A 57,671-nucleotide genomic window follows, 5' to 3' on the forward strand; every position below is an offset into this window, starting at 1 on the left:
ATTTAATTTCCAATTGTATAAATTAAAATAGCCATCAAGCATTGGAATAAAATTGTATTCTTAGGTTGATGGCTATGCGGGGGTCCTAGCGAAGGTGACGACCTTGACATCGTACTACAGGGCTGTTTGAAGGTGGTAAAGGCCACGACCCGTGCTGATGCATCGGTGATGTTATATCGTTTATTTAAGCGTTTATAAATATCAGCTGTTTTAAATTTTTAGTAACACTAAACGGTAGAATCGGAAGAGTCTGTAACTTTTGCTTGAAGGGTGAGAGAACGTATAGGAGGAATATTATGCCACTAAGTAGTATCGTATTAATAGCGTTTAGTATAGGAATAATGATTTTTATGAGTGTAAGACTTATTAGACAATGGAACATCAACAATAATTCACCGAAGGTAAGAATAGAGGCTGTTGTTGACCAAAAGAGGTACGGAAATAATTACCATAATGCTGCCAATTCTATTACGACCAAAACATACTATATATCTTTTAGAAGTGAAGCAGGTGAGATTTTAGAGTTTATCGTGCCAGAAGCTGTTAATACTATTGTCCATGAAGGTGATGCTGGTACACTTGAATATCAAGGCACTAGATTCTTAGGATTTAATGGTTAGCAAGCTCACCCCTAGGGCCTCGCTAAAACCCCAGGGGTCCAATTATTTTAATGTAAATAAATTCAATTAAAATAAATGAATATTAGAGTAGTTATTTCAAATAATATAATCAAGTATAGATAAACAACTTTAATGGAATATGGATCACCAAGAGAATTGAATATGGAAGAAGCTTACATTGTACATTATGCAGAGTATATTAATGCAACTATGAACAAGATTTCACAAATAAAAAAAGATGTTCCTCCTGGAACTTGGTCAGAATATGATAGAAGGATAGGGACAAAACTTTATCTTTAATTAAAAGCAAATGAGGACATTGAATGTCCTCATTAAGACCCTTGTGGATAAACAATTTTACAAAAGAAGAAAGAGAGTCCACTAAGTGAACTCCCTTATATATTTATCATATTTAATTTTTAATTGAGTAGAGCATAGTATTTCTTCTAAAACCAAATGTTGTATTTTGCCTTATCTTATAGATTAAAGCCTCTTATTTATAAAATTCTACTATCCTCTAAAATTCTAATCTGGTACATTGGTCTATCCCCTTTCTATTAGTGAATCATCTAAGTTTCTAATGAAAGTCAATATGCTTTGGAATCACTTCCGTTTTTGTACTTTTTTAAAATTTATTTTGTTTATGTGTATATAGTAACATAATAATCGGTGGTTGTAAAGAGTTAATTTTAATTAATAATAATTATTTGTAAATACTTTGGATGTAGATGTGAAATTCTATTAAATTAGTTCCAAATTATATCTGCATCTTTTCTTGGTGCTGTTCTTTTAAATTTAACATCAGGATAACCAAGTACCATACAAGTTACTACATCTTTTCCTTCTTGAACTCCGATTAAATCTTTAAGAGCTTTATTTGATTGTGCAGCTCTTATGAAAAATCCACTAAAGAAAGTTCCAAGGTCTACGGCATTAGCCATAAGTTCCATATTTGAAGAAGCTAAAGCTCCATTTACTGGTGAATTTGCTGTAACTATTACTAGAGTTGGAGCATTAAAGAATAATCTATCATTTTCTTCAGGATTTTCTTTATGCTCATGGTACATGTTTACCCACATTTCAGCATATCTTTTATACATCATAGTTTCTGGAGTTAAATTTGCTAGCATATGTTCTCCAACGTTTTTTAAAGTTGTATAAGTTAGATCTTTTACTTCTTCCATTTTTTCTTCTATTACGATAAAAGAGACATCTTGCATATTGCTTCCTGTTTGAGTAAATCTTCCTGCTTCTATAATTTTAGATAGTTTTTCTTTTTCTACTTCTTTATTTTTAAATTGTCTTATAGATCTTCTAAACTTTATAAAATTCAATAAAGTATCTGAACCTATGTGGAATTTTTCTTCATTATATTCTACTACATCGTCCATATTATACGCGTCTGTTGATATAGCATTTACAGGACATACTGCGATACAATGACCACATTTAAAACAAGTTACATTATTCATAGTAGCTTTTCCATCTGTAATTTGGATATCGCTTGCTATGCATTCTTTAACACATTGGCCGCAACCTATACATTTTTCACTATTAACTTTCATCATATTTAACACTCCTTATTTTCCTAATTATTATAATTCTTTTGACATATACATAAATAAAATTTATAATCAATTTATTCATTGATATGTTTTTTGAAATGTAATTAAGATTATATATGGAATAGCTTATTATGTCCAATTAATATTTTTCACATAGTAATAACTTTTGGTTATAACATATTATATTTTAATAACAAAAATTTATAATAAATTAAGGAGTAGTTATATATGAACTTACAACAATTAGAATACTTTAAAACCATAGCGCAAACAGAGAATTTTACTACGGCTGCAAATTTAGTTTCTGTAAGTCAACCTGCATTAAGTAAAGCAATCTCTAAACTAGAAGAAGAATTAAATGTTCCTCTGTTTGAAAGAAATAAACGAAAAGTTACAATTACTCCCTATGGAAAAATATTTTTAAAACATGCTAATTTGGCCTTGATGGAAATTGACAAAGGTATTGAAGAAATACAATCTATGATTAATTTTGAGGAAGGTAATATCTCAATTGCTTCTAACTATTGTATTGGTACTTATTTTATGCCTTATATAATTAGTGGTTTTTTAAGCATTTCCCCTGATACTAAATTTCAATTTAATCATGAAACCACTCCAAATATAATAAAAGACTTAAAACAGGGTAAAATTTCCTTAGGGTTTTACGAGAAAATTGAAGATATTGATAGTCATGATGAAATTGAATCAATCCAAGTAAAAAAAGAAAAATATGTTTTAATTGTTCCTAAAAATCATACTCTTTCAAAGGAAACGGAAGTATCGCTGAAAGATTTAAAAGATGAGTCTTTTATTGTTTATTGGGATGATAATAAAGATAAAGTACTTTCTTATTCTGAATTTATAAATTACACGAAAAAAATCTCAATTGAACCTAATCAAGCAAATATGCTAGGTGGATTAGTAGCTGGAGGGGCTGGCATTACAATTGTTCCTAATACTCCACTTATTAATACAAGTACTCTTTCTATTATAAATATAAAAGAAACTATTGGGTATAAAACCATTTATATGGGATGGCTTAAAGACTCCAATCTGTATTCTAATACACTTAAATTTAAAGATTATGTTTTATCATTAATTTAAAGAAAAAAATATAAGGAAGTGTCACAAGTGTGCCAAAGAACTTTGTCCTACTAATGAATCTAGTATTTCACCATTAATTGAAATCTTTTAGCACTGGTGTCTTTAGTGGTTTTATTGAAAAGTGGTTTTTGTTATAATATAAGTAAAAAAGAAATAATGGAGGCATATTATGGCATTATTTAATTGTAATTATAGTTCTAGTTTAATGAATAAATATATGGCGATGAATGTTATTTTACCCAATGAAGATGCGCAAGCAATAAAAGATAAGGAAGGGAAATTTGCTGTGATTTATCTACTTCATGGTTATACGGATGATTATACAAAATGGCAACGCTTAACATCTATTGAGCGATATGCAAATGATATGGGTATTGCTGTGGTAATGCCAGAGGCTGGGAAATCTTTTTATACAGATATGGCTTATGGGGACCCTTACTTTTCTTACATAACTGAAGATGTACCAGCTCATGTACAAAAATGGTTTCCAATCACCTCGGACCCAGAATATACCTCTATTGCAGGTATTTCTATGGGGGGCTATGGCGCGATGAAAATTGCACTTACTTATCCTGATAGATATAAAAGTGCTGCTACATTTTCAGGAGCTCTTGCTATGGCTCAGTTACTACAAACTAAGATAGAAGATGATGTTGAAGAGTGGCTAAAACGTCTTACTAAAGATTTGCCATTGATCTTTGGTGAAAATGTTGATATTACAGGAACTAAAGATGATGTCTTTTGGTTAGCATCTCAATTGAAAGCTTCAGGGAAAACAATACCAAAACTTTATCTAAGCTGTGGCACTGATGATTTCATTTATGAAGAAACTGTGGCATTTAAGAACTACTTAGAATTTTTAAATATACCTTTTGATTATAGCGAAAGACCAGGGGGACATGAATGGAAATTATGGGATGATGAAGTGAAGAAATTTATTGAAATGATTTGCAATTGGTACTTCTGATACCTTTTTCATATATCAATTCAATGATTATATCTAATATAGTATACATCTAGTACTTTAGAACTACAATGATTTTTTAAATGGTGAAAAAACATTAAATTATTATTTGCTAAAAAAGTATAGAGTATGAGGAGAAATGTTTTTAATATTTATTATAAAAAATTTTTATTCAGATATAAAAAACTTATGCTATAATATAATGAATTTATAGTAATAAACAAAAATATTGAGTGAATATGAGGTAAAACTAATGAATAGTAGAGAAACATTTTATATGCCTGCAGAATGGCAACAGCATAAAGCAACAATAATAGAATGGCCAGTTAAAGAGTCTATGTGTTGGCCTCAAAATTACAAGGAAGTCATTGGAGGATATGCAAGTGTAGTAAAGTCTATTGCACAATTTGAACCTGTAGTTGTTATTGCAAGTGAGAATACAAAAGAAGAAGTATATACTTATTGTGGTGAAATGCCAAGTATTGTAGTTATTCCTCATAATGATGCATGGGCTCGTGATAATGGACCTACTTTTGTTATAAATAACCAAAATGAAATAACTGGACTAAGCTGGAACTTTAACGCTTGGGGAGAAAAGTATTTTCCTTATGACCTAGACAATGAAGTGGCATCAAAACTAATAGAACATTTGAATATTCCTTGTATAGAAGTGCCTATTGTACTTGAAGGAGGTTCTTTTCATGTTGATGGTGAAGGCACATTGTTATCTACAAAGCAATGTTTATTGAACGCTAATAGAAATCCTGATTTGTCACGTGAAGAAATTGAAGAAGTTATAAAAAAACAACTTAATATATCTAAAATAATCTGGCTTAATAAGGGATTATACGGTGATGAAACAGACGGTCATATCGATAATATTGCTTGTTTTACTAAAGCAGGAACGGTGCTTATACAAACCTGTTACGATGAACAGGACCCAAACTATTATATAACAAAAGAGAATTTAGAAATTTTGAAAAATACAAAGGATGCAAAAGGAAGAAGTTTGGAAATTATAGAAATACCAAATCCACCTACAAGATATTATGAAGGAGAAAGATTAACTTTAAGTTATCTGAATTTTTATTTTGTAAACGGAGGAATTATATTACCTGTTTTTGGAGAAGATGCAGAAGAAACAGATAAGGAAGCAGAAGCAATTCTTCGAAGAGTTTTTCCAGAGAGAAAGATTATTAAAGTGGATGGAATGAGTTTAATTAAAGAAGGCGGAAATGTTCATTGCATTACTCAACAAATTCCGGAAGTTATTAGTAAGTAGAGATAAGAGATTGGAGGATTGAATAAATGAGAAAAATTAAGGTTGCAGCCACACAGATGAGCTGCTCGTCTAATATAGAAGAAAATTTGATTAAAGGTGAAAAATTAGTAAGAGAAGCAGCGGATAAGGGAGCTCAGATTATTCTTTTGCAAGAACTTTTTGAAACACCGTATTTTTGTCAAACAGAGAAAGAAGAATTTTATGAATATGCAACAGAGCTAGAAAAAAATAAGGCAGTTAAGCATTTTAAAGAAATAGCTAAAGAACTAGAGTTAGTATTACCTATTAGTTTTTATGAAAAAAAGAATAATGCAATGTATAATTCTCTAGCAGTTATAGATGCTGATGGTGAAATTTTAGGAGTATATAGAAAAAGTCATATTCCTGATGGACCAGGCTATGAAGAAAAATTTTACTTTAACCCTGGCGATACAGGATTTAAAGTGTGGAGTACAAGATATGGTAAAATCGGCGTAGGAGTTTGCTGGGATCAGTGGTTCCCAGAGGCGGCAAGATGTATGGTGCTTAAGGGTGCGGAAATCCTTTTTTATCCTACAGCCATTGGCTCAGAACCAGAGAATGCTTTAGTAGATTCCAAAGATCACTGGCAAAGATGTATGATTGGTCACGCAGCTTGCAACTTGGTTCCAGTTGTAGCATCAAATCGCGTTGGAACTGAAAAGCAAGATAACTCTTCTATAGACTTTTATGGTTCTTCTTTTATTGCAAATGCAACAGGAGAAAAAATTATAGAAGCAAATCGGAGTGAAGAAACAGTACTCATTGCTGAGTTCGATTTGGCTGCCATAGAAAGGCAGAGGATGGAGTGGGGAATATTTAGAGATCGCAGACCAGATTTATATAAAACTATAATGACTTATGATGGTGAAAGTCGATAGGGGTTATGCAATACTAGCCTTTAGTTGAAAAAGATATATTACTACTTGAACTTTGAAGTAGTGATATATCTTTTAAAGTATTGCACGTTTTATATTTATTTGTTATATTTGAAAAGGAAATTTATAGTAAGGTGGATATAGTGTAATGACTAAAAAGAATGACTTAACAAAAGAGGATATTTTAAAATCTATTGTAAAATTAGCTCTGCCCATTATGGGAACTTCCTTTATTCAAATGGCATACAACATGGTAGATATGATTTGGATAGGTAAACTAGGAAGTAAAGCTGTGGCTGCTGTAGGAACTGCTGGCTTCTTTACGTGGTTAGCTATGGCATTTATTATAATACCAAAGATGGGCGCTGAAATTGGTGTAGCTCAATCTATAGGTAGAAAAAACAAAGGAGAAGCAAAAGGTTACATTACGCAATCTATTCAATTAGGTATCATTTTAGGATTACTATATGGTTCTTTTTTATTATTGTTTAGAAGAAATATTATTGCTTTTTTTCATTTAGGAGATATGGATGTAATCCAAATGGCTCTTAGTTATTTAGTAATAATAGCTATAGGAATGCTGTTTTATTTTCTTAATCCTGTTTTTACAGGTATTCTAAATGGGCATGGAGATAGTAGAACTCCTTTTATTATTAATACTATAGGACTTCTCACAAACATTATTTTAGACCCATTGTTGATTTTAGGGATCGGACCTTTTACTACTTTAGGTGTTAAAGGAGCTGCTATTGCAACGGTTTTTTCTCAACTCTTAGTAACTATAATTTTCATTTTTTTCTTTATAAATAAGACGGAACATTTTAAGGATTTTCATATATTGCAAAAATTCGATAAAAAAATATTAAATTCAATTACAAATATTGGCTTGCCAGCGGCACTTCAAAGTGGTATGTTCACAATATTTTCTATGTTTATCGCTAGGATTATCGCTGCCTTTGGGCCTGTACCAATAGCAGTGCAAAAGGTCGGATCTCAGATAGAAGCAATTTCATGGATGACAGCTAGCGGTTTTGCAACGGCACTTAGCACTTTTGTTGGACAAAACTATGGAGCTAAAAAATGGAAACGTATATATAAAGGATATTTTATGTCGCTAGGAATAGTTACTATTATAGGGGTCATTGCAACAGTTCTTTTGATATTTGGGGCAGAACCTATTTTCACTATTTTCATACAAGAAAAAGAAGCAGTTTCTAAAGGTATCGTATATTTGAAAATTTTAGGGTTATCTCAATGGTTTATGTGTATAGAAATTGCATCGGCAGGGGCTTTTAATGGAATAGGCAAGACAATTCCTCCGTCTATAGTAGGAATTATTTTTAATGGAATTCGTATACCATCTGCCATTATACTATCTTCATATACAATATTGGGACTAGAAGGTGTTTGGTGGAGCATAAGTGTAACCAGTATGTTTAAAGGTGTAATGTTAACGGCGTGGTTTGTTATTCTTATTAAAAGACATCCTGAAATATATAAAATAAGAAACAAGGTAAATATAAGATAGTAAATCTAATATTTCTACTTTGGAACTTTGCGACAGGATATTAATGTGGAATAACAATTTAGTCTAAGCTTCAAATATAAAAAGGCAACGGAGAGAATAATTCTTCGTTGCCTTTTTATTATTGAGTGGCAAAAAAACTAAGAAGTATTATATTATTTTTATAATAATAGATTTGACATAAATACTTTTTTTATGATAGAATATATTTGACCGGTTGACTAGTGAATAATATTACGTTGATAGAGAAATATTATAATATAAAAGGAGAATAAGATTATGAGCTTAAAAAAAGCAATGAATGATTATAATGAACAAGCAACAGCAAAAAGGCCTAAAGAAGTAAATGGTTTAATGGCTAATTCAGCAGAAATATTGGTGAGAGAAGAAATTGGGAAAAATGCTCTTAAAGTTGGAGATAAGATTCCAAATTTCACATTAGGTAATGCTGATGGTAAATCAGTAAATATTTATGATTGCTTAGAACAAGGACCTCTTGTCATTAACTTTTACAGAGGAGCTTGGTGCCCGTATTGTAATTTGGAATTAAAAGCATATGTAGATATATTGCAAGATATAAAAGCATTAGGCGCAAATTTAGTAGCTATATCACCAGAACTTCCGGATAATTCACTTTCATTAAAAGAAAAACATGCAATTGAGTTTGAAATACTTAGTGACTTAAATAACATTGTTGCTAAAGAGTTTGGCTTAGTTTTCAAATTAGATAAAGCTCTTCTTGACCTTTACAATAAGTTTGGATTTGATATAGAAGGTACTCAAGGAAATGATGATGCAGAGCTACCTCTTCCGGCTACCTATGTTGTTGATCAAAATGGACAAATCGTTATGGCTTACGTTAATACTGATTATACTCAGAGACTTGAACCTAGCGATACTTTACCTGTATTAGTAGCTATAAAAAACAAATAGGAAATTATCATAGAATACAAATGCAGCGAAAACTATAAAGTAGTAAAAAAACAAGACTATTATGTGGAAATATCACAAGTAGACTTGTTTTATTTTTGTATAAATTTTATAATTTATGTACTTAAAGTTTTTTAACGTAGGTAGCAAAAGTTTACATCCTCGACAAAGAAAGCGGAGGGTAGTTTACAATAAATGCAAAAGATGGAGTTGTATAATGAAGAAAAAATTAATTCTTATTACATTAGAAAAAAAACCTAGAGAAAAATATACTGGAGATTTAAAAGAATTTTTTGGAAATTGTATAGACATAGAAGGGTATAGTATAAGAGAAGGGATTAGCAAGAAAATTTATGGGGATGTAGCTTTAATAAGTCAATCAGTTTTGCCAAATATTGCTCAAAAATACCTTGATAAGAGTGTGGAAATTGTTTATTTGAGCAAGACTTTTAAAAAAGGAAGCTTAGACCCATTATATAAAATTCCAAAAAATACAGAAGTATTACTAGTAAATAATAGCTCCCTTGGAACGATACAAACAATATCTCTATTGTATGAACTAGGTATCAAACATATTGATTTTAAACCGGTATATCCTGGTGTTTCTGATATACCTAATGTTAAATATACAGTAACGCCAGGTCAAATATCATATATCCCTGAAAATGCAGGGGAAATTATTGATATAGGTTGGAGAGTTATTAATGTTTCTACCTTAATAAATCTAGTTACAAAGCTTGATTTATTAAATTATGAATTTCATAATAAATTAGAAGAATACGCTGAAAAAACTATTTCAGCTAATTCAGGGTTTGATTTTGTTTTTGAAAATACAAATAAGATTAGAAATGAACTTAATATAGTTTTAGATACTATAGATGATGGTGTTATAGTTATAGATAATAATTATAAGATTTTACACTTAAATAAATCAGCAGAAAAGATTTTAGGAGTTGATGATAAGGAACTATTAGGAGAAAAAATTACTAATGGATTACCAGTATCTCTTGAAACTTTTCACAGGGAAGCTATAGAAAATCTATTAGTTAAATATAACCCAACGAATAAAAGCATCCTTATAACTAAAAGAACTATAAAAAATGAAGATAAAATATTTGGCTATGTAATTATTTTAAAAGATAAAACTGAAATAGAAAATCTAGAAAATCAATTACGAAAGCAACTTGTTCAAAAGGGACATATAGCGAAGTATTCTTTTAAAGATATAAAAGGAGTAGGGAATACTCTTATAAGTTGCAAAGAAAAAGCAATTAAAATTAGTAAAATAGACAATCCTGTACTTATTATAGGTGAAAGCGGAACAGGAAAAGAGTTGTTTTCTCAGTCTATACATAATTCTTCTAAGAGGAATAAGAATCCTTTTCTTGCAATAAATTGTGCTACGTTATCATTAGATTTATTAGAAAGTGAATTATTTGGATATGAAGAAGGTGCTTTTACTGGAGCAAAAAAAGGTGGTAAAAAAGGACTTTTTGAGCTATCACATAAAGGGAGCTTGTTTCTAGATGAAATAGGGGAACTACCAATTAACATACAAGCTAAACTTTTAAGAGTTCTTCAAGAAAAAGAGGTTATGAGACTTGGAGGAGCAAGCATTATTCCTGTAGATGTAAGGATTATTGCAGCTACTAATAGGGATTTAAACAAATTAGTGAAAGATGGTAAATTCAGAAAAGATTTATACTATAGATTAAATGTATTTCCTTTAAATTTGCCACCACTTAGAGAAAGAAAAGAAGATATACCTTATCTGATTGAAGATATTTTCAAAGAAATTAATATTAAAAAGAAAAAAATTGATAAGGGACTTATGGAAATATTATATAATAATTATTGGGATGGAAATATTAGAGAATTACGAAACTGTATTGAATATATGGCTTATATGGGGGGGAGTTTATTAACTACAAGAGACCTTCCGCCAGGTTTTACTAAAACAGAATATGATAAAGGAAACCTTATAAAAGAAAGCTTGTTTTTGGGCTTAACAATAGATGATAGCATAATTGCAGAGCAAATAATGATGATTCTTAAATATAGAAGTGCTGGTAGAAGGTTTATTTATAATGAATTGATTAAAAACAGCGTTAATGTTTCAGAATATAAAATTAGAAATATAATGGATTTTTTATATGCTAACGGATTTATTTTACGTGATAAAGGAAGAAAAGGTTCTGTATTGACAGATAAAGGTATTAATATAATAGCTAAGATAAACATGAGGGATGAAAACGGGATGGTATAAAGGTGAAAACCTAATACCATCCCGTTTTAAATGTAAATTCATACACTTTTATAGTGTTTATTTTATAAATATTCTATTGTCATTTTGAAATATGCTGTAATAACTGAAATACTATGTTGCGTAAGGATACAATGGTGAATAAATATTCATAAAAAAGATAATAATTGTAAATTTCACATAAATTCAGAGCAAATTTTGATAAATTATTAATATTGGCATGAGTATTGCTATATAAAGATAACAAATACTTGTTTATACTGAAGGAGGTGAAAAAATGTCTGAAAATAAATATGTTCAAGAAATATTTAGATATCTTCATTCAATACCAGAAATCGGCTTAACTGAAATTCAGACTTCGAAATTTATAGCAGAGGAATTAAGAAAGTTTGGATATGATGTTACAGAAAAAATTGGCGGAACTGGTGTTGTTGCTAAAATGGAAAGTGGTATAGAGGGGCCTATACTAGCTGTTCGTGCGGATATGGATGCTTTAGAGTTTAGTATTGATGGTGAGATAGTGAATATTCATGCTTGTGGACATGATGCACATTCTTCTATAGTTCTTGCAGTAGCAAAGAGTATTTCAGAAAGTGGAATAGAAATAGGTAAGATATTATTTGTATTCCAACAGGCGGAAGAATTAGGTAAAGGAGCAAAATTGATTTCTGAATCTAAAATTTTAGATGAAGTTGATGAAATGGTTGGAATTCATTTAAGACCTATTCAAGAGGCTAAATTAGGAGAAGCAACGCCAGCACTTTATCATGGAGCTTCTAAGATGGTTACGGCCGAAATATGTGGATTAGCATCTCATGGTGCAAGACCTCATTTAGGTGTAAATGCTATAGATGCAGCTGCAATAGCAATAAACTCAATAAATGCTATAAGAATTGATCCTAGAGTTCCTCATTCTGCAAAAGTAACTAAGATAAATTCTACAGGTTCTGCCCATAATATCATTCCAGACAAAGTTATTATAGCTCTTGATTTAAGGGCGCAGAACAATGAAACTATGGATACATTAACAGAAGCAGTTGAAAAGGCTATTATTCAAAGTGCTAAGTCTATCGGTGCAGAAGCAAAAGTTAATGTGGAGGCTGGTCTACCTGCAGCAGAATATGATGCTGACATGATAAAAATAGCTAAAGAAGCTATTGAGGAAGTTCTAGGAGAAGCTTTAGATCCTATTATTACACCAGGTGGAGAAGATTTTCATTATTATACTAAGATGCTTGGAGTAAAAACTGCTTATGTAGGGTTAGGTGCTAACTTGACTCCTGGCTTGCACAATCCAAAAATGAGTTTTGATTTAAAAACATTAGAATACGGTGAAGAAATTCTTATAAAAATTATTAAGAAAAGATTAATGTAATTATTCAATTAATAATCTTAGAAAAAGAAATACAAATATAAACTAAAAAGGGGCGAATTTTTAATGGCTAGTTCTGTTAAAGCAAATAAGGTAAAAGGTAAATTTAAAATTCCAAATACATACACGTTAATTGTATTATTTGTTATAGTAGCTGTACTATTAACTTATATAATACCAGCTGGGCAGTATGAAACAATAGTTGATGAGATTACAGGAAAAACTTTAATTGATCCTGCTTCATTCCACTTTATAGAAAGAACACCTGTTGGAGTAATGGGCTTTCTATTATCCATTACAGATGGTATGACAGGAGCAGCTTCAATAATATTCTTAGTGTTCTTAGTAGGTGGATATTTCCAAATAATTAATGATACTGGAGCTATTGATGCAGCTATAAATCTTTCAGTTAATAAATTAGAGAAAAGAGCTATTTTGGTTATACCTGTGCTTATGGCTATTATGTCTGTATTAGGAGCTCTAGGCATAATTGTAAATGCATCTATTGCATTTATTCCTATCGGAATAGCTTTAGCAAAGAAACTTAAATTAGATCCAATTGTGGGAATGTCAATAATGTACTTAGGTGCATATTCAGGATTTACTGCAAGTCCTATGGGACCTTTTAATACAATCTTAGGTCAAACTATTGCTGGAATACCTCCAATGTCTGGATTTACATTTAGATCAATAGTATGGGCAATAATTTTTATAGTTTCTGTATGGTATGTAATCCGTTATTCTAAAAAACTTCAAGATAATATTGAAAATAGTGTATTAGAAGAAATAGAATGGGCAGAAGGAACAGAAGGATCTAAAGTAGTAGCAGAGTTTAATGTTAGACATGCATTAGTTCTAATAACGTTAATTGCAGGATTTGTATTATATACATATGGATCTTTTAAATTAAAATGGGGACTTAATTATTTAAGTGCTGTAATGTTAGGTGTAGCAATTATAGCTGGAATAATAACTAAAATGAATCCAGATGATATGGCTAAATCCTTTATAGCAGGATGTAAGAGTATGGTTTATGGTGCTCTTGTAATAGGTTTTGCAAAGGCTATAACAATAGTTTTAACTGATGGAAATATAATTCATTCTATCATTTACTATATGTCTATGCCACTTGCAAAAGTTCCAGCTGTGATTTCTGGAGTTTTCATGTTCTATATAAATCTTATTTTTAACTTCTTTGTACCATCAGGTTCAGGTCAAGCTATGGTAGTTATGCCACTAATGGCACCAATGGCTGATGTTGTTAATGTAAGTAGACAGGTTGCAGTTTCTGCATACCAATATGGAGATGGATTCTCAAATGTTGTAATTCCAACATCTGGTGTTTTAATGGCAGCACTTGGAGTTGCTAAAATACCTTATGAAAAATGGTTGAAATTTATGATGCCATTATTTGGAATTTGGGTATTGATTGGAACTATTGCAATTGCTGTTGGTACTTTGATTGGTTGGTCTTAAATTCTAATTAATTGAAAGTAGAAAAAATTTAGTTCATATACTTTTGATAGATGAAAGATAAAGTGAATATTTTATTTGCAATTTACATTAGTGTATAACCCAGTAGATATTATTGTTTACTGGGTTATATTTATCTACAAAATCAGTTAAAATTAAGATGTAGTTTTTAGAATAAATTTAGATGTTAGGCTAAACAGGGGAGATTATATGAAAAAAAACAATTTAGGGTATTTTTATTTATTAAACACTATTATATTTTTTAGTTCCATAGAAGTTGTTAGTATATTTACAGTTGGTAAAATTACTTCTTTTCAGCTCAATTTTATGAGATTTTTCTTTGGAGGGCTTTTTCTATTAGGCATACTAATTTTAAACAAAGAAGATTTGAAAATAAGTAAAAATGATTTTATATGGGTTTTACTAATAGGGATATTAAATGTAACTATTTCTATGAACTTACTTCAACTAAGTTTGACTATAGAAAATGCAAAGGCATCAGTTGTTGCTGTAATGATAAGCAGTAATCCTATATTTGTAACTATTTTTACTGCTATTATTAAAAAAGAGAAAATTGAATTATATAAAATAATTGGACTAGTTATAGGCGTTCTAGGTATAGTTATTGTATTCATGCAAGAGCTTGATATAGCCAATATGGAATATAAAAGTTCACTACTTGCTTTAATAGCTTCTATTATTTTTGCACTATATACTGTAATGGGCAAAAAAGTAGCTTCTAAGGTAGGGAGTTTAAAAATGAATGCTTATTCTTTTTTGAGTGGGAGTGTAATTATTATTCCCTTTCTATTGATATTTGATATTCCGGTTTTTAAGATCCATACATCTTTAATTATACCAATTGCTTATCTTGCGTTTTTTGTAACTGGAATTGCGTATGTAACATATTTTAAAGGTTTAGAAATAGTAGGAGCAAGTAAAGGTTCATTAGTTTTTTTTGCTAAACCTGTAATTGCAAGCTTCTTAGCTATTATAGTATTACATGAAAAAGCTACTTTAAATCTTTTACTAGGGACTTTACTTATAATAGGTGGAATATATATAGTATTATATGGAAAGAAAATAATGAAGTGGGCGAAATAATCTGAATGATGTGGAATGACAATAGTAGCTGAGCGTTCTAATTATTAATGTGTTGAGATAAGTTTTGATTGTGGATATAAATAAAAATAAGCCCCCACTTAAAAAGAGTAAGTGGGGGCTATTACATTCGTTATTTTTTAATCCAGCGTACTTTATTTATCTTCTCAAAACCAAGACCAGGTTTATCGGGTAAAGAAATTTTATAATTATCAAATATAGCGCCACCATCTACAGGGTCTTCGCTGCATAGTACTGGTCCATCTAAGTCGATTTTAGTTATTATACTTTTAGCACAAGCAAGATGTACTGCAGCAGTTACACTGACTTTAGCCTCTAGCATACAACCTATCATACATTCAACACCATAGACTTCAGCAGCAGAACATATTTTTAAAGCATTATGAATTCCACCTGTTTTCATGAGTTTGATATTTATTAAATCAGCTGCTCTAGATTGAAGAATCGTAAGAGCATCCGTAGGAGAAAATACACTTTCATCGGCTAGAACAGGAATACGAGTATTGTCTGTTACAAATTTAAGGCCTACAATGTCATGAGCAGCAACGGGTTGCTCAACAAATTCAATATTTAATCCTTGATTTTGCATCTCATCTAAGGTATAAATAGCTTCTTTTGGAGTCCAACCTTGATTAGCATCTATTCTTAGATTTACATTATAGCCAATAGCTTGTCTAATGGCTTTCATTCTTTGAATATCTTTTTTAGCATCTAATCCAACTTTGATTTTTAGAGTATCATATCCTAAATTAACTGCGGTGATGCTGTCTTTAGCCATTTCTTCTGGTTCATTTACACTTATAGTTATATCTGTTGTGATTTCTTTTCTGTACCCACCTAAAAGTTTATAAAGTGGAGCATTGTAAAGTTGTCCATATAAATCATATATTGCGATATCAACGGCGGCTTTAGCACTGGTATTTTTTACTACTGATTTATCTAATATTTTCATTATTTCTTCAATATTATCTATTTCTCTTCCTACAAGAAGTTTGCTTATATGTTCTTGGATGGCTCCAATTATAGCACCTGTAGTATCACCGGTAATGACTCCTGTTGGAGGAGCTTCACCGTATCCTACAAGTCCAGTATCTGTTTCTATTTTTACAATTATATCTTCAACACTACTTACAGTTCTTAAGGCTGTTTTAAAAGGAGTCTTAAGAGGTATTGAGATTATTCCTAGCTTTATATCGGTTATTTTCATAATAACACCTCTAACATTTATTTTTAAATAATACAGTAAAACAAAAATAGCTGTATTGCTATTTTATTTAGCAAATCGCACATTAAAATTATACTAGAAAAACTTAATAATTACTAGAATACTTGCTAAAAATGCAAAAATCCTAGCATGAATTAACAAATCATTTATGGTATAATCCTTAGTGCAAACAATTTTACTCAAAGGATGAATTTATGAAGAAAATAGATTTAACAGAAGGAAAAGTTATAAAAGTACTTACAACGCTTTCAATACCTATAATGGGGAGTTCACTTTTGCAATTTACCTATAATTTAGTGGATATTATATGGGTTGGGGGACTCGGAACTAATGCAGTTGCAAGTGTTGGGTCTTCAAGTTTATTTATGGGACTTGGAAACTCCCTAATCTCTATGGTGGTTATTGGCACAGGAATAAAAGTTGCTCATGCCATTGGAAAAAAAGAAGATACCCAGGTTAAAGAGTATATTAATGCAGGTATTTTATTAAATACAATAATTGGTGTTATTTTTATGTTTATACTTATTTTTGCGGGTCAAAATCTTATAGGGTTTTTAAATATTAATAATGTTTCAGTTGAAAAAGATGCTTCTTTGTATTTGGCGCTAAGTGGGCCTACTATGTTTTTTGTGTTTTACAACACATTAAATACAAAAATATTAGGTAGTTTTGGTAATAATAAATTAGCTTTTAAAATAAATGCTATAGGTATGATTACAAATATAATATTAGATCCATTATTGATTTATTCTTTGAAATTTGGAGTTAGAGGGGCAGCTATAGCTACTATGATAGCTAATATTTTAATGTTTAGTTTATATATTATTAATTCTTCTGGTATGCTTAAATTTAATTTTAAAATCGGAATTCATTATGAGAAGGTAAAAGAAATAATGCTTCTAGGGTTTCCTATGGCGATTCAAAGACTTTTATTTACTGTAATTAATATATTCCTTGCAAAGATAATAGCTATATTTGGATCTGAGGCAATAGCGGCACAGAAGATAGGGCTCCAAATTGAATCGATAATATTTATGATTATAGGAGGGTTACATGGCGCAATAGCGGCCTTCACTGGGCAAAATTATGGAGCTGGAAGATACGATAGGATAAAAGAAGGCTACAATTCAGCTTTGAAAATAGGTATAGTATATTCTTTATTAATGGGCATAATGTTCATGTTCTTTAGTACTCCATTTATTAAACTATTTGTAAGAGATGCAGAAACTATACTTATTACCAAATCTTATCTGCAAGCTGTAGCCTTCTCGCAAATATTTAGTGCTACAGAAATAATATCAAATGGTTTCTTTACAGGTATAGGAAAACCTAAGATTTCTTCTACTATAAGTGTTATATTTACAAGTTTAAGAATTCCTTTAGCTTTGATTTTAATAGAACCTTTTGGAGTGATGGGTATATGGATGAGTATCTCAATATCAAGTGTGCTTAAAGGAATTGTAGCTTATACTATGTATTTGATAGAAGTTAAAAAATATAAATCTAGTGTTATTTGTTAAGATTTAAGAGAATAAAATAATATAATGCAATAAAATAAATAAGCAAATAATAATAAGGATTAATGAAAATATGAATAATCATACAATAGAAAAAATACAATATAGACTACTAATTCAAGAAGTAAAAACTTATTGTTCTAGTAGTTTAGGAAGAGAATTACTCGAAAAATTAGAGCCGTCAACAAGTCTTAATGCGGTTAAACAAAAGCTTCTAGAAACCTCTGAGGCAAGAAAACTAATGGATATTTCAGGAAATATAGGAATATCAGGTACTACTAATATCAGGAATATTATCAATTATGTTGAAAAAGATGGAATTCTAAATGTAGAGCAGCTTATGCAGATTTACGATTTTTTTGAGGGATGTCAAAAAATAAGTAAATATATGAAGAGCAAAGAGTCTTATGCGCCATATTTATGTAACGTGTGTAGAGGCATTCGTAGTAATTATAAAATTGTAGAAGAAATCGAATCAACCATAGATAAAGGTAGGATAAGGAGTGAAGCATCTTCGGAATTGAAAACAATTAGAAGGCATATTTCAAACACCCAGGATAAAATAAAAGAAGGATTAAATAAATTTCTTAAAAACAAGAAAAATGAAGCTTATATTCAAGAATTTTTTATTTCAATGAGAAATGGTAGTCAGACAATACCGATTAAGATGTCTTCTAAAAATCTTGTAGATGGGGTTGTTATTGAGAGTAAAAATAAAACTGCTTTTATGGAACCTAATAGTGTTAGAAAGTTTACAGATCAATTGAATACATTATTAAGTAATGAGACTAATGAAGAATATCGAATTTTATGTAGTTTAACGGCATTGGTGTATGATAATTTAGATTCAATAAAAATGAATATTGATTCCTTAGCGTATATCGATATGATATTTGCTAAAGGTAAATATTCTAAGTCAATTGATGCTATAGAGCCTTCAATAAATGAACATGGTTATATTAATATTGTGAAAGGAAAGCACCCTTTACTTAAGGGAAATGTGGTTCCATTGAACATTGAAATAGGAAAAGATTTTAGGTCATTAATTATTACAGGGCCTAATGCTGGTGGCAAAACGGTAGTATTAAAAACCATAGGGCTACTAACTTTAGCGGTACAATCAGGATTTCATATTCCATGTGTAACAGGCACAAATATTTCAATTTTCGAAAGAATATTTGTTGACATTGGAGATGACCAAAGTATTGAAAATGCACTAAGTACATTTTCTTCACATGTGCAAAATTTATCAAAATGTATTAATAAAGCCAATAAATCAACATTATTATTGTTTGATGAAATTGGTAGCGGAACCGAGCCAAGTGAAGGTGCTGCATTAGCTATTGCAATTCTAGAAGATGTATATAAAAAAGGTGCCATTACAATAGCTACAACTCATTACAATGAAATTAAAAATTATTCATCTATGCATCCAGATTTTGAAAACGCAGCAATGAAATTTGATAAGGAAACATTAGAACCTTTATATAAGTTAGCGCTTGGCAAATCAGGGGAAAGTAATGCTTTATGGATTTCTAAAAAAATGGGTATAAATTTTAAGGTCTTAAAACAGGCAGAGAAATATATGTCTGATAAAAATTACGATGTGTCCATTGTAGAACAAGGAAGAATAAGAAAAAACCAGAAATATGAGAAGCAGAAAAGCTATTATTATTTTAACGTTGGCGATAGAGTGTATATTAATTTTTTGAAAAAAAGTGGACTTATATATAAAGAAAAAGATAAGGAGAACAATATTCAAGTTTATATAGATGATGAGATTAAAACTTTGAATATTAGTTTAATTAAGTTAGAAGCTCGAAGAGAAGATTTGTATCCAGAAGATTATGATTTGAATTCTCTATTTACAAGTTTTAAGGAACGAAAATTAGAAAAGGATATAAAAAGAGGTTCGAAGAAAACACTGAAAAAAATACAAAAATATGGTATAAATGAATTACTTAAATAAAAAGAGAAAAAACTTGTTATTTTACGCCAAATTTAGGAATGATTTTAGAAATATAAAATAGGTATAATTTGAATCTAATTTCAAAAACTTATATAATAGAGTTATATGATGTCAGGAGAGAAGTAATATGTTTAATGTTGAAAGTTGTGTAGTTTTTATTACAAATAAGGTTGCAAAAAAGTTAGGTGACTCCTTTAATGAAAAATTAGTTTCGGAGGGTTCTACTAGGGTTCAATGGTTAGTTATGTACAATTTAAATATATTTGACAAGATAAATCAACGAGAATTAGCAGATAAAATGGACCTAAAAGCTTCCACCATTGTTAGACTTATTGATAGAATGGAAAAGGAAGAACTAGTAGAGAGGACAAAAGATAATGAAGATAGACGAGTTACATATTTATCTTTAACAGAAAAGGGTCAAGAAAGAATAAAAAAATTAATGCCAATTGCAGAAGAAGTGAGTTTAGTTTTTTCTAAAGGAATCAGTAAAGAGGAATTTCAAGTTTTTTATAAGGTTTTGGATATAATGGCTAAAAATGCAGATGAGGACACAAATTAAGGTAAGTGTAAAATTGATACACTTACCTTAATTTTTTTTTGAATAGGGAATTATTTTTTTATTTCCTCGGTAGTATTTGCGCTGCATTTTATTTCTCCTGTAATAAAAAAAAATTGTTAAAAATTTATTAATTAGTAATATAAGTATTGAAATTTCTAAAATAGATGCTATACTACTAATTAGTATACTAATTAATTTAAAAGGGAGTGGTTTTATGCCAATGGAAACATTTAAAGCTATAGCAAAGAGCACAGGAGGACTATCAGTTGAGGCTGAATCAAGAGGATTCAAATTAATTATTGATGAACCAATACAATTAGGTGGCACAAATACAGGAATGAATCCTGTTGAATTGTTATTATGTAGTCTTGGAGCATGCCAAACTATTGCAGCTTCAGCATTTGCACCACATTTTGAAATTGAATTAGAAGAATTTTGGACTGAGGTTGAAGGTGATTTAGATACTGATGGATTTATGGGATTAAATGATGAAGTAAGAAAAGGCTATCAAGACATTAGATTTAATTTCCATATTAAAAGCAATGCTTCAGAAGAAAGAATTCATCAGTTTGTTAAATTTGTTGAAAACACTTGCCCTGTTGGAGACACAATAAATGGTGGAGTAAAATTAGGTGCAGCAAAAATAACAATAGAAAAGTAATACATAAAAATAAAAACTAGCTTTTCGAAGCTGGTTTTTGTTTTTGTAACTATAGAAAATATGGAGGTACAAAAATGTTGATGGAAATAAAGAATGCAAAACTAGGAACAGTAGGTAAAATAAGTGTCAATATAGGTGATGAGATAGAAAAAGATGAAGAACTATTAACCATAGAGACAAAAAAAGGAAGCACATCGATTAAAGCTGAGTTCTCAGGAATTATAAAAAGTATAGAAGTAGAAGAGGGCGACAACGTAAAAATTAATGATTTATTATTTACCATTGAAAGAGCTGATGAAGCAGCAGTTGATAGTATAGTTGAAGAGAATTCGAAAAGAATTAAAAAGATTGATAGTGATATAACAATTATAGGAGGAGGGCCTGGCGGATATGTTGCTGCTATAAAAGCTGCAAAAATGGGCGCAAAAGTAGTTGTGGTTGAAAAAGAGAGTTTAGGTGGAACTTGCTTGAACTGGGGATGTATACCTACAAAAGCTTTGGTTCGCTCTGCTGAAGTTTTTAATGAAATAAAAGGAGCTGCAAGTTATGGATTAATTGCAAATGATTTTGATGTTGATATGGTAAAAGTTATTGATAGAAAAAATACAGTTGTGAATAGACTTGTAGGTGGAATTGAATATCTTTTTGAAAAGAATAGCATTAAACTAATAAAAGGTGCTGGAAAATTACAAAGTAATAACGTGGTTGAAGCTGAAACAGAGGAATATATATATAGTATCAATAGTAAAAATATTATACTAGCTACAGGATCAGAAACGGTAAATCTTCCAATACCAGGAGCGAATTCTAAAAAAATAGTTACAAGTAAAGAAATATTAGACATGAAAAATTTACCTGAAAAACTTACTATAATTGGCGGCGGAGTTATAGGTATGGAATTTGCCTTCATATTTGCTTCTTTTGGAGTTAAGGTGTCTGTAGTAGAATATTTGGATAAAATACTTGCAGTTCTTGATGATGATGTCATTTCAGAAATTGAAGTAGCTGCTCAAAAATTAGGAATTAAATTATATATTTCTTCTAAAGTTGAAGAAATAATTGATACTGAAAATAATAAAATTATAGTTAGATTCACAAAGGATGGGAAATCAAAATATTTAACTTCAGATAAAATTTTAATGGCTGTTGGAAGAAAACCATACCTAGAGAATTTAGGTTTAGATAAAGCAGGAATCCAGTTAAATGACAATAAAAGAGGAATTAAAGTAAACTGTAAAATGCAAACTAATATTGAAAACATTTATGCAATTGGTGATGTTACTAATAAAATTCAACTTGCTCATGTAGCTTCTCATCAAGGTATAGTAGCCATAGAAAATATAATGGGAGAAATTAAAGAGATGGATTATAATGTTGTTCCAAGTGCGATTTTTACTCACCCTGAAATTGCTTCAGTTGGACTGACAGAAAGAGATGCAGTTAAAAAAGAGTTAGATATCGAAGTTGGTAAATTCCCATATGCTGCAAATGGAAAGGCGCTTGCTATGGGAGATGATAAAGGATTTATTAAAATTGTAAAAGATAAAAAGACTAATAAGATATTAGGTGCATCTATAGTTGGACTAAATGCTGCTGACTTAATTTCTACATTAACTGTTGCTATGAAAAATGGTGTAACTACAGAGGAAATAACAGAAACAATATTTGCACATCCAACTACAGCAGAAGTAATATATGAAGGTTTTTTATCAGTAGAAGGAGGAGCTCTACATTTTGCTAAGTAGACCTATATTAAAAATTGTTAAATCCTTAAGTTATGACCCATGGTACAACTTGGCTCTAGAAGAAAATCTTTTTTATGATGTTAAGGACAATGAAGTACTACTGTATTTATGGCAAAATAAGAATACTGTTGTTATTGGAAGAAATCAAAATCCTTGGAGAGAATGTAGGTATAAGGAATTAGAAGAGGATGGGGGAAAACTTGCGAGGCGACTATCTGGTGGAGGCGCAGTTTATCATGATTTGGGAAACTTGAATTTTACGTTCATTATGAAAGAAAACTTATTTAGTATTGAAAAACAATTAAAGATTATAATTAATGCTGTTAATAAGCTTGGAATAAAGGCGGAATTTTCAGGAAGAAATGATATAGTAACAGATGAAAAGAAGTTTTCCGGAAATGCTTTTTATTATGATAAGGATAGATGTTATCATCACGGTACACTGTTAGTTTCTGCAGATATGATAAAATTGGCTCAGTATCTTAACGTTAGCAAAGAAAAAATAAAATCTAAAGGAATTAAATCTGTAAAATCAAGAGTGGTTAACCTTAAAGATATAAATCCTGAGTTGACTATAGAAAAGTTAAGCCAAGCATTAATAGAGAGTTTTGCAGAAAAATATTATGCTAGTATCGAGGAGACAATTGTAAAAAGTTTTGATGAATCTAAGGATGAATTAAAAAGTATCTATGAGAAGTATTCTTCTTGGCAGTGGAGATATGGACAGACTCCTAATTTTCAGATAGAGTTCCATACTAGATTTGATTTTGGAGATATTGAATTTCTTTTTAATTTAAAAGATTCTTATGTCAATGAAGTACAAGTTTATTCTGATGCAATGAATCCAAAGCTAGTTTTGGATATGAAAAAAGAGTTGCAGGGAGTAAAATTTACAAATGAAAGCATTATAAGTAAATTAGACCAACTGAAAGACAAATATGGTAATGAAATTATACTGGAAATCCAAAAGTGGATAGCTGAGAAGTGATTGAATAATACAATTTAGTAGCTAGAATATGAAAGAAATTGTTATTCAGAAAATTAAGCATTAAAAATAAATGTTGAAGGAATAGTGACTATCAAAAAAGATAGTCACTATTTAAATTAAAGGTCTTTACAAAAGTATCTATATATGCAATCATTATATCATTCCAATATAAGGAGTGATATAAGCTAAATTAATTAGTTAATGCTATTGATTAATTGTGTTAGAATTTCAATAGGAAGGAGCAGCTTATGGACCATTACAAGTTTAATCAGAATAAGAAGTGTGAATATTTTCCTTGTCATAAAGGTGTAGACGAAGATAAATTCAATTGTTTGTTTTGTTATTGCCCACTATATATGTTAGGAGATGAATGTGGTGGAAATTACAAAATAACAAATGATATGAAAGATTGCTCACAATGTACTAAACCACATGATGAAGAAGGGTATGAATACATAATGTCTAAAATGAAGTTAGTATTAGAAAAAGGTTCCTATTTTATCAAGGGATATTAACTATATGGGAAAATAATTTTTGAAAACAGAACCATAAACTAAAAGGGAATGAAGGAAAGGAAATAATATGAGTAAAAAACATACGAAATTCGAAAACGCAGAAAGAGTTAGAGAGTTAGATATTCAAAACACATTAAATAAAGCTCTAATTACTTCAAATGATTTGGTGTGTGATTACGGTGCTGGAACTGGGATTTTCACAGTGGAAGCCGCAAAGATAACTGAAAACAAAGTTCTTGCAATGGATATAAGCATAGAAATGCTTGAGATTATTAATGAAAAAGCTACGAAAGAATCATTAACCAATGTAGAAACTATTAAAGTTGAAAAGGATAGTATTGAATGTGAGGATAGCGCTGTAGATTTGTTTATGCTTGTGACGGTACTACATGAGATAAAAGATATCCCTAAATTCATAATAGAAATTAAAAGAATCCTAAAAGAAAAAGGAAGAGTCATGGTAGTAGACTTTAAAAAGAAAGATACTCCAATGGGACCGCCAGCTTCACATCGTTTAAGCTCTGATGAGGCAACTGGGTATTTTTTGAAAGAGAATATATTACTGTCTAAGGAGTACGACCTAGGAGATAATTTCTATATGTTAATATTAGAAAATAACAACATGTAGATAATAAATTAGCTAATGTTAAGAGTAAATAATAAAAGTTACTAATAAATTGTATTAAAGATTCAAAAAACAATATATAAAAGGAGTTATCATGAAATACGAATATAAAACACTTGCTAATATTAGACACAAAGTTTTTACAGCCGTAAGCAAAATGGCTTTTGAAGACAATTTAGATAGAATTGAAAACATTCCATTTGAAATTCTACCAGGAGAAATGGGTAAATATAGAGAAAGTATATTTCTAGAGAGGGCGATAGTCAGCGAACGTATACGTTTGGCCATGGGACTTAATATGAGGCCAAATGATAGACCAAGACCAATTACAGAAGGGCTACAAGAGGCAACAAAACCTTCGAAATATTATGAACCACCACTTATAAATATTATAAAATTTGCTTGCGATTCTTGTCCTACAGATAGTTATGAAGTTACAAATATGTGTCGTGGTTGTCTTGCACATCCTTGTGTAGAAGTTTGTCCTAAGGATGCTGTTAGTATGGTTAAAGGGAAAAGTGTTATTGATCAGGAAAAATGTATCAAGTGTGGATTATGTGCTAAAGCATGTCCGTATTCTGCAATAATAAAACATGAAAGACCATGTGCAGCAGCTTGTGGAGTAGATGCAATACATTCTGATGAACACGGTAGAGCAGAAATAGATTACGATAAATGTGTTAGCTGTGGAATGTGTTTGGTAAATTGTCCTTTTGGAGCAATATCAGACAAAAGTCAAATATTCCAATTAATCCAGGCAATTAATCAAAAGGAAGACGTAATAGCCATTGTGGCTCCGGCATATAGGGGGCAGTTTGGAAATAATATTGGATTTAATGATTTTAAAAAAGCAATGCTTCAAATTGGATTTAAAGATGCAATTGAGGTTGCTATTGGAGCAGATATTTGTACAATTGATGAGGCTAAAGATTTCTTAGAAAATGTTCCAGAGAAACTTTCTTTTATGGGTACATCCTGTTGTCCTTCATGGTCTGTTATGGCTAAAAAATTATATCCAGATAATGTGGAAAATATTTCAATGGCTTTAACGCCAATGGTTTTTGCTGCTCGATTAGTGAGAGAAAAAAATAAAAATGCAAAGATTGTTTTCATTGGACCATGCAGTGCAAAAAAATTAGAAGCTTCTAGAAAAAGTGTGAAAAGTGAAGTTGATTTTGTAATTACATTTGAAGAATTATCTGGCATACTAGCATCAAAAGAAGTGGAGATAATAGATACAGATAATAGTTTAAGTAATGAAGCAACGGGTTCAGGAAGAGGATTTGCAGTAGCAGGTGGAGTTGCTAAAGCTGTTGCTGACTTGATAGAGAAGGAACACCCTGATAGAAAAGTGAAAATGAAGGCTGCAGATGGACTAAGAGAATGCAAGGAAATGCTAAAAGATGCTACAAAAGGTAAATATGATGGATATCTACTTGAAGGAATGGCTTGCCCAGGAGGCTGTGTGGCGGGAGCTGGATGCATTGTCAAACCCAATGTATCAGGAGCTCAAGTTAAAAAACTAGCTAAAAATTCTGAGCTAAAGACTTCAGATGAATCTAAATATGCTGATAAAATCTACTTATTAGATGAAAAAAGTTTAGAGAAATAAATAATAATAAAAAAACTGACAGTGAGTAGAAATATTCATTGGCAGTTTTTATTTATGAAAAATATAATGTTAAGAATTAAACAATAAATTTAATACTAATGTTAAAAAACATAGCCTGTTAGATTCTAAGAAATTAGGAATATAGCTGGCTAATTTATTTATACAAATTCTTTAGGACAAGTAAAAGAATTACTTTCTATGCGAATTATGGGATAAAATAGCATTGTTGATAAGTGGGTTTTATGATATTATTTAATTAAGGTTAAGTAAATATTAAACTTAAATGGATTTAACTTAAGGATTTCTAAAATAGTACTATTTAGATACTAAAATAAGGAGGCTATAATATGAGTTTTACAAATGAATATGTAAAATTATTCGCTAAAAGAATATCTGAAGATTTGAATTTGCCTGTTGACTTTTTTAGTAATGATAGATTTACTATGATTGTAATTGATTCAAAAACTGGAAATATAGTTGATGTCAATAGTAGAGCATTAGAATATTATGGATATTCAAAAAGTGAATTTCTAAAACTAAACATCGATGATATTAGTATATCTAGTGAACAAGAAATGCATAATGAAATACAACTTGCTAAGAATCAAAAAAGGAACTTTTTTAATTTTAAACATAAGTTAGCAGATGGTGATATACGAGAAGTAGAAGTTTATAATACTTTTGTACAAATTGAAAAAAAACAGTACCTGTATTCTTTGATTTTTGATGCGAGTTTAAATAGAACTGACAATACATTTTTTTATCAAGTATTCTTAAATTCAAATTTGGCAACTTTAGTTTTGAATAATGACAATAAAGTAATAGATTGTAACAAGAGTTTTTTAGAATTATTTCAATTAGAAAAAGAGGATATTATAAATAGGGATCCTAAATATATAGTTTCGAATAATGCACAACTTCAAAGAGATATAAACAAGGCTCTCTATGAAGTGAATAAAGGAGTTATAATAACTAAAGAGGGGAAAAATGAGATTAATCAAGGGACTATTTCAGATTTGAATTTATCCTTTTATCCTGTTCTTAGCCATGGGATACAGATAGGCAAAATGATTACTTTCACAGATATTAGTGAAAAAAAAGGAATTCAAAATGAACTGATATTCGTAGAGAAAGCAATGGCTCAAATGGCTGAAGGCATAATGATAACAGATAAAAATGGAACTATAGAATGGGTAAATGATGCATTCACCAAAATAACGGGATATGCAAAAAATGAAGCTATAGGTGAAAATCCTAGGATTTTAAAATCAAACATTCATGATAAAAAATTCTACGAAAACATGTGGAAAGCTATTTTGAAAAAAGATGAATGGAAAGGTGAGTTATATAATAAAAATAAGAATGGAAATATTTTTATTGAATATTTGAACATTACGTCTATTAGGGATGATGATAAGAATATTAGTAATTTCATTGCAATATTAAGTGACATTACGCAAAATAAAAAAAGAGATAAACTGATAAATGAATTAGCTTATAAAGATACACTAACAGGATTGAATAATAGATGGTCATTTGTTAATAAATTGAAGAAAGAAATAGATAATGGAAATACAAATTTTGCAGTAATTTATTTAGATATAGATGACTTTAAGAATGTAAATGATACCCTTGGAAATTTCTCCGGTGATATAGTTCTTAAAGAAATAGCCAAAAGGTTGATTAGCACCATAGAAAATAAAGGTGTTGTTTCAAGGATAGGTGGAGATGAATTTACAATAATAATTAATAAGCAATTGGACAGGGAACAACTAGAATATATTGGTAGAGCCATTATTAAAAATACTAGTGAACCTATAAAAATAGATAACCATAATATATATGTAAACCTCAGTATAGCAATTTCTAAGGTTGAAAATAATAAAGAAGATGTAGAAGTATTAATGAAGAATTTGAATTTAGCAATCAATAAGGCTAAAGAAAATAAAGGAAATGGTGAAAATAGAATAGTGTTTTATGATTCATATATGGGGAAAAACTTTTCTGAAGATTTTACTTTATCTAACCAACTAGTGAATGCTTTAGAAAGAGGAGAATTTTACTTAGTCTACCAACCAATTATTGATATGAATACTTATGCAATGATTGGGGTAGAAGCGCTTATAAGGTGGAAGCACCCAGTGCTTGGGAATATATCGCCATCAAAATTTATACCACTTGCAGAAAAAACAGGGGATATAAATAAAATAGGTGCCTGGGTTTTAAAAACCGCTTGCATGCAAAACAAGGAGTGGCAATTAAAAGGTAGGAAGCCAATTTTTACTTCTGTTAATATATCAGTAATACAATTAAGGCAATCAAATTTTTCTCAGATTATAAGAAATATACTAGATGAAACTAAGCTTGAGGCTAAATTTTTAGAACTAGAAGTTGCAGAAACAATTTCTGGAATTAACATGGATTATTTAAGAAAAATACTGAGACACATTCGTAGTTTTGGGGTAAATATAACGATAGACTATTTTGGAGTAGGATATTCATCTATATCTGCCCTTAATAATATGTATGTTTCAAAGCTTAAAATCGACAAAAGTTTTTTAGATCATTTGAATGAAGATAATAATAAGAAAATAATAATGACTATTGTTGATATAGCAAAAAGCTTGGATATTGAAGTTGGAGCATTAGGAATTGAAACTGAAGAGCAATTTAAATTTTTAAGTGATATTAATTGTGATTTCGGTCAGGGATATTATTTTAGTAAACCAACTATAAGTAATTTGATAAAAGAAGAATTAAGCAAAAGTAAGTAAATAAAAGTTGAATACCAGTAATCATGATAATGAGATTGTGTCAAGTAAAAGTTAGCAATATATCTTTTCAAATTTATTTTTCGTCATCTCACAATGACATGTTTCAGCAATGCTATCAAATAACATATTACTAAATTTTTCAGCTAAAATTTTCGCTATATTAGTTGCGCTATTAATAGACCAACTCATTTTACGACCTTTCATTCTTTGAGCCAAAACGGCACAAATATTATGCTCCATTGTTCCTGAATTCCTAAACATAAGCCTTTCTGGAGGTTCTGGCAACTGTATTTCTTCTCTTAAATGGTATGGCACTAAAGCCGCTTTGTTTTCAGCAAAATAATTATATAGATTAACTAACTTATTATATTTTTTCTCATCACAATTATCTCTTATTAACATTTGAGTTATCATTTCAAAACCTTCTTTGGTTTTTTCACTATGAAAAAATTTCATTAATTTATGTGCTTCTTTTTTATCCCGGACATTTCTCGAAATTGCTTGGCTTTTATGGAAAGGATCAAGCTTATAATGCACATCTTCCTCACCCATACTTGCTTTTATCCACTTAGCACCATCACCATTAACAATACGCGTTTCTATCTCATCCATATTATAGACTTCTGCAATTGTAGCATCTGAAAATTGCTTGAACTTTCTTGAATTCTCAAAACTTGCACAAGCTATTTTATTCTCAACTATATATTGATTTTTGCAATAGCTTCGTTTTTTCCAACCTTCATAAGTTATTCCTAACTTTAATTCTTTTTTCTTTCTTTTAGATCCTTTCGGCTTATCTTTGCTCTTTTTCATTTAACTTTTCTCTAAACTTTTGAACTACATGCCACACTGCCGTGTGACTAATATTTTGATTACACATAAGCTCAATATTATTTGGAGTCTTTTGATAAGAAACATCTGTTACATTTCTTAAAATACTTTCAACCATATTTATTGACATATGACCCATGATTGTTTTTATACAAGTTTGTTTCTTCTCTAAACTCTTGAAACTTAAATCATTTTCATTTAAACTTAATTCGTACATAAATTTCGCCACCTTAATGTTTGCTTCGCAACTTTCATTATAATGGATAATTTATGTATTGTGGAGATGCTTTTGCATCTCCTTTAATATTTTTTGTAGTATTTTATACTATCTTTGCCTACTAAAATTATACTCTAAGTCCCCAAGCTTATGTTGATTTATTGTTTTGTTTTAAGAAATTATTAAATAATTTTACAGTAGTGTAGAATTATTTAGTTACAACAAGGTTATTATTAAATAAATTCCTTAAATTTAAACTATATTTAAGGAATTTATAGTATTATGTATATAGTTATAAAACTGATTTAACATAAATTTAAAAAGGGGTTGAAAAAGATGAAATTACTTTTAGCGGAGGATGAAAAAGAACTATCTAAAGCGCTAGTTGCCATTTTAAAATATAGTAAATATACAGTAGATGCTGCTTATGATGGAGAGGAAGCACTAGCGTATCTTGAAACTGAAAATTATGATGGAGTAATATTAGATATAATGATGCCAAAAATAGATGGAATAACTGTATTAAAAACTATAAGGGCAAAAGGAGATAATGTTCCTGTCCTTATGTTAACAGCAAAGGCAGAAATTGATGACAGAGTAGCTGGTCTTGATAGTGGAGCAAATGATTATCTTACAAAACCCTTTGCTACAAAAGAGCTTTTAGCTAGAATTAGAACTATGACAAGAAGTCAAAGTGAAGTTACAAAGTCTACTTTAACAGTAGGAAGTGTCAATTTGAACCGATCAAATTTTGAAATTTCTTCAGAGCATGGAAGATTTAGGCTTGCAAACAAAGAATTTCAAATGCTTGAGATGCTGATGATTAATCCAGGACATTCTATTACAACTGAGAGATTTATGGAGAAAATATGGGCAGATGACAGTGAAGCGGAGACAAATATTGTATGGGTTTATATTTCATATCTTAGAAAAAAGCTTTCATCTTTGAATGCAGATGTGCATATTGAAGAATTTGGAAATGGAGAGTATTCATTGGAGGTTCTAAAATGATTGAAAAATTAAGAAGAAAGTTTATTTTCATAACTATGGGTTCTGTCATTTTCGTTATAACTACTATAATGCTTTCAATAAATATTTTTAATTATATGGAAGTTAATAATAAAGTGAATGGAATTATTGATATAATAATTGAGAATGAAGGGTATTTTCCTGATACTAACGAACTGGAAAATTATGTTTATAATTTAAGTGCAGAAACTCCTTTTCGTACAAGATATTTTACTGTGAAAATTAATTCAAATAATGAAGTAATAGATATTTATACAGGTAAGATAGCGGCCATAAGTCCGGAGGACGGTGTGGCTCTAGCGTTACAAGTAATTGAGAGCAATAGTTCAAAAGGTTATATAGGAGTATATAGGTACAAGGCTGTGGATAAAGATGGAGACAAGTTTATTGTTTTTCTAGATAGTACTGAATTAATAGAAACCTTGCAAATATTTTCTTTTAATAGTATAGTAATTTCAGTTATAGGGGCAGTAGCTGTTATTTTACTTGTTGTGATTTTTTCTAAGAAAGTTATAGAACCTGTCGCAGAAAGTGTTGAAAAACAGAAACAATTTATTACTGATGCAGGCCATGAACTTAAAACGCCACTAGCAATTATAAATGCAAGTGCAGAAGTTTTGGAGTTGGAAAAGGGTGACAGTGAGTGGACGGAAAGTATTAAAAATCAGGTATCAAGACTATCGGATTTAACTACGACACTTGTGTCACTAGCAAGGATGGAAGAAGATGATACTTCGGCGATTATAACTGATTTTTCCCTTTCAGATGCCATTACACAAAGTGTTCAGCCTTTCTTTTCTTTAGCAAAATCTCAGGGGAAATTGATTTTTTTAAATATCCAAAAAGATATTACTTACAAAGGTGATGAAAAGTCAATTAGGCAGCTTATTTCTATACTTTTAGATAATGCAATTAAATATTCAATCGATAAAGGCGAGATAAAAGTTGCGTTAAAGAAGCAGGGACGACAAAATATAATTTCTGTGAGTAATGAAGCAGATAATCTTAAGCAGGGTAACCTTGATGTTTTATTTGATAGATTTTATCGTGCTGATGCTTCAAGGAACAGCAAAACAGGAGGTTTTGGTATAGGCCTTTCTATAGCTAAAACAATAGTAACTGCAAACAAAGGAAAAATAACAGCCAAAAGTGAAGATGGCAAATCTATCGTAATAACAGCTAATTTATAAAAGTGTGAAGAGTGAATTGTGAGGTGCCAAGGTTGAATATTGAAGATTTAGGTGTGAGAAATGGAAACTGAAGCAAATGATTCTTAACTTCACATTCCACAATTAACACTACAATAAAAAGGAGGCAATAAATTGGGTCATAATATAGAGAAGGAAGAAATAGATTTTTATCAGGATAAACTAGATGAGTTAATATCTGCCAAGGAATATGTATTAGAAAAGATTGAAATGTATAAACAAAATCAGAAAAATAAAACAGGAGAAAATCCTGTAGAACATTGTAAATCAAGAATTAAAGGAGCTAAGAGTGTAAGAAATAAGCTGCTTAAAAAAGAGCTAGAAACAGACTTAGAAACAGCAATTAGGAATCTTACAGATCTTGTAGGAATAAGAGTTGTATGCAGTTTTATGGATAGTGTTTATGATGTTGTTGATTTTATAAAGGCTCAGAGGGATTTTGAAATAATAAAAGAAAAGGATTATATTTCCAATCCAAAACAGAACGGTTATAGGAGCTACCATCTTATAGTAGAGGTAAATACACCTGAGCTAGAAGGTATAGCTGTGGAAATCCAGATTCGTACAATAGCCCTAGATTGCTGGGCTAGTCTCGAACACCAAATCAAATATAAACACACAATAAAATATACAAAAACTATAGAAAAAGAGCTAAAAAGATGTGCAGATGAAATTGCATCAGTAGATCTTTCTATGCAAACAATTAGAGAAGTTGTAAGAGATTAAACTAACTAATCCAGAAGTTCGTATAAGTAATACTATAACACCAAATACTTTTGTTTCTTATGATGGTACTGACTACACTGAAGTAGGAGATTTAGCAGCTATTACTGATGGTGATAGTTTTGATGAAAAAGTAGCTTTGGATTATAAAGAAAAGGCTAAGGAGTAATGATTGCATGGACAAGAAAGAGTTGATATCAGAAATAACTAAGGAAATAAATGAGTCTTATGCAAATATATCTTTAGTTATTGAAAATTTAGATAATAATGAAAATTTGGTTTCGTATAATTCAGAAAACAAAATGGTTTCAGCTAGTATCATCAAGGTTCCTATTATGATTGCTATATTAGAGATGGTAGATAGGGGAGAGGTTTCTCTCAGTTCTATAATAGAGGTTTCTGACGCTTCTATACTAGATGATTCGAAAGTTTTTGAGTATGGGCCTTCAAAATATACTTTAGATGAACTATTGGTTTGGATGATTATTAATAGTGACAATACTGCCACAAATTGTTTGATTGACTTTGTTACTATGGATAGGATAAATGATTTTTGTGTTCGACATTCATTAAAAAACACGATACTCGAGAGAAAGATGCTTGACTTTCAGGCTATAAAAAATGGTAAAAATAATTATACTTCTGCAGGTGACATGAAGACTATTTATAAAGCTATTTTTGATAGAAATATGTTAAATGCTGATTTGGGTTATTATGCAATTAGTGTTTTAAGGAGACAGAGAGCTAAAGGACTTTCTATGCGTTATATAAATGATGAAATTGTAGTAGCACATAAAACAGGAAGTCTTGATTTTTTAAAACACGATGTAGGTATTTTTTATCTGAAAGATGTTAATTATTATTTTGGAGCTTTTGTAACTGAGGCACCAGACGAAGAATACGGAAAGAAATGGATAGGCAGAGTATCAAAATTAGTATATGAGTATTATGCAAACAAATGAATATAAAATATTATGTAAATTTTAAGAAAGGTGTTGATTGACATTAAGTACGCATTAGTAAATAAAGCTATAGCATCACTAAGGGGAAAAGAAACTAGGGAAAGTGAGTTATTAGACGAAGCCATATATGGAATGAAGGTAGAAATATTAGAGGAGTCCGATTTAAACTGGTATAAAATTAAGACTCATTATAGATATACAGGATATGTACATAGTTCAGATTTAATATTAGATGAAGATAAAATTAAATTTTGGGAAAAAGGAGATAAAAAAGTAATTTTGCATGGATATGCGGATATATTATCTCTGCCAAAGGTTCAAGGGATATGTTTGATTAGTTTAACTAAAGGAGCAATAGTTGTAGTTCTTGAAAAAGCAGACCAAAATGGTTGGGTTAAAGTTTTGCTATGCGACGGTAGAGAAGGTTATATAAAGGATAAATTTATTGTTAATTATATTAATGAGTGGGATATTACTCAGGAAGGAAAATTACGTAAGGATATTGTAGACGCTGCCCTAAGCTATATGGGAACTCAATATCGTTGGGGCGGTAAGACTACCCTTGGAATTGATTGTTCTGGTTTGTGTTCTATGGCGTATATGCTTAATGGAATAGACATATATAGAGATGCAAGTATTGTTGAAGGATTTCCAATACATGAGATAGAATTTGAAAATATAAAGCCTGCAGATTTACTTTTTTATAAGGGGCATGTTGCTATGTATATAGGTAACGATAAAATTGTGCATTCTACAGGTAAAAATGGTAGCGACGGAGTAGTTATAAATAGTTTGAACCCAGCTGATTCTGATTATAGAGAAGACTTACCTCAGATTTTTAAAGCAGCAGGAAGTTTATTTTAGTAATATGAAGTTAATATTTAAAAATCTAAATTAAAAGTGAATGTTTTCAAAGCTGAGTTAGAAATATTGCAAAGAAAAGGAAGGATACATGTGAAGGGAATAACCTTACAAGATAGAATAAAAGCGGAATTGGCTAGCTATGATGGTACCATGGGAATTTATATTAACGATTTTATGGGTAATAAATTAGAAATAAACATACACGAGAAATATGAAACGGCTAGCTGCATAAAAACTTTTATTTTAGCTACATTATTCGATGAAGTTGAAAAAGGAAATAAAAAATTAAGTGATATGTTGATATATGATAAGGAAAATGAAATAGATGGAAGTGGTGTTATAAGAAGTTTGGAATATGGCACTAGTTTATCTGTTTTTAATGTGGCAACTTTAATGATTATTGTTAGCGATAATATTGCTACTAATATGATGATTGACTATCTAAAAATTGATACAATCAATACATCTATTCAAGCTAAAGGATTTAAAGATACCCTTCTACATAATAAAATCAATTTTGAAAAATACGATAAGTTAGGAACTACAACTCCTCATGATTATGGAAGAATTTTCGAGATGATTTGTAATGAAGAATTGATTAGTACTGAAGCTTCAAAGAGTATGCTAGAAATATTTAAGAAACAACACTATAATACTGCGATTACAAAGGATTTTCCACCATTTTTTTTAGATAGTGAAGATACAGGAGAAGAAGAACTTATTTATGTTGCCTCTAAAAGTGGTAGTATGGATGCTTGTAGAAATGATGGCGGCATAGTATCTACGCCTTATGGGAAGTATGTAATTGTACTTTTCAACAAAAATTTTAGTGATACAATGTATTATTCTGAACATCCTGCAACTGTTTTTAGTGCTAAGGTTAGTAGATTGATATTTGATCAGTATTTAGCATTAGGAGGAAAGCTTATATAAGTTACTTCTTGTATTATTTTTATCTATTTTATTCCTGTATATAGTATAATTAGGTTATAAAAAATATTGAAAGAAGGAATTGGAGAATGAAAAATATTGTAAGTTGTAATTGGCTTAAAAATCATATTGCGGATAAAAATCTATTTGTAATTGATTGTAGATTTAATTTATTCGATGCCAGTGTAGGACTAAAAGATTATACGGAAAATCATATAGAAGGTGCGTATTTCTTAGATATTAATGTAGACCTTTCAGATAAAGCAGGCTGCCATGGAGGCGCAAGACCTTTACCTAACCTAGCTGTTATTATAAAAAAACTTGAAGATATAGGTATAAATACAGATTCGACTATTGTTTTTTATGATGAAAAACTTTATAGCGCATGTAGAGCATTTTATCAACTTAAATACCTAGGTATAGAAAAAGTATATGTGTTAGAAGGCGGCATAACAGAATGGAGAAAATTGGAGTTCCCTACTTCAAAGAATATACCAAACAAAAAATTAAATGGAAATATAGTTAAAGCGATAAATGAAGATATTTTCTGTGATATATCTTATGTAAAACAAGCATTGAATAATGAAAATATTATTCTGATTGATTCTAGAGATGAAAATAGATACACTGGTGAATATGAACCTCTATATAGTAAAAAAGGGCATATACCCACTTCTTATAATCTTCCGTGGCATTATAATATAGATGAGAAAGGATTTTTAAAGGATGTAAACCTCTTAAAAGAAAATTTCTCATTTGTAAAAGGAGCAGAAGAAATAATAGTGTATTGTGGGTCAGGTATAGATGGTGCCGTGAATTTTCTCATTTTAGATGAAATTTCATATAAAGTTAGACTTTATGTAGGGAGTATGAGTGATTGGATTAGTTATGATGATACCATCGTAACTCAAGGGAAAGAATACTAATTTACTTTAAAAATAAGAATAATTAATCTAAAAGGAATAAAAATATAAATAAGTAACTACTACTGTAAATCAGGCACTAAAGTGGCTGATTTTGTTTTATAAGAAATATTTGAATTTTTATTGAGTAAGATATTAAAATTTGTTGATATTATGTATTTCGATGGAATAAATCTGGTTACAGTTAGGTTACGTTTTCCATAAAGATATTAATTATGTGATATAAAATGATATAATAAATTGTGTGATTTTGTTAAGAATAATGTTAGATAATTTGTCTGTTTTTAAGTTGAGTTACTTTAATGAAATTTTAAGAAATTCGTAAGAATTATATTAACAAATTTGTAAGATTAGTTCTTTATAATTAAATCTGTTCTAGCAGTATTAAAAGCTAATAAATGAATCATAAAATATTCAGAAAGTAGGTAAGATTATGGAATTATTAAAGGTTGAAAACCTTACCAAGGTTATTAAAGGTAAGACCATAGTAGACAATATAAGTCTTAAGGTGAATTCTGGTGAAATAGTGGGGTTTTTAGGGCCTAATGGAGCAGGAAAAACTACTACAATTAAGATGGTAATGGGATTATTTAATATCACAGAAGGCGAAATTAGCATATGTGGTAAAAACGTAAAGACTGATTTTGAAGAGGCTATGAAAGACGTAGGAGCGATAGTTGAAAATCCTGATTTGTATAAAGAAAAAACTGGACGAGCTAATCTTGAATATTATGCATCTATGTATGATGATGTTGGCAAAAAAGAAATTGACCAAGTAGTAGAACTTGTTAAAATGAGCGATAGAATTGATGATAAAGTTAAGACATATTCTCTTGGAATGAGGCAAAGAGTAGGCCTTGCGCAAGCGCTATTGCATCAACCAAAACTTCTTGTTTTAGACGAGCCTACAAATGGTCTTGATCCTATTGGTATAAAGGAAATGAGAGATTTGTTGAAATTTCTAGCTAAGAATTCAGGTACAGGGATACTTGTTTCAAGTCATCTACTAGCAGAAATAGAACTTATGTGTACCAAGATATATGTAATTGATAATGGTAAGTTCATTGGTGAAAGAAAAATTGGCGAAGGCTCGGAAGAAAGCAATTTAGAGAACTTCATAGATTATACGCTTACTACTTCAGATAATGAAAAAGTTCAAGAAATATTTAAAGACTCAGATATGAAATGTACACTCGTCGAATCAGAAGTAGCAATTACCATAAAGGAAAATGAAACACAAAAAATGATAACGATGATTAATAAAGAAGGAATAGATATACAATGGATTACTCAGAAAAAACGAACTCTAGAAGATGAATTTATTTCGATTACAAATGGAACGAAAGGCCAAATAAGGTAAGGTGATATTATGAAAAACATAAATGCATATCTAAAACAAATACGTATTGAAATCAAGAATATGTTTGGTACAAAAGGTAAGATAGTATTATTATGCTTATTATTAATAGGTGCCATAGCAATTCCATTATTAGGGCTTGTTAATTTTGGGAATAATGATAACTATTATGGGGGCTATGAGGAAGAATTAGAAGTTAATGGAGTAATCATACCTATTGAATCACCTCTTTATTGGGAAATACAAGATATGGTATATAGAAAAGAAGAGGTTGAAGCTAATGCAACAGATGAAAAATCTGACTTAAAATTAGAATATCTTGATATGATGATTAATTCTTATGCAGATGTGGCTGTAAAATTAACTGGTTATGAAGATTACAGAATGAATCTGGTTTATGAAAAGAATGAATTATTAAAATCAATGTTTATACTTGACCATATGGATTTAAGCATTGAAGAAATGCAATTAATAATTAGTAATCAAGAGATGTATCAAGATGAGTATTTTGGCAAAGATATATCTACTCAAAATATTGGTGATTCTAGTTATTTAGAAACTTACTATGATATGGACGAAATTGAGAGAATGGAAAAATATGAAGAAGATGAAGAACAGCTTAAAACTATAAGTGATATAATTGATAATGATAATCACGAGGCTTATTTTAATTATGAGATTGACAATTACAATAACCAACTTGTAGAGTATAAAGATCAAATTGAGCAGATAGAAAAAGATATAATTGAAAAACCAGAAAATGAAAAGATCTACGAAGAAACAATTAAGGGAATTAGAACTAGTATTGAAAATATCAATGAAATACAATTACCTATAATGCAGTACAGATTAGAACATGACATTATTCCTGGCTCAAATAAATGGCAAGATATAGCTTTAAGGAATAAAGAAGGAGCTATGCAGAGTTTAAAATATACAGAAGCAGTATCACAAGAAGAATATAACGATGACAATAATGGATTGAAACAACGGTATGATAATTATGATGAATATAAGAAGGCTATTGAAATACAAATAAATGAATATAGTGAGCAGCTTTTAGTTGCAAATAGTTCTCTTGAAACGCAAAAACCAGATATGAACTATGTTAAAGATAGCACAAGAAATAAAGTTACTGGATTTCTATTTTATTCATTACTTTTTGCCGTAGTCGCTGCTATAGTAAGTGGTAAATCTATTGCAAAAGAATTTCAATCAGGGACTATTCGATTGCTGCTAATAAGGCCAAAAACTAGAAAAAAAGTAGCTTTATCTAAATTCTTTGCTATATTGATTGTATTTTTAGCTACTTATGGCATTTCTGTTATATTAAACTTATTAGCGAATGGTTTTATATATGGCTTTGCAGATTTGACATATCCTAATTATTCAATATCAAGTGGAATAAATGGAATTAGCTTTTTTAGCTTTATTATGCCAAAAATATTAGCTTGTATGGTTACAATAATATTTGGTGCAGCTGTAGCTTATTTACTTTCTATAGTTACAAGAAGTACGGCTTTATCAGTAGCAATTCCTTTGATTTGCTTTGCGGGGTCATTAATTTTAATGAGCATTATTGCTTTTAGTGAAAAGTTTAAGTGGATAGTATATACACCTGTACCATACATCAATATGCCTTTAATATTTACAGAAGGAATGTATCTGCCGGGTGGAGTGGACCCCAAAACAGGGTACGGAGTTTCATTGTTAATTGGATTATCAGTAATATTTGTAGCTTTAGGAACTTATTTCTTTAAGAAAAAAGATATAGTGAACTAGAGTTTAGATGAAGACAAATACTATATTAATTGAAACTTAATTTATACATGTCTAGAACTCTTGGGGGAGTAGTTTTGGACATGTATAGATGTAAGTTTGAATAATATATTTCCAATATATTACCATTATGATATTTAAAAAACTAAAGAGTATATTGTATTATAAAAAAAGGAGATTGCCTATGAATAATGATAACAATTTTTTAGAAATGTATGGTAAAAAAAATAACCAATCTGAAAAATTAGTAGAAAATATAGAGAAAAATGAAGGGGTAACCCCGAATAAAAAAATAAAAGAAAATAGAAAATTTAGTCCCAAAATAGGGTTTGGTTTTGTAGGAATAGTAATAATTGCAATTATCATATATGTTTTTTTAGCAATGGGAAAAACAGAAGTATTTGATTTTACAAATTGGACAAAAACTGATTTTATGCTATGGGCACAAGAAAATGAAATTACTCCACAAACAGAAGAGCAATATAGCGATACTGTGGATAGTGGAAAAATCCTTTCCCAAAGTATAGTAGCGGGTGACCATGTAAAAAAAGGTGATATCATAAAAGTAGTGCTTTCAACAGGCCCTGATATGACTAAAGAATTTGATCTGCCAGATATAATGAATATGACTAAAGCCCAAATCGATAGCTGGGCTACCGAAAATAAAATGAGTAAGGTTAGGATAAGTACTGAATTTAGTGAGGAAGTTCCACTAGGAGAAGTTATAAAATATGAAATAAATGATGATTCAGTAGTAGATAAGGTAAAAAGAAGCACACCAATTTATATAGTAGTATCAAAGGGAGTCGAAGATGCTAGTAATGTAGAGATAAAAGTACCAGATTTTAAAACCATGGATTTAGCAGCAAGTAATATATTTGCAGAAGAAAATGAATTAAAGTTAACAATTGAAGAAGATTATGATGATTATGTACCTCTAGCAGGCGTTATTTCACAAAGTGTTGCCTTAGATGAAATTGTACATAAAGGGGATGAGATTAAACTGGTAGTTTCACTTGGACCTAAGAAATTCATGCCATCCTTTAGTTCATTATCGCAAGAACAAGCTACGGCAAAAGCAGCACAATTAGATATTGCTGTAACTGTAGTCCAAAAATATTCATCAGCGGCTGCAGGTAATTTTATATATCAAAGTGTAAAAGAGGGGACATTAATAACTGAGGATACAATGGTTGAACTGAGGTATTCATTAGGTAATAAGATTCCTATTACAGATTATACAGGTATGCAAAAGTTTGAATTAGAACAATGGATGGACAAAGAAAATGCACAAGGGGCAGGACTCACTATAAAGACAACATACACTGAGAATGATTTAGCAGTGGGAACTGTGTTAAAGCAGGATAAAAAGAACGTGTATGTAGATAGGAATGCTGTTATTTCTGTTGTAATATCATCTGGAAAGACGTTGTTTGTCCCAGATTTTGTAGCACCAGATGGAGCTACATATGATGCTGCAATCACTAGAGATAAGGCAGAGAATATGGCCAGGGACTTAGGTATAGTGCTTGTATTTGTAGAGGAGAAAAATCCAGCAAGATTAAATGGAGAGATATGGAGCCAAAGCGTTGCAGCTGGAAGTGAGATAAAAGAAGGTGCCACTATAACGTTAAAATATAATCCTGTGGAGAAAACTCTTATAGTACCGAGTTTTATAAATAAAACTAAAGCACAAGTGCAACAAATGTCAGAAGCTAATAATTTGAATGTAGAATTCCAATTAGAAAATTCAGATGTAGTAATTAAACAATCAATAAATCAAAATACTACGGTTGCATATGGGAGTACAATTGTACTATATGGAAGTCTAGAAGGCGGCAATAGTTCTGAGATAGTAGAAACTCCGTAAGAAAAATTTATACTGAAAATTAGGATTACGGTAAAAGCAGATATTAAAGTTTAAGAAAACTATTTTTAATACAAAGTGATATTGATTTTGAGATTAAGGGAAAAATATAATAAAAATAAGCTACGCTAATGTTTGCGTAGCTTATTTTTATTATAAAGAATTATGAATTTGCAAATATAAAACCTTTTAATAGCGTGTATTTACTTTTTGAAAAAACTGGGTTATACTTAAACTGATAACAATTATTAATTGATAATAAATACAGGTCAGTTAGGAGGTAGTTTTATGAATAAAAGTATTAAGGGAAACAAGGGTAAGATAACTTTAATACTATTGATATTAGTAGCCTTAACATTCTTAATAGTTTTTAATAAAGATAAAATAATTACAAGGAATGATGAAAATAATACTACTATAGAATACGATGATAAAAAATATGAAGCAGCAGTTTTTGCAGGAGGATGCTTTTGGTGTATGGAGAGTCCCTTTGAAAAATTAGATGGAGTAAAGGCAGTAGTTTCAGGATATACTGGGGGCGATGTTGTTAATCCTACATATAGTGAGGTTTCAAGCGGTGGGACAGGACATCTAGAATCAGTATTTATTATATATGATCCTGAAATAGTTTCGTACCATGTACTTTTAGATGTATTTTGGAAACAAATAGATCCCACAGATGCAGAAGGACAATTTGTAGATAGAGGAGAGCAATATAGTACAGCTATTTTCTATAAAGATGAAGAGCAGAAAAGAATTGCTCAAATATCAAAAAAGCAATTAGAAGAAACAAATATATTTGAACAACCTATTGTAACTAAAATCATTAGTTTTAATGAATTTTATATAGCAGAAGAATATCATCAAGACTATTATTTAAAAAATAATCTAAAGTACAAATACTATAGAAATGCATCAGGAAGAGATGATTATTTACAAGAAATTTGGGATGATAATAATAGAGACTTTGAAACTATAATTTATGGAGATGATAAAATGAAAAAATATAGTACACTACCAGAAGAGGAAATAAAAGAAAAATTAACAGAATTGCAATATAGCGTTTCTAGACAGAGCGGAACAGAGCCAGCTTTTGATAATGAATATTGGGATAACAAAGAAGAAGGTATATATGTAGACTTAGTATCAGGAGAACCTTTATTTAGTTCTATAGATAAATACGAATCAGGTACTGGTTGGCCAAGTTTTACAAAACCAATAGATGATGATTTTATTGATTATGAAAAGGATAGAAGTTTATTTTCAATTAGAACAGAAGTCAAAAGTAAAATATCAGGTTCACATTTAGGTCACGTTTTTGATGATGGTATTGAACCAACTGGACTTAGGTACTGTATGAATTCATCAGCACTTAGATTTATACCTAAGGATGATTTAGAAAAAGCAGGGTATGGAGATTATAAAAATCTTTTTTAGCTAAAACACATATAGTTGATAATTTCAAAAGGTTATGTTTTAGAATATCTACCTATCAAAAAGAGCATCTCAAAATAAATTTTGAGATGCTCTTTTTGTTATAAGATATTTTACTAATTATTATTTTCCATCTGTTATTTCAGAAAAATAGTGGGCTATTTTGTCATATTCATCATCATCTTCTATATTATTCAGTACCATTTCATCACCTAGTTCTTGATAAATATAGAATAGAACTTCTTCTTCATCTACTGGGACTAATGCAATATAATCATTTTCTTTGTAAGTAAAAATTCCTACGACATTACAATCTAAATCGCTATTATCATCTAATGCTAGTGTTATTATAGGTATTTCTTCATGATCATGGCCACACCCACATTTACATCCAGTTTCACAATTACATTCATTTTCATCATGAGCTTCGTTACAATTACATTCGTGTTTATCCATTTTTTTAACCCTCCGTAAAAATTAAGTGAATTTTATATTTTATAGAATTAACCTTATAAGGTTGTTTCTATATTTTAATTCATAAAAGATTAAATTGCAAGTAATGAAAAAGTTAGTTGGAATACTAAGAAACAAAGGAGTAACAGCGAAAACACTTGACATCTTACAATGGAATTAAATACTGTAAATTATAAAAAAATGGATAATATATTGTTTACAATGAACAATATATCGTATACAATAGGATATATAAAAGAAATATGTTAAATAAAATGTTTATTGTATATTGTTTACAATATACTATTATTATAGTAATATATACATAAAGTAATATATTTAACTTAAATTTCTAGCAGAAACAATTATGATATGTTCTTTAGGGGAAAGGAGTAGGAAAATGCAAAAAGAAGGAGCGACACCGATTTTATCTGTTAAGAATCTCAAAAAATCATTTTCTGGAAAAACCGTAGTTGACGGTGTGTCTTTTGATGTTTATCCAGGAGAAATTATTGCCCTGGTGGGTGAAAATGGTGCAGGAAAGTCAACAACAAAAAACATGTTATGTGGATTGCTTAAGCCGACAGATGGAGAAATTTTAATTGATGGTGTTGATGTTCAGTGTGTAAACGCTTTCGAACATGGCGTTTCTGCAGTTCATCAAGAATTAAGCTTATTTAAAAGCTTATCAGTATCAGCTAATATTTGTATTACCCAATTACCAGGTAGAGCAAGTAAGGTTGATTGGAAAGAGGCTGACAGAATAGCTAAAGAGCAATTAGATTTTTTAGGTATTGATATTGATACAAAAGCCACAGTAGAATCTTTAGGTGCGGGGAAACAACAAGTAGTAGAAATAGCAAAGGCTTTGTTACATGCAGACAAACTATTAATACTTGATGAACCAACAACATCTTTAACTGCGCCAGAGAGAGAAAAATTATTTGTTATTATGGATAGATTAAAGAAAAAAGGAATATCTATTATTTTTATTTCTCATTTTATGGATGAAATATATAGAGTTAGTGATAAGTATATTGTCCTTAGAGATGGTAAGCAGGTTGGACAAGGATATTTAAAGGATGTACCAAGAAACAAATTAGAAGAGATGATGGTAGGAAGAACTATTGGAGAATCAAATATAGAAATAGGAAAACCAAGAGAAGAAGGGGCTATAAGAGTTGAAAACTTGAGCTCATATGATTTTCATGATATTTCTTTTTCTGTTAAAAAAGGTGAAATACTAGGGATAGCTGGTTTAATGGGAGCTGGAAGGACAGAAGTTATCGAAGCAATTTTTGGTATAACAAAATCAACAGGGAATATATACTTAGGTGATAAATTAGTATCTCCTACAACAGTTTCTAAAATGAAAAAAAATAAAGTATGCTTTGTAACTGAAGATAGAAGAACAAATGGGGTTTTTGCTGTTAGACCAGTTAAAGAAAATATTTCAGCAGCAGGTATTGACGTCTTTGTAAATAGAAAAATTAAAGGATTTGGTTTTAAGGGTGAGAGAAAAAAAGCTCAAGAAATTGTAGAGGAAATGAATGTATCTATACCTCATATTGAATCACAAGTTTGTAATTTAAGTGGAGGAAATCAACAAAAGGTAGTTCTTGGAAGGTGGTTATCTACAAAACCTGAAATATGTATATTGGACGAGCCTACTAGAGGTGTTGATATTGGGGCTAAATATGATATTCATAATATGATAATTGACTTGGCAAAGCAGGGTGTTGCAGTTATTGTAGTTTCGTCAGACTTGCCAGAATTACTACAGTTATCACATAGAATTATGGTAATGAGAACAGGTCACCTAGTTGGTGAATTTGATAGAAGTGAATTTGATTCAGTAAAAATTATTTCACTTGCAGCAAGCTCTGCATACGAAAATAGTAATAAAAATGCTGAAGAGAAGGAGGTAAATGATGGACAAAATAAAGAAATTTCTATCTAGTAAAAAATGGCTTGCAATAGCACTGGCAACAATATTTTTAGGTATAATTTTGTCGTTTTTATCACCGGTGTTCTCTACATTTAGTAATATTCAAAGCATACTTGTACAAGCAAGTATTACTGGAATTATGGCTGTTGGAATGACTTTTGTAATATTGACTAGTGGTATTGATATATCTGTTGGAGCTATTTTGTTTTTTACAGCATCATTATTTGCAAAGATACTAGAAACAAATGGATCTGTGCCATTAGCTTTTGCAGCAGCAATAATATGTGCATCTCTTTTAGGGGCAATAAATGGGTTGCTAGTTGTTAGATTTAAGATGAGCCCACTCATTACAACTTTAGCAACTTATACTATGTATAGAGGAATGGCAATACATTTAACAGCTGCACAAAATATTCCAGTTCCTAGAGAAATAGGTTTTTTAGGTAATGGGAAGATAGTTGGAATTCCTGTTCCAATTATACTTTTTATTATTATATTTGCAGTTGGGTTATACCTATTCGCTAAAACAAGATTCGGTACATATGTAAAGGCTATAGGGAACTCGGCTCAATCAGCAAGAGAGTCAAACTTACCAGTTAGTTTTGTTACTGTAGGGGTATATCTTATAGCGGGCGTCACCACAGGGATTACAGCACTAATACTTATAGCAAGGGTTGGAGGATTACAATCTGGTATGGGTATTGGTTATGAGTTTACTGTTATAGCGGCTGTAGTACTTGGAGGTACAAAGTTATCAGGTGGTTCAGGAACTATTATAGGAAGTGTTATTGGGGCTATTTTCTTAGTACTAATCGATAATGGATTAAATCTTATACAGGCATCTCCGTATGTATACGATATAGTTAAAGGTATTGTACTTTTAGCAGCAGTAATAATTGACAGAGCTTCAATTGTAAGACAATCTAAACTTTTACTTGAGCAAAAGGCTAAGAGAATTAGAAGTTCAGTAGAGTTTGGTCTTAAATAAATATAGAATAAATAGGAGGGGTTTTTTATGAAAAAGGTTTTAAGTTTAGTTTTAACAGCAGCATTAGCGGCAACAATGTTAGTAGGGTGTGGTAGTAATAATGCAGAAAATACAAATAATACAGCAAATGAGGGTAATAACACAGCGGCAGAAGAAACAGAAAAAACAATTACTTTAGGATTATCTATTGACCAGCTTTTTGAAAGTAGAGCAGGAGTTGTTAATGCAGCAAAAGCAGAAGCTGAAGCACAAGGCTGTGAAGTTATTGAAGTGGTAGCAGATGGAGATGCGCAAAATCAAAATGCTCAAATTCAATCTTTAATTAATCAACAAGTTGATGCAATACTTGTTTGTGCAGTGGACCAAAATACTATAGAAACAGCTTTAGTTGCAGCTAAAAATGCAGGTATTCCTGTTGTTGCATATGATAGAGATTTACCTGATAGTAATGCAGTTGATTGTTATGTTGGACCAGATTCTATATCAGATGGATTAGAAGCAGGTGGATACATGGCAGAGCAGTTAAAAGATGTAGATGGAAAGATTGTTATACTTGAATTATTAGGAGCTTTAAATGACCAAAATGGTATCGATAGAAGTAAAGGATTTGATGATGCTATAAACGAAGCTTTATCAGATGTTGAAATTATACAAATGCCTACTGATTGGGATTCTAATAAAGCATTATCAGCTACACAAAATGCATTCCAAGCAAATCCTGACATAAAAGCAGTTTTTGCAGCAACAGATACTCAAATTCCAAGTATTGAAACAGTACTTACTGATTTAGATAAGTTAAAGCTTGTTGGCGAAGATGGACACATAGTTGTAACTGGTATCAACGGAAGTAAAGATGGTTATGATGCTACAGTAAAAGGTATGGCTGATGGTATCGTAGTAATGGACTTAAAAACTACTGGTGAAAAAGCAGTAGAAAATGCGCTTGCTTTAATTAATGGAGAAACAGTAGAAAGAACTCAAGTAATTGCAGGTAAATTCTATAATAACGAAAATATAGAAGAAAATAAAGATAATATTTGGGGTGCTCAATAAGAATATAAGAAGGACAAAAGATTGGGAGTGATACGTAATGGGTAGTGCTAATAAGAAAAAGAAAAAAAATGGAGCTATTTTAGGAAATTCTTTAGCTGTTGCAAAAAGTTATCCTACTATCCCAATTATATTATTTCTACTGATTGCTTTTTCACTAGCATCTCCGTTCTTTTTAACGGGTGGAAATATGAAGACTGTAATGGCGGCAAATACTGTAGTTATGATTGCAGCAGTTGGGCAAACTATGGTTTTACTTACAGGTGGAATTGATTTATCAGTTTCAACAGTGATAAGTGTAAGTGCTGTTGTTGCAGGTACGGTAATGGCTTCTACAGGTAATATTTTACTTGGTCTTGTCGTAGCACTTGCTGTTGGGTTGGTATTTGGACTCATAAATGGTGTGCTTATAGGCTATTTTGGATTAACGCCTTTCATTACAACTATGGGTACGCAACTTGTGGCAAGAGGAATAGCATTCCTTTTATCTCAAGGAATTGCAGTAAAAGGCACACCAGAAGGGGTTATAAATTTTGGATTTAGTTCTGTAGCTGGAATACCAAGTGTTACAATTGTTAGTATTGTAATATTGATAATTAGTACAATTTTAGTTACACAGACTACCTGGGGTAGACAAGTTATTTTAATTGGAAGTAATAGAGATTCTGCAAGATATGCGGGTATTAATTCACGAAAAGTAGAAATGAGTGTATACGTACTTTCAGGATTATTTGCAGGGTTAGCAGGTATGATAAGTATAGCGAATTTAGGAAATGCAATACCAGGTGTTGGGGATACTTTGTTACTTATCATTATCGGCGGTGTAGTATTAGGTGGAACTAGTATGGATGGTGGAGAAGGTTCAATACCAAGAACACTTTTAGGTATAGGTTTACTAGCAATTTTGACAAGTGGATTGAACTTGATTGGAATTCCATTCTATGATCAGTTAATAGTACAAGGATTCTTAATCTTCGTAGGTAATGGTTTGTCAGTTAAGTTTAGTTCTACCCGGGGGTAACAGTTTATTATTTTGACATATGCGAAATAGATGAATGTAGATGTACTTAAAGAATTATTAGTGAACATTGAAGCATTTTTAAAATTCCCTCTTGCTGCGGTTAGAGGGAATTTTTGAATATAATATTGGGAGGCTTTTTTATGGGAAATCTAAAGAATGCAGAAATTAAAGCAAACTTATTTAATGTTTGTAATGTAGAAGGTTCAGCGACTGCTACAGAGGGCATTGTGCCTGATTTTGAAGAGGTAGAAGGAGCTAAAGGATGGTCAATAGCTACATTTTCAAGTAAAGAAATTGGTATTGATCACCTAATTTTAAGATGCAAAGAAAATGGAGAAAAATTTAATCTCCATAGTGGTGGCAATGATTTTTGGTTAGGTTATGTACAAGAAGGTTCAGCGGAACTTATACTAGGTGATGACAGTGGAAAACAAACATCTTCTAAGATGGTTACAAAGGGTGATTATGTAACATTTGCCCCTGATACTTATCATGGTTGGATACCAGATGAAAAAGGTACAAAGATATCATTTATAAAACTCAAAGCTAAAAACTAGAGAATATTATCAATTGAGTTTTTTTAATAAGTATTTTCAATTATTTGTTTATAGCATATGAAACAATTATAGAATAGATGATTAATTAATAGTTGAACTAGAAACTTTGTAGATGTTATAATTAGCATTGTAAATATATAAGTTAAATGTAGATGGGAGTATAGAAAACCATCTTTAGGAGGATTATATGGAGAAAATCGCTAGTTTTACAGTAAATCATTTATGTCTATTACCAGGGGTTTACGTATCGAGAAAAGATAATGTTGGTAGCAATGTAATTACTACTTTTGATTTAAGATTCACAAGGCCAAATATTGAGCCAGCACTAGAAACGGCACCAATACATGCTATTGAGCATTTAGGAGCTACTTTTTTAAGAAATGAGCCAAATTGGGCTGATAGAGTAATATATTTTGGACCTATGGGATGCAGAACAGGATTTTATTTGATTTTATCAGGTGATTTGCAATCCAAAGATATTCTTGAATTATTAGAAAACATGTTAGTCTATATATCAAATTATGAAAGTGAAATTCCCGGAGCTACTGCAAGAGATTGTGGTAATTATTTGGATTTAAACTTAAAAACAGCTAAATATCATGCGAATAATTATTTGAACAATGTCTTGAAAAATATTACTGAGGAAAGAATGAATTATTCTGAAGAATAATTCTAATGTATGGAGTATAAATATTATATAAAACATGTAATAAATTAAGTTCTATAGTGAGTAAATTACTATAGGACTTTTTTATTTTCATAATAATGACTAAAGTCATATTATTTAGAAAAACTAATGACTCTAGTTTGAAATTATATAACACTAGGATTGCAAAATTATTGTTACAATTAAATTAATAAATATTGAAATAAAATTGCAAATTGACAGAAAAAACTACTAGTTTTTAGGGGGTATTTGGGAATGAAAAAAGCAAAAGAGCATATATTATTTTTGATTATGGTTATTTGTTTAAGTATTGTATTCACTGGGTGTTCAAATAATGAAAATAATGATTCACAAAAGAAATCGAATGAAACAGTGGAAGCAGACATGCAAGAAGAAGAATCACAAGATGTTGAAAAAGAACAGCCAGAAGAAATGAAGGAGTCAAAGGGTGATGTAATAACACTTGATGATGAGATTATAAATGGTGCTAAGGAAGAAGGTATTTCAGAAGAAGAAATGCTTAGAATTATTACAGAACTTACAGAACTTGATGCTGAAAAATATGGGTCAAGTGTGGAAGAATATTTACCTGTACTTGCTGACCAAGGACTTACACCATATAGTGCACAAAAACAAATATCAGAAGTAATGGGAATATCAATTAAAGAAGTATATGAATACGGTAAAACGGTTGATGATATGGGTTTAGATGATGATAGAGATGAATACTTAAAGCCAGCAGAAATTTTAGAAGAAATCGATGCAACTGGAATGTTGCAAGGAGAAGCAACAAATGAAGTTTCAGGAGATGCAAAAGAATTGCTCCTATACAAAGTTAGGGATATTGAGACAATAGAGGAATTCGGTGATGATACAGAAGCATTTTATTATTCTGAAGAAGATTATGATGAGTTGGTAGATTATTTCACAAATCTATTAGAAGGAACAGAAACATACTTTGTTATGAAAGCTGATGTAGCAACTACTATAATTGGAACAATAGATGGGAAAGAAGTAACAGTTGCAGTGCATAATCTTTTGAAATATGATCCATCATATAAAGCTAATGGAGTTACTGTTAATTACTAATAATGTAAATATAATTGTAATATATATGTAAAAATTAAGCCTTGGATTATTATAATTCAAGGCTTTAAATATTTTTTTGATGTAGTTTTTAATGAATAATTGGAGTATTTTTCTTTTGTTTAGTGTATTATTGTAAATAACAGAATGAATATATTAGGTAAATATTATTAACAAACGAAGGAGTAAAAACAATGGAAAATTTTATAGAACTTAAAAATGTAAGAAAGACTTATTCTACTGGAGAAATTGAAGTTAAAGCCGTAGATGATGTTTCATTTTCAATAGATAAAGGTGAATTTGTAGTAGTTATTGGAGCAAGTGGTGCTGGTAAAACTACAATAATTAATCTTTTAGGAGGAATGGATCAACTTACTAGTGGAAATATTTTTGTAGATGGAAATGATATAAGCGGATATAGCAAAAGGGAGCTTACAAAGTATAGACGTGAGGATATTGGCTTTGTATTTCAGTTTTATAATTTAGTACAAAATTTAAATGCTATTGAAAATGTAGAGCTGGCTGTAGAAATATGCAAAGAGCCATTAAATCCTATAGAAGTACTTAAAAATGTTGGACTGGAAAATAGGATACAAAATTTCCCTTCACAGCTTTCGGGTGGGGAACAGCAAAGAGTTTCTATTGCAAGAGCGTTAGCTAAAAATCCAAAGTTACTTCTTTGTGACGAGCCAACAGGAGCACTTGATTACAATACAGGTAAATCTATACTTAAATTATTATCTGATACGTCTAAAGTACAGGGCATGACAGTTATAGTTATTACGCATAATTCAGCTATAACTCCTATAGCAGATAAGGTAATAACAGTAAAAAGTGGTAAGATTGAAAATGTGAAAATTAATAATAATCCAATTCCTATAGAAAGTCTGGAGTGGTAGATATGAAGAAAACATTTTATAAAAATCTCTTTAGAGATATAAAGAAAACTTTTTCAAGATTTTTGTCTATTGCAATAATTATAGCTCTGGGAGTTGCTTTTTACTCTGGAGTTAGAGCTACTAGCCCTGATATGAAATTATCAGCAGATGCTTATTTAGATCAAACAGACTTTATGGATTTTAAAATTATTTCTACTATGGGAATTACAGAAGAAGATATAGAAGAAATACAAAAGGAAGAATTTGTAGAAAACGCAGAAGGATCTTATTCAATAGACGTAATAGTTGAAAAAGGAGAATCTGACATGGTGGTTAATGTCAATTCTATTCCTTCTGAAACAGGTATAAATCAATTTAAGATTATAGAAGGAAGAATGGCAGGAAACAACAATGAAGTTGTAGTAGAAGACCTGTTTTTAAAAGAAAATAATTTTAAAATAGGTGATGAGATAGAAGTTAAATCTGGCACGGATAATGAAATAGGTGATGATTTAAAGAATAATAAATTTACAATAGTAGGTTCTGCTCAATCGCCTTTGTACATGTCAGCTCAAAGACAATTGAGTTCAGTTGGTAATGGAACTGTTAGAGGATTTATGTACATATTGCCAGAGGTATTTAAAAGTGAAGTTTATACAGAAATGTATTTGAAGATAAATAGTGAAACTTCAAAGGAGAGCCTTTTAAATAATGAAGAATACCAAGAGGTTGCAAGTGATTTAGAAGAAAAGTTTGAGGAAATTGGAATTATTAGAAGTAATATTAGATATGATAATGTAATAGGGGATGCAAAGAGTAAAATAGATGAGGCAGAAGAAGAACTATTAGAATCAAAGCAAGAAGCAGAAGATAAGTTCAAGGAAGGATTTGAACTATTAAATGATTCCAAGACAAAAGTTGAAGATGGTAAAAAAGAAATTGAAAAAAATAGAATAATTTTAAACGAAAAAACTGAAGAAGGCGAAAAACAGATAGCAGCAGCTAGAGAGCAACTAGCTCAAAGTGAAAAAGAACTTGAGCTAGGTAAACAAGAGGCGGCAAATGGTATTTCATCTTCTATGTCTTTAATGGTTCAAAGTGTTAAAGAACAATTAGCTGCTGACCCTGATAATGTAGTACTTAGTGCTCAATTTAATAGTTTGAATGAATTATATGAAGATAATATCAAAGGAAAAGATTTTGATGGAATGTATGATTCATTAAAAACTAATAAATTAATAGAGGCTACTGTTCCATATTTTGATATAGAATCTATGAAAAACAAATTCGACCAAGCTAAAACGGAAATTGATAATGGTAAGAATGAACTTGTTAAACAGGAGAATTTATTAGAACAAGGGAAATTAGATTTAGAAAAAGAAGAAAAAAAAATTGAAGAAGCAGAAATAGAAATTGAAGAAAATATAGCAAAACTAGAGATTGAAGAAGAGAAGGCAAATGCTGAAATAAAAGATGGAGAGATAGAAATTCAAAAAAACAGAGATAAGCTTAATGATATTGAAAAACCTGAATGGTATGTTCTTGGAAGAAACACAAATGTAGGATATGAAAGTTATAGACAAGATAGTAATAGAATAGATAATATAGGAAAAGCATTTCCACTTATATTTTTCTTGGTAGCGGCTTTAGTTAGTTTAACAACAATTACAAGAATGGTACAAGAAAATAGGATAGAAATAGGTACTTTTAAAGCTTTAGGATATTCAAGAAATACAATAGTAGTTCACTATTTAATATATGCTTTGTCAGCAAGTATAATTGGAAGCCTAATAGGAATATCCTTTGGATTTAGACTATTTCCACCACTTATTATGAATGCATATAGTTCACTTTATGCAATTCCTGTTACACTAACTCCTTTCAATTATGAACTTGCTTTTTTGTCTTCAATAATAGCAATATTCTTCACTACCCTTGCAGCAGTTTTAGCAACACTTGATGAACAAAGAGAAGAAACGGCATATTTGCTAAGGCCAAAACAACCAAAGGCAGGGAAAACTATTATTTTAGAAAAAGTAACTTTTATTTGGAAAAGATTTAGCTTCACACAAAAGGTTACAGCAAGAAATATATTTAGATATAAGCAGAGATTTTTTATGACTGTAATAGGAATTGCTACATGTACAGGACTTATGATAACTGGTTTTGGAATTAAATCAGGTATAGTAGGTGCAACAGAAAGTCAATTTAATGAGATATATAAATATGATATGGTAGCAACTCTAAGTACGGATTTGGATCATGAGGATTTAGCTAATAAGAGAAGTGAAATATTGCAAGATGAAAATGTAGAATCTGTTTTATTTTCATATAGAAAAAATGCAACAGTAGATGCTTTTAAATCTGGTAAAATAGATGCTTATGTCATAGTTTCTGAAGAAGAAAATGAGATAAATAAGTATATTAGTCTTACTATGAAAGATGAAGAACTTAACCTTAAAGATGAGGGTGTAATTATAACTGAAAAGTTATCAAAACTTATGAATAAAAAAGTTGGAGATAGCTTTGAAATAGATATTAATGGTAATATAATGGACGTTGAAATTGCTGCCATAACAGAACATTATATACAACATTTTATTTATATAAGTGAGGAGTATTACAAAGAGAAAACAGGGGAAAAGGTTCTATTTAATGGCTTTTACGGAATGTTGAATGATACATCTGATAATTCTCAAGATAATACATCTGAGTTATTAAATCAAATTGATGATATTGGTTCTGTATCCTATAGAAACAATACTTATTTTGATTTTAGTAAAACAATAAAGAGCATAAATTCAGTAGTTTTTGTGTTAATAGCCTCTGCAGGAGTTCTTGCTTTTATTGTAATTTTTAATCTTACCAATATAAACATAAATGAAAGAAAAAGAGAGTTATCTACAATAAAACTATTAGGGTTCTACAATAATGAACTTGCACTATATATATATCGTGAAAATATTATTCTTACGATTATAGGAAGTATAGCGGGCATAGGAGTAGGAATGTTACTAAATAATTTTGTAATTTCCACAGCGGAAACAGATATAATGATGTTTTTAAGAACTATTGAGCCTATTTATTTTCTATATTCAGTGCTGCTTACAATTTCTTTTTCTATTATTGTAAACTTAGCAATGTACAGAGAATTTGATAAGATAGATATGATAGAATCACTTAAAAGTGCAGAATAAATAAATTTCTTAGATATTTATGATATACTAAAATTGAGAATAAATGCTAATATATAATATGTGGAGGTACTTAAATGAATGTAATTGAGATTAATAAATTAACTAAGCATTATGGCAAAGCTAGAGGTATTACAGATGTAAGCTTTAATGTTGAAGAAGGTGAAATTTTTGGTTTTATCGGACCCAATGGAGCTGGTAAGTCAACTACCATTAGAACATTATTAGGATTAATTTTTCCTACAAGTGGTTCTGCTAAAATTTTCGGAAAAGATTGCATTAAATATGGGCCAGAGATTCGCAAGGAAATTGGTTATCTTCCATCTGAAGTATTTTATTATGATAAGATGAAGGTTATTGATTTACTTAAGTATTCTGCTAGTTTTTATAAGAAAGATTGCACAGAGAGAATGTATGAACTTGCTGAAATTATGGAGCTTGATTTAAAACGTCGTATTGAAGACCTTTCTTATGGAAATAAGAAAAAAGTGGGAATAGTCCAAGGCTTATTACATTCTCCTAAGCTTATTATACTTGATGAACCTACTAGTGGCCTTGATCCACTAATGCAGCAAAAATTCTTTGACATTATTTCTGAAGAAAATAAGAATGGTGCAACAATATTTTTCTCGTCTCATATATTATCTGAGGTTCAGCAATTATGTGACCGTGTTGCAATTATAAAAGAAGGTTCAATAGTTAAATTAGAAGAAATTAAGAAATTGAGAGAGGATAACTATAAAAAAATTACAATTAAAGGGCAAAATCTCAATGAAGAGAAGTTTGTTATAGAGGGTGTTACGGAAGTTAAAAGATTTGAAGAAGAACTTAAATTTTTCTACTATGGTGATATTAATAAAATGACAAGTGCTATCAGTTCTGAGAAGGTTCGCGATGTTCTTATAGAAGAACCTACATTAGAAGAGATTTTTATGCACTATTATAAGTAGGTGATGAGATGACAATATTTAAATACGAATTTAAATTGTATGTAAAATCTATAATCATTTGGAGTCTAGCCGTATGGGGTATGCTGTTTATGTGTATGGCAATTTTCCCAAGCTTTAGTGCAGATACAGCTATGGTTGAGAAAATGATGGAAAATTACCCTGAAGAAATGTTGAAAGCTTTTGGAATGAATAGTGGAGTATCGCTTTCTACTGTCCTTGGCTATTTTATATTTATATATGCATTTATTCAGTTGTTCTTAGCTATTCAGGCATCTAATTACGGGTTTAGTTGTCTTTCTATTGAAGAGAGGGAATTAACAGCAGATTTCTTGATGAGTAAGCCAGTTTCAAGAACAAATATTATTATATCAAAGTTTTTAGCAGCCCTTCTGGCTTTGACAATAACAAATCTATTAGTTTGGGCAGGCACTTTTTTATCAATTGAACTCTTTAGAGACGGCAAAGCATACGATGCAGGAAAAGTAATGTTACTTCTTGGTACAAATGTATTATTTCAATTGTTTTTCTTGTCTGTTGGAATGATTATTTCTGTTTCTGTTAAAAGAATTAAAAGTGTACTTAGTTATTCAATGGCCTTAGCATTTGGACTTTATATGCTTAATTCTCTAAGAAGTATTTTTGGCGGTGAATTACTTGGTATTATATCACCTTTTTATCATTTTGACCCTGCATATATACTAGATAAAGGTGAAATTAATTTACCCATGGTAGGAGTAAGTATTTTTGTAATCATTGTATCTATTGGAATCAGTTATGTTTTATATAATAAAAGAAATATACATTCACTATAGGAGGGGTTTTCGTGAATATTATTATGAGGGAATTAAGAGCACATATGAAATCACTCATTATATGGAGTGTTAGCATTATAGCACTTATTGCAATGATGATGTCAGAGTTTTCAGCTTACTATAACAACCCGGAAATGGCAGATATTCTTGATGCAATGCCACAATCATTGCTCGATGCTTTTTCAATAGCAGGGGCTAATCTTACAACAGTAAGTGGATATGTTAGTATGGCATCTGTTTATTTTTATATTTTACTTAGTATATATGCAGCTTTACTTGGAAGTTCAATTATATCTAAAGAAGAGAGAGATAAAACTGCTGAATTTTTCGTAACATTGCCTATTTCAAGAATTAAAATAATCTCTACTAAATTGATTTCTGCAATAATACTATGCATATCAGTAAATATTGTAACAATGCTAGCTATTTATGGAACTACAGTTCAATATGATAGAGGGGAAGGGTTCAATAAATTTATGTTTCTTATGATGCTTGCTATTTTTATTATTCAGATGATCTTTATGAGTGTGGGCATGTTATTAGCTGCGGTAATGAGGAGATATAAGCTATCAGGTAGATATTCTATGAGTTTATTATTTGGCTTATATGTGGTATCTGTAATTACAGCGTTGAG

49 protein-coding genes and 1 pseudogene (1 of these 50 running past the window's edge) are annotated in these 57,671 nt (G+C 30.3%); 45 read left to right on the forward strand and 5 right to left on the reverse strand.

The annotated features are described in order from the left end of the window. The first annotated feature begins 296 nt into the window (after positions 1–296). Positions 297–620, forward strand: coding sequence for a DUF2500 domain-containing protein (locus ACVHXK_RS04925; RefSeq protein WP_461205255.1), 324 nt, complete (start codon positions 297–299; stop codon positions 618–620). A 132-nt stretch (positions 621–752) separates the two neighbouring features. Beyond that, a pseudogene (locus tag ACVHXK_RS04930) lies at positions 753–920 on the forward strand (phosphohydrolase); the annotation flags it as partial. Between the two features lie 446 nt (positions 921–1,366). On the opposite strand, the gene ACVHXK_RS04935 reads toward ACVHXK_RS04930, so the two are convergent. Then, positions 1,367–2,188 (reverse strand): nitroreductase family protein, encoded by an 822-nt coding sequence (locus tag ACVHXK_RS04935; protein ID WP_461205256.1) that lies wholly within the window; start codon positions 2,186–2,188, stop codon positions 1,367–1,369. 225 nt (positions 2,189–2,413) lie between these two features. Between ACVHXK_RS04935 and ACVHXK_RS04940 the strand changes: the two genes are divergently transcribed. The 10 genes from ACVHXK_RS04940 to ACVHXK_RS04985 all read left to right on the forward strand — a co-directional run bounded on the left by ACVHXK_RS04940 (position 2,414) and on the right by ACVHXK_RS04985 (position 15,098). Then, the gene (locus tag ACVHXK_RS04940) at positions 2,414–3,289 is read left to right on the forward strand and encodes a LysR family transcriptional regulator (RefSeq protein WP_461205257.1); all 876 of its coding nucleotides are present in this window, start codon (positions 2,414–2,416) and stop codon (positions 3,287–3,289) included. 169 nt (positions 3,290–3,458) lie between these two features. Next, positions 3,459–4,256 carry an alpha/beta hydrolase gene (locus ACVHXK_RS04945; RefSeq protein WP_461205258.1) on the forward strand — a complete coding sequence of 266 codons (798 nt, stop codon included), beginning with the start codon at positions 3,459–3,461 and terminating at the stop codon, positions 4,254–4,256. Between the two features lie 250 nt (positions 4,257–4,506). Continuing rightward, the gene (locus ACVHXK_RS04950) at positions 4,507–5,535 is read left to right on the forward strand and encodes an agmatine deiminase family protein (RefSeq protein WP_461205259.1); all 1,029 of its coding nucleotides are present in this window, start codon (positions 4,507–4,509) and stop codon (positions 5,533–5,535) included. 26 nt (positions 5,536–5,561) lie between these two features. Then, positions 5,562–6,434 carry an N-carbamoylputrescine amidase gene (gene aguB / locus ACVHXK_RS04955; protein ID WP_461205260.1) on the forward strand — a complete coding sequence of 291 codons (873 nt, stop codon included), beginning with the start codon at positions 5,562–5,564 and terminating at the stop codon, positions 6,432–6,434. Positions 6,435–6,579: 145 nt separating this feature from the next. Beyond that, complete coding sequence (locus ACVHXK_RS04960; RefSeq protein ID WP_461205261.1) at positions 6,580–7,959, forward strand: MATE family efflux transporter; 1,380 nt, start codon at positions 6,580–6,582, stop codon at positions 7,957–7,959. Between the two features lie 276 nt (positions 7,960–8,235). Continuing rightward, entirely contained in the window at positions 8,236–8,889 is a 654-nt protein-coding gene (locus ACVHXK_RS04965; protein ID WP_461205262.1) for a peroxiredoxin-like family protein, read from the forward strand. Between the two features lie 214 nt (positions 8,890–9,103). Beyond that, entirely contained in the window at positions 9,104–11,152 is a 2,049-nt protein-coding gene (locus ACVHXK_RS04970) for a sigma-54 interaction domain-containing protein (protein ID WP_461205263.1), read from the forward strand. A 274-nt stretch (positions 11,153–11,426) separates the two neighbouring features. After that, complete coding sequence (locus tag ACVHXK_RS04975) at positions 11,427–12,524, forward strand: amidohydrolase (protein WP_461205264.1); 1,098 nt, start codon at positions 11,427–11,429, stop codon at positions 12,522–12,524. A 63-nt stretch (positions 12,525–12,587) separates the two neighbouring features. Then, positions 12,588–13,997: a YfcC family protein gene (locus tag ACVHXK_RS04980; protein WP_461205265.1), complete on the forward strand. Its 1,410-nt coding sequence runs from the start codon at positions 12,588–12,590 to the stop codon at positions 13,995–13,997. 207 nt (positions 13,998–14,204) lie between these two features. Further along, positions 14,205–15,098, forward strand: coding sequence for a DMT family transporter (locus ACVHXK_RS04985; protein ID WP_461205266.1), 894 nt, complete (start codon positions 14,205–14,207; stop codon positions 15,096–15,098). 130 nt (positions 15,099–15,228) lie between these two features. Here the strand turns inward: ACVHXK_RS04985 and ACVHXK_RS04990 are convergent, their stop codons facing one another. Further along, a complete protein-coding gene (locus tag ACVHXK_RS04990) occupies positions 15,229–16,323 on the reverse strand; it encodes a dipeptide epimerase (RefSeq protein ID WP_461205267.1) in 1,095 nt (364 codons plus the stop codon). 212 nt (positions 16,324–16,535) lie between these two features. Here ACVHXK_RS04990 and ACVHXK_RS04995 point away from each other — a divergent pair, with 212 nt between their 5' ends. The 10 genes from ACVHXK_RS04995 (at position 16,536) to ACVHXK_RS05040 (ending at position 29,309) form a co-directional block, all read left to right on the forward strand. Then, on the forward strand, positions 16,536–17,861 hold the full coding sequence (locus ACVHXK_RS04995) for an MATE family efflux transporter (RefSeq protein WP_461205268.1): 1,326 nt from the start codon (positions 16,536–16,538) through the stop codon (positions 17,859–17,861). Positions 17,862–17,931: 70 nt separating this feature from the next. Beyond that, a complete protein-coding gene (locus tag ACVHXK_RS05000; protein ID WP_461205269.1) occupies positions 17,932–19,827 on the forward strand; it encodes an endonuclease MutS2 in 1,896 nt (631 codons plus the stop codon). Positions 19,828–19,954: 127 nt separating this feature from the next. After that, positions 19,955–20,389, forward strand: a complete 435-nt coding sequence (locus tag ACVHXK_RS05005; protein ID WP_461205270.1) for a MarR family winged helix-turn-helix transcriptional regulator — start codon at positions 19,955–19,957, stop codon at positions 20,387–20,389. A gap of 214 nt (positions 20,390–20,603) precedes the next feature. After that, on the forward strand, positions 20,604–21,050 hold the full coding sequence (locus ACVHXK_RS05010) for an OsmC family protein (protein WP_461205271.1): 447 nt from the start codon (positions 20,604–20,606) through the stop codon (positions 21,048–21,050). Between the two features lie 74 nt (positions 21,051–21,124). Continuing rightward, positions 21,125–22,795: a dihydrolipoyl dehydrogenase gene (lpdA, locus tag ACVHXK_RS05015; RefSeq protein WP_461205272.1), complete on the forward strand. Its 1,671-nt coding sequence runs from the start codon at positions 21,125–21,127 to the stop codon at positions 22,793–22,795. Further along, positions 22,785–23,783 carry a lipoate--protein ligase gene (locus tag ACVHXK_RS05020; RefSeq protein ID WP_461205273.1) on the forward strand — a complete coding sequence of 333 codons (999 nt, stop codon included), beginning with the start codon at positions 22,785–22,787 and terminating at the stop codon, positions 23,781–23,783. Before lpdA ends, ACVHXK_RS05020 begins: the two co-directional genes overlap by 11 nt. Positions 23,784–24,031: 248 nt before the next feature. Beyond that, positions 24,032–24,298 carry a cysteine-rich small domain-containing protein gene (locus ACVHXK_RS05025; protein ID WP_461205274.1) on the forward strand — a complete coding sequence of 89 codons (267 nt, stop codon included), beginning with the start codon at positions 24,032–24,034 and terminating at the stop codon, positions 24,296–24,298. Positions 24,299–24,365: 67 nt separating this feature from the next. After that, complete coding sequence (locus ACVHXK_RS05030; protein ID WP_461205275.1) at positions 24,366–24,926, forward strand: class I SAM-dependent methyltransferase; 561 nt, start codon at positions 24,366–24,368, stop codon at positions 24,924–24,926. A 91-nt stretch (positions 24,927–25,017) separates the two neighbouring features. Beyond that, positions 25,018–26,535 carry a 4Fe-4S dicluster domain-containing protein gene (locus tag ACVHXK_RS05035; RefSeq protein ID WP_461205276.1) on the forward strand — a complete coding sequence of 506 codons (1,518 nt, stop codon included), beginning with the start codon at positions 25,018–25,020 and terminating at the stop codon, positions 26,533–26,535. Between the two features lie 347 nt (positions 26,536–26,882). Further along, complete coding sequence (locus ACVHXK_RS05040) at positions 26,883–29,309, forward strand: EAL domain-containing protein (RefSeq protein WP_461205277.1); 2,427 nt, start codon at positions 26,883–26,885, stop codon at positions 29,307–29,309. A gap of 51 nt (positions 29,310–29,360) precedes the next feature. On the opposite strand, the gene ACVHXK_RS05045 is transcribed toward ACVHXK_RS05040, so the two are convergent. Both ACVHXK_RS05045 and ACVHXK_RS05050 read right to left on the reverse strand, forming a co-directional pair. After that, positions 29,361–30,122 (reverse strand): UPF0236 family transposase-like protein, encoded by a 762-nt coding sequence (locus tag ACVHXK_RS05045; RefSeq protein ID WP_461205278.1) that lies wholly within the window; start codon positions 30,120–30,122, stop codon positions 29,361–29,363. Next, positions 30,103–30,357, reverse strand: a complete 255-nt coding sequence (locus tag ACVHXK_RS05050) for a hypothetical protein (RefSeq protein ID WP_461205279.1) — start codon at positions 30,355–30,357, stop codon at positions 30,103–30,105. The genes ACVHXK_RS05045 and ACVHXK_RS05050 overlap by 20 nt, the downstream gene beginning before the upstream one ends. Positions 30,358–30,693: 336 nt before the next feature. Here ACVHXK_RS05050 and ACVHXK_RS05055 point away from each other — a divergent pair, with 336 nt between their 5' ends. From ACVHXK_RS05055 to msrB, 11 genes are all read left to right on the forward strand, one after another. After that, positions 30,694–31,368: a response regulator transcription factor gene (locus tag ACVHXK_RS05055; RefSeq protein WP_461205280.1), complete on the forward strand. Its 675-nt coding sequence runs from the start codon at positions 30,694–30,696 to the stop codon at positions 31,366–31,368. Further along, a complete protein-coding gene (locus ACVHXK_RS05060) occupies positions 31,365–32,576 on the forward strand; it encodes a sensor histidine kinase (protein ID WP_461205281.1) in 1,212 nt (403 codons plus the stop codon). Before ACVHXK_RS05055 ends, ACVHXK_RS05060 begins: the two co-directional genes overlap by 4 nt. Before the next feature lie 132 nt (positions 32,577–32,708). Beyond that, positions 32,709–33,320 carry a GTP pyrophosphokinase gene (locus tag ACVHXK_RS05065; protein WP_461205282.1) on the forward strand — a complete coding sequence of 204 codons (612 nt, stop codon included), beginning with the start codon at positions 32,709–32,711 and terminating at the stop codon, positions 33,318–33,320. A gap of 173 nt (positions 33,321–33,493) precedes the next feature. Next, a complete protein-coding gene (locus tag ACVHXK_RS05070; protein ID WP_461205283.1) occupies positions 33,494–34,279 on the forward strand; it encodes a serine hydrolase in 786 nt (261 codons plus the stop codon). 33 nt (positions 34,280–34,312) lie between these two features. Then, positions 34,313–35,143 carry an NlpC/P60 family protein gene (locus tag ACVHXK_RS05075; RefSeq protein WP_461205284.1) on the forward strand — a complete coding sequence of 277 codons (831 nt, stop codon included), beginning with the start codon at positions 34,313–34,315 and terminating at the stop codon, positions 35,141–35,143. A 90-nt stretch (positions 35,144–35,233) separates the two neighbouring features. Continuing rightward, a complete protein-coding gene (locus ACVHXK_RS05080; RefSeq protein ID WP_461205285.1) occupies positions 35,234–36,076 on the forward strand; it encodes a serine hydrolase in 843 nt (280 codons plus the stop codon). A gap of 86 nt (positions 36,077–36,162) precedes the next feature. Continuing rightward, entirely contained in the window at positions 36,163–36,999 is an 837-nt protein-coding gene (locus ACVHXK_RS05085) for a sulfurtransferase (RefSeq protein WP_461205286.1), read from the forward strand. A 430-nt stretch (positions 37,000–37,429) separates the two neighbouring features. Next, positions 37,430–38,356: an ABC transporter ATP-binding protein gene (locus ACVHXK_RS05090; protein WP_461205287.1), complete on the forward strand. Its 927-nt coding sequence runs from the start codon at positions 37,430–37,432 to the stop codon at positions 38,354–38,356. 9 nt (positions 38,357–38,365) lie between these two features. After that, entirely contained in the window at positions 38,366–40,135 is a 1,770-nt protein-coding gene (locus tag ACVHXK_RS05095) for an ABC transporter permease (RefSeq protein WP_461205288.1), read from the forward strand. A 181-nt stretch (positions 40,136–40,316) separates the two neighbouring features. Beyond that, a complete protein-coding gene (locus tag ACVHXK_RS05100) occupies positions 40,317–42,002 on the forward strand; it encodes a PASTA domain-containing protein (protein WP_461205289.1) in 1,686 nt (561 codons plus the stop codon). Between the two features lie 414 nt (positions 42,003–42,416). Further along, positions 42,417–43,436, forward strand: a complete 1,020-nt coding sequence (gene msrB / locus ACVHXK_RS05105; protein WP_461205366.1) for a peptide-methionine (R)-S-oxide reductase MsrB — start codon at positions 42,417–42,419, stop codon at positions 43,434–43,436. Positions 43,437–43,556: 120 nt separating this feature from the next. On the opposite strand, the gene ACVHXK_RS05110 is transcribed toward msrB, so the two are convergent. Then, positions 43,557–43,889 carry a DUF1292 domain-containing protein gene (locus tag ACVHXK_RS05110; RefSeq protein WP_461205290.1) on the reverse strand — a complete coding sequence of 111 codons (333 nt, stop codon included), beginning with the start codon at positions 43,887–43,889 and terminating at the stop codon, positions 43,557–43,559. Positions 43,890–44,286: 397 nt separating this feature from the next. Between ACVHXK_RS05110 and ACVHXK_RS05115 the strand changes: the two genes are divergently transcribed. The 12 genes from ACVHXK_RS05115 to ACVHXK_RS05170 all read left to right on the forward strand — a co-directional run. Then, entirely contained in the window at positions 44,287–45,846 is a 1,560-nt protein-coding gene (locus ACVHXK_RS05115; RefSeq protein ID WP_461205291.1) for a sugar ABC transporter ATP-binding protein, read from the forward strand. After that, on the forward strand, positions 45,818–46,822 hold the full coding sequence (locus ACVHXK_RS05120; protein ID WP_461205292.1) for an ABC transporter permease: 1,005 nt from the start codon (positions 45,818–45,820) through the stop codon (positions 46,820–46,822). Before ACVHXK_RS05115 ends, ACVHXK_RS05120 begins: the two co-directional genes overlap by 29 nt. Positions 46,823–46,849: 27 nt before the next feature. Next, on the forward strand, positions 46,850–47,875 hold the full coding sequence (locus tag ACVHXK_RS05125) for a sugar ABC transporter substrate-binding protein (protein ID WP_461205293.1): 1,026 nt from the start codon (positions 46,850–46,852) through the stop codon (positions 47,873–47,875). Positions 47,876–47,912: 37 nt separating this feature from the next. Further along, positions 47,913–48,893 carry an ABC transporter permease gene (locus ACVHXK_RS05130; protein WP_461205294.1) on the forward strand — a complete coding sequence of 327 codons (981 nt, stop codon included), beginning with the start codon at positions 47,913–47,915 and terminating at the stop codon, positions 48,891–48,893. A gap of 140 nt (positions 48,894–49,033) precedes the next feature. Next, positions 49,034–49,450 carry a hypothetical protein gene (locus tag ACVHXK_RS05135; protein ID WP_461205295.1) on the forward strand — a complete coding sequence of 139 codons (417 nt, stop codon included), beginning with the start codon at positions 49,034–49,036 and terminating at the stop codon, positions 49,448–49,450. Between the two features lie 187 nt (positions 49,451–49,637). Continuing rightward, a complete protein-coding gene (locus ACVHXK_RS05140) occupies positions 49,638–50,120 on the forward strand; it encodes an S-ribosylhomocysteine lyase (RefSeq protein WP_461205296.1) in 483 nt (160 codons plus the stop codon). Positions 50,121–50,372: 252 nt separating this feature from the next. Then, positions 50,373–51,206 carry a hypothetical protein gene (locus ACVHXK_RS05145; protein ID WP_461205297.1) on the forward strand — a complete coding sequence of 278 codons (834 nt, stop codon included), beginning with the start codon at positions 50,373–50,375 and terminating at the stop codon, positions 51,204–51,206. Between the two features lie 191 nt (positions 51,207–51,397). Then, a complete protein-coding gene (locus ACVHXK_RS05150) occupies positions 51,398–52,102 on the forward strand; it encodes an ABC transporter ATP-binding protein (protein WP_461205298.1) in 705 nt (234 codons plus the stop codon). A gap of 2 nt (positions 52,103–52,104) precedes the next feature. Then, positions 52,105–55,278, forward strand: a complete 3,174-nt coding sequence (locus ACVHXK_RS05155; RefSeq protein ID WP_461205299.1) for an FtsX-like permease family protein — start codon at positions 52,105–52,107, stop codon at positions 55,276–55,278. A 74-nt stretch (positions 55,279–55,352) separates the two neighbouring features. Beyond that, a complete protein-coding gene (locus ACVHXK_RS05160; protein WP_461205300.1) occupies positions 55,353–56,225 on the forward strand; it encodes an ABC transporter ATP-binding protein in 873 nt (290 codons plus the stop codon). 8 nt (positions 56,226–56,233) lie between these two features. Next, positions 56,234–57,037, forward strand: coding sequence for an ABC transporter permease (locus tag ACVHXK_RS05165; protein ID WP_461205301.1), 804 nt, complete (start codon positions 56,234–56,236; stop codon positions 57,035–57,037). 11 nt (positions 57,038–57,048) lie between these two features. Further along, on the forward strand, positions 57,049–57,671 hold the 5' portion of the coding sequence (locus ACVHXK_RS05170; protein ID WP_461205302.1) for an ABC transporter permease subunit. 172 nt of this gene lie beyond the right edge of the window; only the first 623 of its 795 coding nucleotides appear in the window; the start codon lies at positions 57,049–57,051; its stop codon lies beyond the right edge, outside the window.

The sequence above is a fragment of the Clostridium sp. DL1XJH146 genome (assembly GCF_054819755.1).

Excerpts from the sequence above, each read along its gene's own strand:
- ACVHXK_RS04925 (WP_461205255.1), top strand. The coding sequence starts at position 297 with ATGCCACTAAGTAGTATCGTATTAATAGCGTTTAGTATAGGAATAATG.
- ACVHXK_RS04935 (WP_461205256.1), bottom strand. The coding sequence starts at position 2,188 with ATGATGAAAGTTAATAGTGAAAAATGTATAGGTTGCGGCCAATGTGTT.
- ACVHXK_RS04940 (WP_461205257.1), top strand. The coding sequence starts at position 2,414 with ATGAACTTACAACAATTAGAATACTTTAAAACCATAGCGCAAACAGAG.
- ACVHXK_RS04945 (WP_461205258.1), top strand. The coding sequence starts at position 3,459 with ATGGCATTATTTAATTGTAATTATAGTTCTAGTTTAATGAATAAATAT.
- ACVHXK_RS04950 (WP_461205259.1), top strand. The coding sequence starts at position 4,507 with ATGAATAGTAGAGAAACATTTTATATGCCTGCAGAATGGCAACAGCAT.
- aguB (WP_461205260.1), top strand. The coding sequence starts at position 5,562 with ATGAGAAAAATTAAGGTTGCAGCCACACAGATGAGCTGCTCGTCTAAT.
- ACVHXK_RS04960 (WP_461205261.1), top strand. The coding sequence starts at position 6,580 with ATGACTAAAAAGAATGACTTAACAAAAGAGGATATTTTAAAATCTATT.
- ACVHXK_RS04965 (WP_461205262.1), top strand. The coding sequence starts at position 8,236 with ATGAGCTTAAAAAAAGCAATGAATGATTATAATGAACAAGCAACAGCA.
- ACVHXK_RS04970 (WP_461205263.1), top strand. The coding sequence starts at position 9,104 with ATGAAGAAAAAATTAATTCTTATTACATTAGAAAAAAAACCTAGAGAA.
- ACVHXK_RS04975 (WP_461205264.1), top strand. The coding sequence starts at position 11,427 with ATGTCTGAAAATAAATATGTTCAAGAAATATTTAGATATCTTCATTCA.
- ACVHXK_RS04980 (WP_461205265.1), top strand. The coding sequence starts at position 12,588 with ATGGCTAGTTCTGTTAAAGCAAATAAGGTAAAAGGTAAATTTAAAATT.
- ACVHXK_RS04985 (WP_461205266.1), top strand. The coding sequence starts at position 14,205 with ATGAAAAAAAACAATTTAGGGTATTTTTATTTATTAAACACTATTATA.
- ACVHXK_RS04990 (WP_461205267.1), bottom strand. The coding sequence starts at position 16,323 with ATGAAAATAACCGATATAAAGCTAGGAATAATCTCAATACCTCTTAAG.
- ACVHXK_RS04995 (WP_461205268.1), top strand. The coding sequence starts at position 16,536 with ATGAAGAAAATAGATTTAACAGAAGGAAAAGTTATAAAAGTACTTACA.
- ACVHXK_RS05000 (WP_461205269.1), top strand. The coding sequence starts at position 17,932 with ATGAATAATCATACAATAGAAAAAATACAATATAGACTACTAATTCAA.
- ACVHXK_RS05005 (WP_461205270.1), top strand. The coding sequence starts at position 19,955 with ATGTTTAATGTTGAAAGTTGTGTAGTTTTTATTACAAATAAGGTTGCA.
- ACVHXK_RS05010 (WP_461205271.1), top strand. The coding sequence starts at position 20,604 with ATGCCAATGGAAACATTTAAAGCTATAGCAAAGAGCACAGGAGGACTA.
- lpdA (WP_461205272.1), top strand. The coding sequence starts at position 21,125 with ATGTTGATGGAAATAAAGAATGCAAAACTAGGAACAGTAGGTAAAATA.
- ACVHXK_RS05025 (WP_461205274.1), top strand. The coding sequence starts at position 24,032 with ATGGACCATTACAAGTTTAATCAGAATAAGAAGTGTGAATATTTTCCT.
- ACVHXK_RS05030 (WP_461205275.1), top strand. The coding sequence starts at position 24,366 with ATGAGTAAAAAACATACGAAATTCGAAAACGCAGAAAGAGTTAGAGAG.
- ACVHXK_RS05035 (WP_461205276.1), top strand. The coding sequence starts at position 25,018 with ATGAAATACGAATATAAAACACTTGCTAATATTAGACACAAAGTTTTT.
- ACVHXK_RS05040 (WP_461205277.1), top strand. The coding sequence starts at position 26,883 with ATGAGTTTTACAAATGAATATGTAAAATTATTCGCTAAAAGAATATCT.
- ACVHXK_RS05045 (WP_461205278.1), bottom strand. The coding sequence starts at position 30,122 with ATGAAAAAGAGCAAAGATAAGCCGAAAGGATCTAAAAGAAAGAAAAAA.
- ACVHXK_RS05050 (WP_461205279.1), bottom strand. The coding sequence starts at position 30,357 with ATGTACGAATTAAGTTTAAATGAAAATGATTTAAGTTTCAAGAGTTTA.
- ACVHXK_RS05055 (WP_461205280.1), top strand. The coding sequence starts at position 30,694 with ATGAAATTACTTTTAGCGGAGGATGAAAAAGAACTATCTAAAGCGCTA.
- ACVHXK_RS05060 (WP_461205281.1), top strand. The coding sequence starts at position 31,365 with ATGATTGAAAAATTAAGAAGAAAGTTTATTTTCATAACTATGGGTTCT.
- ACVHXK_RS05070 (WP_461205283.1), top strand. The coding sequence starts at position 33,494 with ATGGACAAGAAAGAGTTGATATCAGAAATAACTAAGGAAATAAATGAG.
- ACVHXK_RS05085 (WP_461205286.1), top strand. The coding sequence starts at position 36,163 with ATGAAAAATATTGTAAGTTGTAATTGGCTTAAAAATCATATTGCGGAT.
- ACVHXK_RS05090 (WP_461205287.1), top strand. The coding sequence starts at position 37,430 with ATGGAATTATTAAAGGTTGAAAACCTTACCAAGGTTATTAAAGGTAAG.
- ACVHXK_RS05095 (WP_461205288.1), top strand. The coding sequence starts at position 38,366 with ATGAAAAACATAAATGCATATCTAAAACAAATACGTATTGAAATCAAG.
- ACVHXK_RS05100 (WP_461205289.1), top strand. The coding sequence starts at position 40,317 with ATGAATAATGATAACAATTTTTTAGAAATGTATGGTAAAAAAAATAAC.
- ACVHXK_RS05110 (WP_461205290.1), bottom strand. The coding sequence starts at position 43,889 with ATGGATAAACACGAATGTAATTGTAACGAAGCTCATGATGAAAATGAA.
- ACVHXK_RS05115 (WP_461205291.1), top strand. The coding sequence starts at position 44,287 with ATGCAAAAAGAAGGAGCGACACCGATTTTATCTGTTAAGAATCTCAAA.
- ACVHXK_RS05120 (WP_461205292.1), top strand. The coding sequence starts at position 45,818 with ATGGACAAAATAAAGAAATTTCTATCTAGTAAAAAATGGCTTGCAATA.
- ACVHXK_RS05125 (WP_461205293.1), top strand. The coding sequence starts at position 46,850 with ATGAAAAAGGTTTTAAGTTTAGTTTTAACAGCAGCATTAGCGGCAACA.
- ACVHXK_RS05130 (WP_461205294.1), top strand. The coding sequence starts at position 47,913 with ATGGGTAGTGCTAATAAGAAAAAGAAAAAAAATGGAGCTATTTTAGGA.
- ACVHXK_RS05135 (WP_461205295.1), top strand. The coding sequence starts at position 49,034 with ATGGGAAATCTAAAGAATGCAGAAATTAAAGCAAACTTATTTAATGTT.
- ACVHXK_RS05140 (WP_461205296.1), top strand. The coding sequence starts at position 49,638 with ATGGAGAAAATCGCTAGTTTTACAGTAAATCATTTATGTCTATTACCA.
- ACVHXK_RS05145 (WP_461205297.1), top strand. The coding sequence starts at position 50,373 with ATGAAAAAAGCAAAAGAGCATATATTATTTTTGATTATGGTTATTTGT.
- ACVHXK_RS05150 (WP_461205298.1), top strand. The coding sequence starts at position 51,398 with ATGGAAAATTTTATAGAACTTAAAAATGTAAGAAAGACTTATTCTACT.
- ACVHXK_RS05155 (WP_461205299.1), top strand. The coding sequence starts at position 52,105 with ATGAAGAAAACATTTTATAAAAATCTCTTTAGAGATATAAAGAAAACT.
- ACVHXK_RS05160 (WP_461205300.1), top strand. The coding sequence starts at position 55,353 with ATGAATGTAATTGAGATTAATAAATTAACTAAGCATTATGGCAAAGCT.
- ACVHXK_RS05165 (WP_461205301.1), top strand. The coding sequence starts at position 56,234 with ATGACAATATTTAAATACGAATTTAAATTGTATGTAAAATCTATAATC.